This is a genomic window from Enterococcus sp. DIV0682, assembly GCF_051712685.1.
Classification (GTDB): domain Bacteria; phylum Bacillota; class Bacilli; order Lactobacillales; family Enterococcaceae; genus Enterococcus; species Enterococcus faecalis.
Genome location: NZ_JBIOPK010000001.1, coordinates 2,610,687 through 2,668,357 on the forward strand (window position 1 = coordinate 2,610,687; position 57,671 = coordinate 2,668,357).

The following is a 57,671-nucleotide window of genomic DNA, read 5'->3' on the forward strand; positions in this document are numbered from 1 at the left end:
TAAAAAAATCACCTTCCTTTTATTAAGCGCTTTCAATAATTCTGACAACGAATCTACAACGGAAAGACCCTGTTCTCTAGCAGTCGCTCTTGCTTCCTTTGTCACATCAAAGCCAATAATGGGCCAGCCTTGTTCGTGAACATTTAATGCCATGTTCAAACCCATTTTCCCAAGTCCAATAAAGCCAATGTCCATTTTTCTTTCACCTGCCTCTTTTGATACTTCAATCATAAAGGATAAAAAAAATAATGTAAACGATTACACTAATTAAAAAATATTTTTTATTTTTTAGCAAAAATCTTGCCTACTCAAAAGGTAAAACGTTTTTATTTTTAAGGAGCTTTCATACAAAAAACACAAGTAAATCTCTTGGTATCACGTTCTTTTTACTGGCTACTTTCTTTAGTTGAGAGAAGTCTTTTCAAGACCCCTTCATTTTTCAGAAAAAAGATTATTTATTTTTTTTGGCTTTTTTTAAAGAATTTCTTTTTTGTGGAGAAAAAGAGAAATTGTATTTGTCCTCTTTTTCCACTATAATCAGTCTATACCAACAATGAAAAGGCATTCATTCTATTTTAAAAAATAAGATTGGAGGAACGTGTTAATGAAAAACCACTATTTGGATCAACGGATTCGGATCAAAAAACCGAATTTGAGCCTCACAGAAAAGAAAATTTCCGATTACTTTGTTCATTCTGAATCATTATTGACACAAATGACGTTAGAAAGTCTGGCCAACGAAATTGGCGTCTCCCAATCTTCCGTGTATCAATTTGTAAAAAAGATTGGCTATTCTGGGTTCCAAGAATTTAAAATTGATATCGCCAGGAATTCTAATTATCAGCCGACTTTTCAAAACGTCAATAGCGTGAATGGCGCCGATGATATTTCACCAGATGATGATAGTATTACGATTGCTAAAAAAGTCTTACAAGCCAATATTTATTCCCTCAGTAACGCCACACAGTTCTTAACAAAAGAGCTGTTAGATAACGTGTTGGCTTTGATGTACTCTGCCAAAACGCTTCACTTTTTTGGGCAAGGCGGCTCCTCGATTGTGGCTTTTGATAGTTTCCATAAATTCATTCGGACCAACTATCGATGCAACTACATTTTTGATTACCACATGCAGTTAAGTTTTGTCACAAAATTAACCAGTGAAGATTGCGTGTTTATTTTTTCCCATTCAGGCAAAACCAAAGAATCAATCAACCTAGCACGACAAGTTAAAAAAACCAACGCAAAAATGATTACGTTAACCGGTAACAGCGGTTCAGAGTTGGCAGGCTTGTCCGACGAAGCAATTATTGTCGTCACCGAAGAAGGCTTGTTTCGTGCGGAATCCTTGGCTTCACGGATTAGTTACTTAACGGTAATGGATATTTTATACACAAATACGATGTATCACAATTTTGATCAAAATGCCGATTCCTTGAAAAAAATCCGTGATAACATTAGCACGACTAAGACCGATCCGCATTATTTGTCGTAAAGATCTGAATGGTGCTTATTTTTGTAATATCGGTCCTCGCAAATTGGCTTTATACCGTGACTCTACATTTTATGAAGCAAGTGAACTATCATGGAGGTATTTCAAAAGCGACCAATTTTTTGGTCGCTTTTTATCTTGTGGGTAAAAATAAGTTAGAAAAAAGAACTTGGGGGTTATGTCCAAGTTCTTTCTAAATCTTAAGACAATTAGTTAATGCACGTGTTGTCTTAGCTTCATTTTAAATTTGCTTATTTCGTTCATTCCGTTACTTTAAATTGTTCGGATACATATTTAGCGTAAGTTTTATGTTTACTTACTAGCTCATCATGTTTTCCTGAACCAGTTACTTTCCCTTTTTCAACAAAGTAAATGCTATCCGCATCAACAATTGTCGACAATCTATGGGCAATAACCAATGTCGTTCGGCCCTTCATTAAATTAGACAATGCCTCTTGGACCTTCATCTCAGATTCTGAATCTAGGCTAGCAGTAGCTTCATCTAACATTAAAATCTTGGGATTCCGCAAGAATGCACGAGCAATTGCAATACGCTGTCTTTGTCCTCCAGAAATTTTAACGCCACGTTCACCGACTTCCGTATTCAATTTATCTGGCATTTCTTCTACAAATTTTCGCGCATATGCTAGTTCCAAGACATCCCATAGTTGTTCATCTGAGAAGTTTTCTGCTAAGCCATACGTTAGATTATCTCTGATTGTCCCTGCCATAATCGCAGAATCCTGTGATACAAAGCCGATTTGACGACGATAATCTGATAATTTGATATCTTTTATGTCAATATCTCCAAATTTAATTTGTCCTTCTGTAGGTTCATAAAACCTTTCAATTAAACTAAAAATCGTCGATTTCCCGCCACCTGATGGGCCAGCAAAAGCAATTACTTGGTTTGGCTGAGCAGTAAAAGAAATGTCTGTTAAGATAGGTTCCTCTGGTGCATCTTCATAAGAAAATTTTACATTTTTAACTGATAAAGTCTTTTCCGATAAATCAATATCTTGTCCACTTTCAAAGTCTTCAGGTTCTCTAGATAACAATTCTTGCACTCGTCGCGTTGATCCTGCTGCTTTAGCTACTTCAGAAAATAACGTCGCAATGATTGGCATGGCGCCAATAAGATTAAATAGATACATTAAGAAACTCATCAATGTTCCGATTGTCATCACACCAACGGCAATTCGATGCATCCCATATGCTAATAGCCCAAATACCATGCTCATAAAGACCATCATCATAATTGGTTGCATAGATGCATCAAATATTGCTTCTTTTTTCCCTACATTAAATAACCGATCCACTTCATTTGCAGCACGAACCTGCGCCTGAGATTCAGCATTAGAAGTTTTGACTAAACGAATTTCACTCAACGTTTCAGTAGCAAGTCCGTTAAATTGACTCATAGCATCTTGGCGAATGTGACTAACTTTTGAACCAAATGCCATTACTGGAATCATACAAAGGATTACAACAGGAACAGCAATTACCATAGCAAGCGACATATGCCAATCCATTTTAATCATCATATATACCGTACCAATAACTGTAATCACACTGGCAACTGTTTGAGGAAAAGTAACGGCTAACAATTGCTTAACTTGATTAGTATCATTTACGACCCGGCTGGATATTTCACCCGCTTTAACAGAGTCAAAATAAGAAACTTTTAGAATAGTTAATTTATTCCATAAGCGTTTACGCATATTTTGGATGACATTTTCACCAAAAATACCTAAAATTGTCCCTCCTAATGCAGAAACGAGTGCTGAAAATATAAATAACCCAACAACTTTACCTAATAAACTATAATCTACTCCCTTTTGAAAATTATTGACTAAACTTGAAGCAAGTTTTGGAACGTACACTTGGACACTAGAAGAAATCACAAGAAATATCATCCCGATGCCAAGCAGTAAATAGTTAGGCTCTGTCATCTTGATTAAGCCTAAAAATTCTTTAAACGAAAATTTTGTTTTATCTGCTCGGATAGAATCATGACTATTTTTGCCGCCTCCACCTACTGCCATTATCTTCTCCGACCTCTCTTCCATCCTTCAAAGCCACCGTATTCACCATTGAATTCACCAAATCTACCAAAGCCATCATGTCCCATCATCTGTTCTCTAGCTCTACCATATCTAGCTGATATTTTTCTGAAATGTTCCCAATTTTTATCGTCGCCAAAAATTGTTTCAATTTTATCTAAAAATTCTTCACTAGAAATATTCTTTTCTATACGTTCTAAATAATTATTTAAAGACTCTAGTTCCTCCTCTGAGAAGCCCTTAAACATTTCTTCATTAAATCCATTAGAAATATTTCCTTGAGTACTTAAACTTTCTCGTCCCTTATCGGTCAATACAACGAATGTGACCCGAGCATCTGATTCATTTTTGACTCGTTTAACTGCTTTAACAGACTCTAATTTTTTTATGATTTGTGTCACACTAGAAGGTTTTATATCTAAATATTCAGCGATTCTTCCAGCTGTTACATTTTCTTCAGAAGCAAGCAATTTTAACGTTTCAAAAGTGTTATCTGGTTTCTCCTCTATGCTAGAAGCAAAGATTAAGTAAGGTTGTTGAGCAATTTTTAATAGTTTATTTAAAATATCTGTTTTTTTCATAATTTCCTCCAAAAAATTTATTTAGTTTATATATAAGCTAACGAACTAAATAGTAATCTATTTAGTTTACTTTGTCAACAACAAACTAATTATTTGTATGTAGATATAACCAAAATGAAAAATAGCATACAGAAACTGCCGATTTGTTTTATCGATTCATCTGTTCCTCTACTTAAAAATCTATTTGTCCATTCAATCATGAATACTAAAAAACGCTTGGCACAAGCCAAGCGTTTTGATTCTCTCTTTACATCGAACCTTTAAAAACATCTTTATTCTTAGCAAAATAATCAACACCAGAGTAAATGGTGAAAATCAAGCAAGCATATAGCATGATTTGATCTAGTGGTAGATGAAGTGCTGAAAATGGAATGTTGTTAATGAACAGTAAAATAATTGCAACCATTTGGGTAGCTGTTTTTACTTTTCCTGGCCAAGCTGCTGCCATTACTTCGCCATGTTCGACTAATAACAACCGTAAACCAGTTACTGCCAATTCACGACAAACAATAATTGCTACAATCCAAGCGGGTACTTTGCCTTGACCAACTAAGACGATAAAAGCGGTCATCACTAGCATTTTGTCCGCTAATGGGTCCGCAAATTTTCCGAAGTTCGTCACCAAGCCTTGCGCACGGGCAATTTTGCCATCCAACCAGTCTGTAAAACTAGCAACTGCAAAAATAATCGCGCCCACTAATTGGGTAACGGCTAACGTTGTGTCGCCAAAACTAATCGTTCCCCAGTCCATTGGCACTGACACAATAATAATAAAAATCGGAATCATAAATATTCTTAAAACTGTTAATTTATTTGGTAAATTCACTTCAATTGCCCCTTCCTTCTCCTGTTCTATTTTACGTTATCTTGCTGGCAGTGTCACGAAAAAAAGAAAAGAATCTGGAATAATTGCCGTTTGACCGTTTATTCAGAAATATTCTTGCCTTTTTTTAGAAAGAGCTGATAATAGCCTAAACCTAAATTAATCATTCCAATCAATGTGATACTGTCTAAAAATTTAGAACCATAGATAAAGTAGAAATACAGTTGTAAGCCAACAATCAAGAAGCCCATGACCAACAGAGCGATTGAAAATATGGTGATAAGATTAAATTTTTTATTAACTATTTTAAGCATTGATAACCCCTTCTCTCTTGAATTATTATTGTCGTCTTTTTAACCATTCGCTGTTAATTATAAAAGAAAAGAATCTGGAATAATTGCCGTTTGACAGTTTATCCAGATTCTTCTTACACCATTTCTAACGATACGTAATCCCTAATGTAACATCCTTACGAATTAAAACTGGCGTTTTTTCCAGTGTTAAATCGGCGCCATCGACTTGAATGGCGACATTATTTGAGGCGCCTAGAATCAGTGTTGCATTGGCGGCATTCGCAGGTAAAGCTGTTGTTTGGGTCTCTCCTGCTTGCAGGGTGTGTTGGTACGTATAGTTGCCATCGACCATCACGCCAATCCAGCAAGAGCCTTCAGTGCCTTTAAAGGTAATGTTGATTGGACTATTCGCATCTTTAACCGTTGCAGTTACTTGATTGTTGGCATCGCTCACCACAGCCACAGCTGTTTTCTTCTCTGGTTCGCTTGAAGAAGACGGCGGTGTACTACTTTGTGTGCTACTTTCTGGGGCTTGACTTGATTCTTTGGTTTTTTCCACACTGGCACTAGTTGCCGGTGTTTGAATAATCGGTTCGGCTTTTTGATCTTGCCACATAATATACAGCACTACGACCGCAATGGCTAAACCAATTAACGAAAAGGCAATGGCTGGTAAGTTCCGCAGTAACCAACTGGATTGCTTTTCTTCGTCATGCAATTGCTTACGTGATCCTTCAAGCTCTTCATACACTGGCTTGGGTTCTTCGACAATTTCAGGCTCTTTGCCATCATAGATATCTACCAATTGATTGCCATCTAAGCCGACCGCACTTGCATATTGGCGGATAAACGCCCGCACATAAAAGGTGCCTGGTAAGGACTCAAAATCGTTTTGTTCAATAATTTCTAAATATCTTTTTTGAATTTTTGTCATTTGTTGCAGTTCATCAATTGTGATGTTCTTCTGCAATCTTGCTTCTTTTAGTGTTTCTCCAATATTTACGCTGGCCACTCGTCCATCTTCTCCAGTCTATTTTGTTAATTTATCGATTGTCTCATCAGTCTTTTTCAATTGCCAAGGAAAACATTCCCGTCCTTTAAGAATACCACAAAAGAAGCCAACTGAGGATAACAAAATTGAAAGATTTCAAAGATTTTTCTTTTTCTTAAACAGTTGGTTTATTGCTCGGTTTCTCCTTTAGGATACATGTAGAAACGGCTCAATCCTTCTTCACGAATAAAGGTCTCTGCTACTTGGCGGACGTCGGCTAATTGAATGCTTTCAATGACTTCAATCTTATCAAACAGCGTGGTTTCCCCAAACAATGATTGTGAAAATTGGTTGGCGATATACTCTAAAGAGTTTAAGGATTGGAAATATTTACCAATCATTTTTTTCTTCAATAAGGACAAATTTTCTTCCGTTAATTCTGGACTTGTTGTGGCAGATAATAAAATAGCTTCAATTCGTTCTGCTAAGACTTCTGGTTGCTCACTATCGCCGCCAATATCCGCAAAATGGAAACTGCGATCTAAATTAAAGTCATAACTAAAACTATCATCTAACAAGCCTTCATCATAAAGAGCCAAATAGTTTTGAGAGGTATTACCAAACAATAATTGTAACAACAAGTTCACGGTGATTTGATATTTCATTAAGTCACGACCCGTTGTTGGCACTTCATCTAAGCCTTTCAAGCCAACAAGCACTTTTGCCCGTGTGACTGCCATTTCAATGGCGCTCTCTTTGACAATGTCAGCAGCTGTTTCTTCAGGAAAATGCCGACGAATAGGTTGGGCGGCAGGAAACTCTTTCGCCGCTTGATTTTCACGAATGAACGCCATTAACGCTTCGGGGTCCATTTTCCCTACCACGAACAAGGTCATATTACTTGGATGATAAAACGTATTGTAACATGTATACAAATCTTCTGCGGTAATCTCCGCAATACTTGCCACTGTACCGGCAATATCAATATGCAATGGATGTTTCGGATAAAGGTTGCCTAAAATCCCAAAGAACAAGCGCCAGTTAGGATCATCTAAATACATTTGAATTTCTTGTCCGATGATGCCTTTTTCTTTTTCGACCGTTTCCTTCGTGAAATACGGCGATTGCACAAAATCAAGCAACGTTTCTAGATTTTGTGTCACTTGATCCGTCGTTGAAAACAAATAACTCGTTTTCGTAAAACTGGTAAAGGCATTCGCTGAAGCCCCTTGTTGCCCAAATTTTTGGAAGACATCGCCATCTTCTTTTTCAAACATTTTATGTTCTAAAAAGTGGGCGATTCCGTCAGGTACTTCAATCATTTCCTCTTGACCAATTGGCACGAACGTATTGTCAATGGAACCATAATCGGTCGTAAACAAGCCATACGTTTTTTGGAAATCATTTTTCGGTAATAGGTAAACCTTTAACCCATTTTCCAGTGTTTCTGTATACAATGTTTCTTTAATTTGTGCATAGTCTTTTTTAATCATTTTCCGTTTCTCCTTCCAAAAAGAAGATCGCTTGAAGTTCCAAGCGTTTGGCTACTTCTTGGATTTCTGGAATAGTCACGGCATTAATCCGCGCAATCCATTCCTCCGCCGTCAGCATCGTCTGCGGCATTAATTCGTTCAAGTATTCTTTTTCCAGCCACGCGCCTGCATTATCTAACGCTAAGATATACTGATTTTTTAACATTGCTTTCGTTTGTTCAATTTCTAATTCGCTAATCTTACCTAAGCGAATATTTTCCAATTCTGTCGAAATCAAACGCAAGACCTGATTCCGATTTTTGCCATCGATTCCTGTTTGAACCGTCATGAAGCCACGGAAGGTGTCGATACTACTAGAAGCATAATACGCTAAATGCTCTTTCTCACGGACATTCATGAATAATTTAGAATGCGGGAAACCGCCAAAAATCCCATTAAACACTTGCAACGCAAAATAATAGCTATCGCCATAATAAATATCCGTGTTGTAAGCCAAGTTTAATTTCGATTGGGCTAACACCTCACGCTCGGTCCGCTCTTCAATCACGTTGCGAATTGGTTGATTGTAGAAAATCGCGGCTTTGCCTTCTTCACGAGGCGTAAACGGTAATTGCTTGAATAACGGCACTAGCTCCGCCTCATTGACATCACCTAAAACAAAAATATCCACTTGATCTTCCGCCAGCATTTTTTGATAATACGCCGCTAATGACGCCGCAGTTTCCTCAGCTAACGCCGCAACAGTCCCAAAACTAGGGATTTTTTGATCCTCCGATTGATTAAAATAGACACTTTGAAGCGCCAAAGAGGCATAGGTTTGCTTATCCTCCACAATACTTTCCAAGTACGCTTTCAAGTTCTCTTTCTCCCGTTGGAAGGTTTCCGCTTCGAATTGGCCCGCTTGAATATTGGGGGCAAAAATAATTTCCTTCAAAAAGTCCACCGCTTCGGCGAGAACCTGACTATCCTGTAAATAATGATCATTGACAATGTTCATAGAAATATTAAACCAATGTTGATTGCCTTTTTTGGAAACGCCAATCCCAAAGCTGGCGCCGTAAAGTTCCGCCAAACGCTCACTTAACTTGACTTGATTCGGGTAATTCAAGCTGTTGGTTTCCATCAAACTGGACAACAGCGTTCTTTTTGTAATGGTTTCATGATTTAATCGTGTATTAAAGCGGACTAAAAGACGCACCGTTTTATATTTTTCTGTAGGAATGACGTGTAAATTCACGCCTTTAACTAATTGAACAGACATTGCCGCATCGCTCCTTCATTTGCTTCATCTTACCTAAAGAATGCTGTGAAATATATGTATCGCGTAAATTCTAAAGCATTTTTTAATGTTTTTTCCAATAGCTCCATTATAACACAGCTTCAGGTGCTTTCTGAATGATAAGAGTTTTTCAGTTCAAATTTTCAAGAAGATTCGGTATACTGTTTTTAAAGTGAGGAGGGAAAAAAGAATGATTAAAGAATTTAAAGAGTTTATCATGCGCGGAAGTGTCTTAGACCTAGCCGTTGGTGTTGTCATTGGTAGTGCGTTTACAGCGATTGTGACACAAGTGGTGGAAGGCTTGATTACCCCGTTAATTAGTCTGATTTTTGTCTTGACGACTGGGAAAAAGAGTGCCGACGATGCATTGGGTGCCCTTGTTTATAAAGTCGAAGGCGTTGAATTCAATATTGGTAGCGTGATTAGTGCACTTATTACATTTTTAATTACGGCTTTCGTCCTCTTCTTGATTGTCAAAGCGGCCAACAAAATGAAAAACCGTGGCAAAAAAGAAGAAGCGGCAGAAGAAGTGGTACCAACGAGCGAAGATTACTTAAAAGAAATTCGCGACTTGCTAGCGGCGCAAACACCGCCTGCTGAAACTGTCAAAACAGACAGCACCTTCACAGAGAAATAAGCAAAAAGTCATCCTGAGGGGATGACTTTTTTGTTTGGACTTAAATTGATGGTCCTGCCACGAGATTCCAGGTGATGTTACCTGTATAAGCGCCTTTTTTCAGCTCTTGCATTGGGGTTGTAACGTTTAACGTTAGATTTTCCAAGTCAGTAGCCCACATTCCTTGCCCTTTGCCTGTCGGTGCATTAACTAATGTAACAGCGCCACTCCCCAACTTTATATTTGTTCCAATAAAATCTGGAGCGCTAAGGTCATCTTGAATATTAGTCCCATCTTGATTTGCTGAAATTACGTAGCGCCCTCCTGATTCTTCCAGTCTAAATACAGAATAATAAGCGGACAAGTTAAAGTTAAGCTCTCCGTCTAATTTGTCGGTTCCGTTAATCATTTGTGGGATTTCTGCAGTTAGATGCCAACCTTCCTTTGTTCCACGTACATCGCCGACATGAACAAGTTTACGGACCAAGCTAGTTTTAATAGCTGAAAGATCTTCCCCTATTTTTGAAGGAGCAAAATTTATATACTTTGGAATAGCAAGTATATCAAAATCCGTGTTGGGTGTTCCTGGTTCAGGTGCTGTCGACCCACCACTGTTATTATCTTGGTCTGGTAATAATCCTCCACCAAACTCCACCTGCACTGGCGTATTCCCTGTCGTCACAGCCTGTGCCGACAGTGGTGCCAAACTAGCGCCAACCACTGCGCTACTTACCAACAAACTTGCGAGTAATTTCTTTTTCATTTTGCATACCTCTCTTTTTTAATTGATTGTTTAAGAACGGATGGAAGACCATTTAAACAGCTCTTTCGTCCGCTATTGTTTACCTGTTTATGCTTAAATCGCTGGTCCTGCGACAAGATTCCAGGTGACATTTCCTGTATACGCGCCTTTTTTCAGTTCTTGCATCGGTGTCGTTACATTTAACGTTAAGTTATCTAAACGACCTGACCAAGTCCCTTGCCCTTTTCCTAGAGGAGCGTTAATTAAAGCCGCGGCGCCGCCACCAATCTTAAGGCTCGCACCGTTAAAGCTAGGGGCCGTTGGATCATTAGCGATATTCATGCCATTCAGAGTATTGAAGCCCCCGTAAGAACTCGTACTTTCATTGAATATGGCATAGTATGGTGTCATTCCAAAAGTAATCTGTCCATCTAATGTATCTGTGCCATTGCTCATGCCCACTACTTCGCCAGTGACATGCCAACCTTCTTTGGTTCCGCGGACATCACCCACCATGATCGATTTTGGCGCAGTTGAAATGGGTCTAATAGCGGTTACATCCTCACCAATTTTTACGGGAGAAAAGTCAAAAATTTTCGGGATGGCTAATAAGTCAAAATTCGTATTCGGTTGCGTCGGATCGGGATCTACGATTGGGCCAGTATCATCCCCCTGATCTTGCAATGTTCCACCTTCAAATTCTACCTGTACTGGTGTATTTCCTGTCGTGACAGCCTGTGCCGAAAGAGGCGCCAAGCTAGCCCCAACAACTGCGCTGCCAACGAGTAAACTTGCAAATAATTTCTTTTTCATCTATGTACGTCTCCTTTTGTTTAAGAATTTCCAGAATGTACTTCTGAAGCTATGGCCTTAATTATACAAGATTCCCCTGTGTCTGTGATTTTAAATATTTAACCGCGCATAGAAAAAATCAACAGTTCTTTTAATATCAATGATATCTCTTGGTTTTAAACATAAATTTCAACACTTTTTGACATTTGAAAGTGTTATTTAATGATTTTCGCGGCAAAATCGATTAATAAACAGCAAGAAAACGTCAAAAAGTAAGGGTTCAACTCTTACCTTTTGACGTTTTCTCCTAAATTCTTATAAATTTATCCGCGATTTCGGCGAAAAAATCTTCAAATTTCATTTAATGACAGCCGTTTTTGTGTTTGCTAGTCACTGCGCCTTACAACTTGCGGCGACGGGCGAATTCCACAAACTTAAATTTGTTTAAGCGGTGACGGGATTCCGTATAGCCAAAACAGCGAGTATCTTCCAAGTTCATGATACTGCGGACCACGACGACATGATTGCCTTCGACTTCACCAATCAGTTGCTTGTCCATCTCTGTGAGCGGTTCCACGGTAATTTCTTTCTGGGCATAACTAATCGCCAAGCCAAGGTCGTTTTCCAAATAATCGAAAATCGAATCTTCGGCACGATGCTTCGGCAGTTCAGGGACAATCTCTTTAATCAAGTAATCAATATCTAAAATATCGACTTCCCCTTCAATCTCCCGTTGCCGAACTAAGCGCCAAACAGGGGCCCCTTCGGTCCAACCAGTCAACTGAGCCAAGTTGCGCTCTACAGGAATTTCTTCTAAGGAAACCACATGAGTATGACTTTCAATATGTTGCGTTTGTTGTAACTCCTTGTAACTGGTCACCCCTGAAATAGGAAAATTAAATTTTTTAAAGTTTAAGACAATCGAGCCTTTGCCTTGCTTTTTCTGAATGTAGCCAGCGTTAATCAGTAAATTCAAGGCTTTCCGAATTGTTTCACGGGAAACATTGTAAGTTTCCACTAATTGATTTTCACTAGGTAATAAATCGCCTGGCTGATAGTCGCCTTGGACAATTTGTTGTTCTAATTCTAAAAATATGTCATGAAACTTGTTCATGCCGATCCTCCTCTACCAACAATTTCTTTTCTAAAAGCATAGCATATTCCCTCCGAAAAACCTAGAGCTGGTCAGAAAAATCCCCCGCACTTTCTGCCTTGCTTACGCCACTGACTCCCCCAGCCAAACCACTGCTTGACCGCCTTTTTTTCGGACCCAGCGCAGTCTGTTACAGCCCCCTTCTGGAAAACTTTTCCCAAGAATCTAGGGAAAATCCTTGTAATTCTGATTCGTTCATACTATACTGTAGTCAAACAAAACATGTCTATACAAGTTCGCAAGGAGGCGCCAAACATGACCATTTTAGAATTAACATTCGCAACGAACCAACTAACGACGACTTTTTTTAACCATAAATTGGAACCGCTTCACCAAAAAACGTTCCCTTTTGAAGCCTTGACTATCGAAGAAACGGTTCCTGAACTGTGCCAATTGATTGTGGCAGAGGCTGCGCCGATTCTGGGGGGAATTGTGGCTGATTTCCCAGCGGACTTCTTTTCGCCAGAGGAAACGTTGGCGCTGGTTCCGCAAGCGGTGATTCAAGCATTCGCGGAACAGTTGAACACGCCACTTTTAACGGCAGCCGAACAAGCGGCGGCACCGAATCTGCTGGCAGCATTTGAAGAAAAACGGCAGTATTTGGCTTGGCATTTGGACTATTATGGCTACGTGCCTGGGAAAAATGAATATGCGGTGGAGTCCCTGTTAACTGTCGGCAATGGCTTTTTAGGTTTGCGCGGCACGACACCTGAGATGACGATTTCTGATGATCATTATCCAGCGACCTACATTGCGGGGCTTTATAATACAGCGGCTTCGGAAGTTGCGGGTCAAGTAGTGGAAAATGAAGATTTCGTCAATGCTCCTGACAACCAACACATCGCTTTAAAAATTGGCGATGCCACTGACTGGTTAACGATTTCTCCAGACACGCTACAACAATTACATCGTCAATTGAACTTGAAAACGGGATTGTTTGTCGCAGAAATGATATTGAAAGATGCGGACAATCAGCAAATTAAATTAACGACGAAAAAAATTGCCAATATGGCACAGCCGAATGACTATCATCTGCAATATACGTTTGAGCCGTTAAACTTTTCGGCCCCGATTACTTTGAAAACCGTCACTGATGGTAGTGTCTACAACTATAACGTGGCGCGGTATCGTAACTTAACAGCGAAACATTTTCAGGTGACAGCATTAAGCGCGCAGGAAAACAAAACCGTGATTGAGGTTTGTACCAATCAATCTAACTTGAGCGTCCGAGAAACGGCCTTGATAACCGGTGATTTTTTTGAAAAAGAAGCGATTACGATTCAAGAAGAAGCGGAAAAAATCGCCCAAGTGGTGACCGTGATGGCGCACCAAGGCACGCGCTATACGCTAGAAAAACAAGTCTATGTGCAAGCCAGCCACGCCGAACAAAGTTGGCAAGTACCGTTTACGCCGAAGGACTCTTTTGCGGCCGCCGCTCAGGAAAGCGCCCGCGCTTGGCAAACTCTTTGGCAACAAGCCAACATTACCGTGACAGGCGATTTGATGTCTCAAAAACTTTTACGGATTCACAGTTATCACTTGCTGGCTTCGGCTTCGCCTTTTAGTAACCAAGCGCAAGCATTGGACGTCTCGATTACCGCCCGAGGCTTGCATGGTGAAGCGTATCGTGGACATATTTTCTGGGATGAAATTTTTATTTTACCTTTTTATATTCAACATTATCCTGACACAGCGAAACAATTGTTGCTGTACCGCTACCATCGATTAGAGAAGGCGAAGGAGAATGCGGCGGCTAGCCAGTATCGTGGCGCAATGTATCCGTGGCAATCAGGACGTGACGGGCGTGAAACCACGCAAAAACTTCACTTAAATCCGTTGAATGGACATTGGGGCGAGGATCATAGCATTCTGCAACGGCATGTGTCCTTGGCGATTGCTTACAATGCTTGGTTGTATTGGCATAGTACACAGGATCATGAATTTATGAAACAATATGGCGGCGAAATGTTGTTAGAAATCGCTCAATTTTGGAACAGCGCTGCGACGTTAGATGACGCAACAGGACGGTTCTTTATTGATAAAGTGATGGGACCTGATGAGTTTCACGAGGGCTATCCAGACCAAGCGGAAAGCGGATTGAAAAACAACGCCTATACGAATTTGATGGTGGTTTGGCTATTCGAAGAATTAACCAACATTTTGGCACTTTTCTCTGAGGAAGAACAGGCACAACTTTTTGCCAAAACGCAGACCACTTCGGCTGATCTAGCCCGCATGCAGCAAATTCAAAATTCACTGGAAATTGAAGTTAATTCTGACGGCATTATTGCGCAATATGAAGGGTATTTCGGCTTAAAAGAGATTGACTGGGCAGCGATGAAAGAGAAATACGGCAATATTTACCGCATGGATCGAATTTTAAAAGCCGAAGGAGAATCTCCCGATGATTACAAAGTGGCGAAACAAGCCGACACGTTAATGTTGTTCTACAACTTAGACAAAACTCGGGTGGATCAAATTTTAGAAGATTTAGGGTATCAATTGCCTGCGGATTATTTGGAAAAAAATCTTTTGTATTATCTAAAACGGACGTCTCATGGTTCGACTTTGTCACGAATTGTTCATGCCCAATTGGCAGAAATGGCGCAATTCCATGAGCTATCTTGGCAACTTTATCAAGAAGCGTTGTATTCCGATTATCGTGACATTCAAGGTGGCACGACCTCTGAAGGGATTCATACAGGGGTCATGGCTGCGACGATCCACGTTACTTTAGCGACGTATGCAGGCGTTGACACGCGCCAAAACGAGTTATCAATTTGTCCAAACTTACCTGAACATTGGCAATCGCTGGCCTTCCAGTTTATTCATCAAGGCGTGACGTATCAATTTTCATTAACACAAACCAGTGTCACGATTACAGCAGATAAAGACACACAATTATTGGTTCAGGGCGCGTTGATTCCGTTAACCGCCGAACGACCAAAAGAAGTACATTATCAATAAAGGAGCGAACCACAATGACGATTGGATTTATTTTTGATTTGGATGGTGTCATTACTGACACCGCCAAATTTCATTATCAAGCTTGGAAAGCGTTGGCCGATTCGCTAGGTATTCCCATTGACGAAACCTTCAACGAAACATTAAAAGGCATTAGTCGGATGGATTCCTTGGACCGCATTTTAGCCCATGGCCACCGTGAAAATGCGTTTACTCCAGCAGAAAAAGAAGCCTTAGCTCAGCAAAAAAATGACCACTACGTTCAATTATTAGAACATTTAACGACAGAAGATGTTTTACCTGGTGTCGTGCCATTGCTACAGCAAGCTCAAGCACATCACATCCCCTGTGCCGTGGCTTCGGCTTCAAAAAACGCGCCCCTGATTTTGGAAAAATTAGGCGTGCGCGCGTACTTCGCCACAATTGTCGATCCCGACTCGTTAAGCAAAGGCAAACCTGATCCTGAAATCTTTTTAGCCGCCGCTGACAGTATTGGCGTGCTACCGCAAAACGCCATTGGCTTTGAAGATGCACAATCAGGCATTGACGGCTTGAAAGCCGCGGGCATCTATGCCGTCGGCTTGTCGGCCAGCCAACCCTTAATCGGAGCCGACATACAAGTCTCTGAAATGACTGAACTAAGCGTTGATGCACTGCTCAATCGCTAAAGAAGGACAAGAACCTTTAGCAGCAGGCACCTCTTTTCATCTACATTGTATCTATGCTAGAATGTAGATGAAAAGAGAGAGATGCGTCAACGTACCTCTCTAGTGTAGAGCCGTTTGAGACGGTGACCTTTTGGATTATTTAAAAATAACCGTGCTGGTCAAAGTTGACGGTTATTTTTTATTGTCATTACACTCCATTATTGGATTAAAAAGGATTGAGTTGAACGTGGTTCTGTGGTAGACTTTTATTAGAAACAAGTAGATGTTTCTTGATGATCAGGCATCATAATAACTCAATACTGAAATCGGAAGTAATAGCCGATAGTTGGCGAGCAACAGAAAAACTCGATATAGAATTGGACGTAGAGCCAATAGTTGGTGAGCAACAGAAAAACCTGAATTATATTTGAAGTTTAAAGAAGGCAAGCTAAGCTTGGCTTCTTTATTTATAGGAGAAACTAATGATTGAGAAAAAAGATTTTGACACAATTAGAAAGGCGTTCTTAATTTATGACACCAACTTCAATAATCATATGTTCACTTATACATATCAACATCGGAAAACAAAGAAATTGTTAGAAATGAACGTTCAATTTGAAGCTGGGAATTTTATGCATTTATGCGGAGTTGACTATTATCAAATAGATAAACAAGGGAGCTGTAAATTTCGTTTTAAGGCTACTCAATTTTACAGAGCTTTAAAAAATAATAAAGTTTCACTGCGCGGGATTAAACCTAAAGATGATGGAACCACAGGCCAAAAATTACAAGTAATTTCTCTATTAGAAATGCTTATTTCTCCAGGTGTACGAATATGCGATGGAGGAAAATTTTATAATTTACAGTATGAAAAAGCAATTCGTTCAGGCAAAATGATTGTGGCGTTAACATGTAAAGAGAATAACAAAAAGTACGTCCCACAATCTTTATTATCGTTAATAAATCAGCCACGAAAGAGCCAATCGAAATCTTTAACTGAATCCCATGAAGTAATTAAAATAAGTAAGTCTGAGCTGAATAGCACCTCAGTAATTGAAGTTTACGATAAATTTTAACAAAAAAGCGGGCTAAACAGACTATAGGCAAAGAGAAAAAGCCCAGAGGTTTTTCTCCTCTTTAACAGCTTTTAGGATTTCACGGATTAACGCTAAATTTATTCGTACTTTTCGGGAAAATATGCTATAATAAAAACGAAAAGAGAGATATGCGTCAACATACCTCTCTGATGTAGAGCCGTTTAAGACGGTGACCATGTTAATTATTTAAAAATAACCGTGCTTGGTCAAAGTTGACGGTTATTTTTTATTGTCATTTTTAAGCAATTTAACAATCAGCGCAATCAAAGCAATGGTAAACATACCAAACCCTAGGATCGTCTGAATTGTTTCATATGCTGACAAAAGGCCTCTCCTTTCTGTAAATTTTGGAAGTACGCTCATACGCACCACCTCACCGAAAGGGGAAAGTCTCTGCTCCTACGCTTCTCACTTTGTTGCGATGCTCGTCGCAAAGCGCATGTTCCTTTGCGCTTGCCTCCGCATTAACTTCTCTACACTTATCGTATATCATGAACACCTAATAAATATTCAGGTTACAATATATTTTTTTAGATAAATGTGCTATAATGAAAACGAAAAGAGAGAGATGCGTCAACATACCTCTCTGATGTAGAGCCGTTTAAGACGGTGACCATGTTAATTATTTAAAAATAACCGTGCTTGGTCAAAGTTGACGGTTATTTTTTATTGTCATTTTTAAGCAATTTAACAATCAGCGCAATCAAAGCAATGGTAAACATACCAAACCCTAGGATCGTCTGAATTGTTTCATATGCTGACAAAAGGCCTCTCCTTTCTGTAAATTTTGGAAGTACGCTCATACGCACCACCTCACCGAAAGGGGAAAGTCTCTGCTCCTATGTTTCTCACTTTGTTGCGATGCTCGTCGCAAAGCGCATCTTCCTTTGCGCTTGCCGCCGCCTTAACTTCTCTACACTTATCGTATATCATGAATACCTAATAAATATTCAGGTTACAATATTTTTTTAGATAAAATGATTTAGAGAAAAAACCGCCCACATCAGAAAAATGATGTGGGCGGGTTTTTTGTAATTATTTATTTTTTGTTTCAAATAACGGACTAACTGGTTTGTTTTCGTGGATACGTTTAATCGCATCTCCGATTAATTCACCAACGCTGACTTCGTCAATTTTTGCAATTTTACGATCATCAGATAGGTAAATAGAGTCTGTTACAACTAAGCGTTCAATTGCTGAATCTTCAATACGTTGTAAGGCTGGTCCTGATAAAACGGGATGTGTACAAGAAGCGTAAACGTCTTTTGCTCCGGCTTCTTTCAATGCGTTTGCAGCAAGAGAAATTGTCCCCGCTGTGTCAATCATGTCATCAATTAAGACACATGTTTTGCCTTCCACATGACCAATGATATTCATTACTTCTGCTACGTTCGCTTTTGGACGACGTTTGTCAATGATCGCAATTGGTGCTTTTAAGAATTCTGCCAATTTACGTGCACGCGTTACACCACCATGGTCAGGGGAAACAACAACAACGTCATCGCCTTGAATGCCGTGTTCGATGAAGTAATCGGCAATTAATGGTGCACCCATCAAATGATCCACTGGAATATCAAAGAATCCTTGAATTTGGACCGCATGTAAGTCCAATGTCAACATTCTTGTTGCGCCAGCTTTTTCAATCATGTTTGCAACAAGTTTAGCAGTGATTGGTTCCCGGGCACGTGCTTTACGGTCTTGACGTGCATACCCATAATAAGGCATAACCACGTTAATTGTTTTAGCACTCGCACGTTTTAACGCATCAATCATGATTAATAGTTCCATTAAGTTATCGTTAACAGGGCTACTTGTTGATTGAATGACGTAAACATGTGCACCACGAATACTTTCTTCAATATTCACTTGAATTTCGCCATCACTAAATTGTGTTACAGAGCACTTTCCTAGCTCCACACCCACAGCATCCGCAATTTTTTCTGCTAAGGGACGATTAGAGTTCAAAGAAAAGATTTTCAATCTTGGATCAAAATAATGTTTCGACATTAGAACCTCCACTTTCTATTTCAGCCAATTCGTTAAAACTGAACAATACTTTCCTTCTAAAATAATAGTAGTCCTAGCCAAATAAATCAAGAGATTTTCTGTATTTCATACAAGATATTCATCAAAAGTCGCTTTCTTCTAACTATTTTATCGTATTTGTCTAAAAAATGAGGATTATTTGAATAAAGAAAGGTACTCGCCATAGCCTTCTTTTTCTAAATCTGCCACTGGCACAAATCTCAAAGCTGCCGCATTAATGCAATAACGTAAGCCGCCTTCTTGGAGTGGGCCATCAGTGAAAACATGCCCTAAATGTGAATCTGCTTCTTGACTGCGAACTTCTACTCGGTGCATGCCGTGACTAAAATCAGCTTTTTCTTTGACGCCACGTTTTTCAATTGGTTTGGTAAAGGATGGCCAGCCGCAACCAGCATCGTATTTGTCCAAGGAGCTAAACAACGGTTCGCCACTAACAATGTCTACATAGATTCCGTCTTGGTAAAAGTCATCATATTCTCCTGAAAAAGGGCGTTCTGTTGCGTTTTCTTGTGTGACGGCATATTGAAGATCCGTCAAGGTTTGTTTTAATTCTTCTTCTGTTGGTTTTGTCATTCTGTCCACTCCTTTTCTTCTGTTCAATTTATTGGGTTCAATGATACCACGTTTGCCAAACAGGCACCTAATAGTTTGCATAGTAAAAGACAGTCCTTTCTCTTTTTGACGAATGAAAAGGACTGTCTTTTATTAGTTGAATTCTTTTAGTAGTCGGGCTACTTTGGCAATTGGTAAGCCCATAATGGCGTAATAATCGCCAGCGATTGCTTCAATTAGTAATGCTCCTTGTCCTTGGATACCATAAGCGCCTGCTTTGTCGGCATATTCTGCGGTATCTAAGTAAGCATGGATTTCCGTGTCTGTCAGTGGATAAAACGTCACGGTTGAATGAACTGTCGCGGAGCGCTCTTTTTCCCCTTGTTTCAACGTCACACTTGTATACACGTCATGTGTTTTGCCACTTAGGAGGCGCAACATGCGATAACCGTCTTCCCGAGAAGTGGGTTTGCCGAGGATCTCTCCCGCCAATGCCACAATTGTATCGCAGCCAATGACTAGTGCTTCGGGGGATTGCTCTGCTATAGCCGCTGCTTTTTGGGCAGCCATTTGCGCCACATATTCTGCTGGTAAGCCGTCTTTGCCAACAGTTTCATCGATGTCGGCTGGTGCAATCGTAAAAGTTGGAACCACACGCTTTAATAACTCCTGACGGCGAGGAGATTGGGATGCTAAAATAATTTGCATAAATTGATGACGCCTCGTTTCTTTTTAATGGGGGTCTTGAATGCGTTTAAACATTCGTTCCATATCTGAATTCGTAAAATGAATCAGCACCGGACGTCCATGCGGACAATTAAACGGATTTTCGCACAAGGCTAAATCTTTTAATAGCACGCGTGCTTGTTGCTCATTGAGGTAATGATTGGCTTTGATGGATCGCTTACAGCTCATCATAATGGCAGTTGCTTCACGGAATTTTTTCACGCTGACCGAGCCAGTTGTTAGCAACATGTCAATCATCTCGCGAACAATGCTTTCCTCTTCGCCTGCAGGATACCAAGTTGGGTGCGCCCGCACAATGAAACTATTTTGTCCAAAGTCTTCCAAATGGATGCCGACTTCCGCAAGGGTTTCTTTCTGCTCTTTAATTTTCAAGGCATCGCTATTTGGATAATCAATAACGATTGGTACCAATAGTTCTTGTAAATCATCACTGACTTCGCCAATTTTTTCACGGAAGTACTCGTATTTAATTCGTTCTTGGGCAGCGTGTTGGTCGATAATAAACAGGCCATCTTTGCTTTGTGCGAATAAATAAGTTCCGTGCATTTGACCGAAGTATTCTAGCTCAGGAAAACGTTCTGTCGGTCGTTCTTCTTCCAACTTGTTCAGGGCTTGTTTCAGTTCTCTTTGGCTCGCAGCGCTATTGGCATCGAATTCCGGGTGAAGTTTCATTTCTTCTTGGAAAACCTCGTCAGCAGCCTCTGATGAACGCAGAGAAGGTTCTGAATCAGGCACTTCAGTTATTTTCGTTTCTTCGGCTATTACCTGTTGCTCATTACTAGCTGTTTCCCAATGATTTGCGGAATCAGCAGCTGCCGAAGAGGTTTCGTAAGCTGACGTTTCTTCCGCTACACTCGTTGATTCTGGCACTGGCGGCGCAAATGGGTCGTCCATTGGATCCACTGCTCTTTCTGTCTGGTTGACAGTTTCAGGGGCGCTTGAGACTGGTGTTTCGTCTGTCGCATGTTCCGCATAGAAGCGGCCTGTTGCGGGATTATAGCTTAAGCTGCCCGGTCGTTGTTTTACCGCAGGTTGTTCAGTCGATAGAGGAATTTCCATTTGTTCGGCTTTAGGTTCTGGCGGTAGTTTCTTTTTAAAACGCAAATTGTCTGCCGCATTGGGAATCAACTGTTCTTGGCTCAACACTTCTTGAATCGCCTGTTCAATTAATGCCATTAAATCTTTTTCTTTACTTAAACGAACTTCTTGCTTAGTAGGATGGACATTGACATCGACTAACAGCGGATCCATTTCAATTTCTAACACAGCAATTGGAAAACGCCCCACCATTAGTTTCGAACCATAGCCGGCTACAATTGCTTTATTTAACGCGAAATTTTTAATATAACGACCATTGATAATCGTTGATAAATAGTTGCGGCTGGCCCGTGTGACTTCTGGCAATGAGACATACCCTGTCAAAGTAAAATCAAGGTCTTTTCCTTCAATTTTCAACATTTTCTTTGCGGTGCTAATGCCATAAATCCCCGCAATCGTTTGTTTTAAATCACCATTGCCTGTTGTACTCATCATTTTGTGGCCGTCATGAACCAAGCGAAAAGCGACTTTAGGGTGACTTAACGCCAGACGATTGACAATGTCACCGATATTGGCCAATTCCGTTTGGATCGTTTTGACGTATTTCAAACGAGCGGGCGTATTATAAAATAAATTAGAAACGGTCATTTTTGTGCCTTTACGGAGTGCTGCTGGTCGGTTTTCTTCGACCTTGCCCCCTTTTAGAATCACATAGCTGCCTTCTTCTTCCTCAGCTGTGGCAGTTTCGACAATCATTTCAGAAACTGAGGCAATACTTGGTAAGGCTTCGCCTCGGAACCCCAAGCTGCGAATTCGGAACAAATCATCTCTTGTATGAATTTTGCTTGTGGCATGGCGTTTGAAGGCATTCAGTACATCTTCTTTGGCAATTCCTTCACCATTATCAATAATTTGAATGGTTTTCAAGCCAGCTTCTTCAATAAAAATATCAATTTGGGTGCTTCCTGCATCCAGTGCATTTTCCACCAATTCTTTGACGACAGAAGCGGGACGTTCAACAACTTCACCAGCAGCAATCTGGTTGGCTAGTTGTTCGGATAGTTCTTGAATTTTCCCCATTTCACGACCTCCTAACCGGTTCGGTTCCTAATTAGATACGTTTTTGCAATTGATGAAGCATGTTTAACGCATCTAGTGGTGTCATTTCTAATAGATTCATTTTCTTCAATGTGTCAATGACACTTAATTCTTCTGTTGAAACTTCTTTAAATAATGAAAGTTGCTCGGTTTCTTCATGGACTTCTGAAACTTCTTCATGATGAACTGAACTTGGAATCGTTGTTTCTTCCGCTTCTAAAGCGGATAAAATGGTGGCTGCTCGTTCTAAAAGCGAGCTTGGTAAACCAGCGATTTTAGCAACATGTATCCCATAGCTCTTATCAGCAGGTCCTTCCATCATTTTATGAAGAAAGACCACTTCGCCATCTTTTTCGACAGCGCCCACGTGAATATTCTTCAAGCCTTTTAAGGTTTCATCTAGAACAGTTAGTTCATGATAATGTGTAGAGAATAGCGTTTTAGCTTGAACTTCACGATGGATATATTCAATGATGGCTTGCGCTAGCGCCATTCCATCATAGGTTGCCGTGCCGCGTCCTAATTCATCAAATAAAATTAGGCTATTAGGCGTGGCGTGCCGCAGTGCTTGGTTGGCTTCCATCATTTCTACCATAAAGGTACTTTGCCCTGCAATTAGATCATCAGAGGCCCCAATCCGTGTAAAAATTTGATCGAAAATTGGCATTTCAGCACTTTCCGCTGGTACAAAACAGCCAATTTGCGCCATGACCACCGTCAAAGCCAATTGACGCATGTAGGTACTTTTCCCTGACATGTTTGGTCCAGTAATCAAGAGAATATCTGTTTCTGGGTTCATGCGGATACTGTTTGGAATGTATTCTTGGTGCCCTAAAACTTTTTCCACGACTGGGTGTCGTCCTTCGACAATCGCCAAATTTTTCGTGTTACTTCTTAACGTTGGTCGAACGTATTGATACCGTTCACTAATTGTTGCAAAAGATTGTAAAACATCAACCGCACTAATGGTTTTAGCCAGTGTTTGCAATCGATCAATATTCGTTTTCACTTGTTCTCTCACGGCCAAGAACAATTGATATTCTAGTTCAACTGATTTTTCTTCGGCTTCTAAGATTAAACGCTCTAGTTCTTTTAGTTCGGGCGTAATAAAGCGCTCCGCATTAGCTAATGTTTGCTTACGCTCGTATTTTCCTTCTTCTAAATTCGCTAAATTTGACTTAGTGATTTCAATGAAATAACCAAAGACACGATTGTAGCCAATCTTCAAGTTTTTAATGCCTGTTTCTTGGCGTTCTTTCGCTTCTAACTCCGCTAACCATTGCTTACCATTACGCATGGCATCACGGTATTCATCTAATTGGTCGTTATAGCCGTCTTTAATAACATTTCCTTCAGTAATTTGTAAAGGGGCTTCTTCATTAATCGCCGTCGCAATCAATGCCACTAAATCTTCAACAGGGTTTAAGTCGACTAACAAATCATCCCATTCCCCTTGATTGATCCCGACAATTAACTGTCGAATCGTTGGTACTTGTTCTAAAGAGGTCCGTAATTGAATTAAATCACGCCCATTCACACTGCCGAATGCCACGCGTCCTGCTAACCGCTCTAAATCATAAACGTTCGTCAATGCTGCTTGCAAATCCAAGCGTTCAAAATAGGCATTTAATAAGGATTGCACCATTTCTTGACGCGCCTTAATTTGACGTTCCTGAATTAGCGGACGATCCAACCATTGTTTCAACAAACGGCCGCCCATAGCTGTTTTCGTTTCATCTAATAGCCACAATAGAGTCCCTTTTTTCTGTCCTGTTCGAATCGACTGACTCAATTCTAAATTGAATTTAGAATAATGATCCATTTTCAAGAAATGATCTGGCTGATATTCCACAGCTTTCTGAATATGGGACAAGCTCCGCTTTTGGGTAACGGATAAATAAGATAATAATTTGCCTGTAATTTCAATTTCTAATGGATTAATCAGTTCATTGGTTAAAAAACTAAACTCGGCATTTTCTTCCACCGTTTCTTGTGTCGAAAAGATAATATTTAAACGTAAACTTAAGTTCTCTTTTAACGATTCAGGAATCCCTGAACCTAGGACCATTTCTTTTGTTTGCAACGCAGAAGCTTCGTTTAAAACGCCCTCTTCATCAGCCAAGACTGCTGTTTTTAATTCGCCTGTACTCAAGTCTACATAGGCAAAACCGAACTGATTACCATCTGTTAGCACAGCGGTTAAGTAATTATTGTCTTTGGCTTCCAAGCCTTTACTATTCATCACCGTTCCTGGCGTTACCAACTGGACCACTTCTCGTTTGACCATGCCCTTGGTAGTCTTTGGATCTTCCACTTGCTCACAAATCGCTACTTTATAGCCTTGCTCAATCAACGTATCAATGTAGCCTTGCGCGGCATGATAAGGAACGCCACACATAGGAATCGGATCATCCGCATTGCGGTTACGACTGGTTAACGTCAATTCTAAGATTTGCGCTGCATTGATAGCATCTTCATAAAATAATTCATAAAAATCACCTAAGCGATAAAATAAAAACGCATCCTTGTATTGGGCCTTAATGGATAAATATTGTTCCATCATGGGTGTATTTTTTGTCTTTTGTGGCATTTAATTCCCTTCCTTCTCTAGCTCTTCGTTCACGCGGTATTGAATGAGCGCCGTGACATGTTGGACTAAGTCATTGGCTTCGATCAGTTGTTCGCGGTAGGCTACAACGAGTGGGTGCTCATCAAATTCTTTTGTTTTCGCATCAGCTCGTTGAATGGCTTCTTTTTCAGCAGTTGGTTTGCCATAGTGAGCAAATTGAACCGCATCTTTTTGCGCAGCTTTAATTTCTTCCACTAATTCTGTCAGCTTTTTGTTTTTCTTTACCTTTTCTTCAATCGCTTGGTAGCGCTGAATGACTTCATCTTGTCCAATTAAATGTAGCAATTTTTCTAATTCTTTATTACTTTGTGCATCTAAATTCAACGGCTCCATTTTTTTCACCTCCATCTTTCACCGGCACTTTTTCTATAAGAGCAGAAAAAGTTAACCTCTTAATGATCCGAGATTAACTTTTCTTCTATTATTCTTGAAACGGGCGATCTTCGCTAATCTGAATCGGCTCAATCATCTTCGCTTGGCCCGTTTGGTCATCAATCTCTAAAATACAGGCAGATAAAATCGTCCGACCTGTTTCGACTACCTCAAAGCGCTTCGGCAATGCTGTCATAAACTTCTCAATAATCGGTTCACGCTTCATTCCTAGAATCCCATCATAAGGTCCGGTCATACCGACATCACTTAAGAAGGCTGTCCCTTTCGGTAAAATCCGAGCATCATTTGTTTGAACATGCGTATGTGTTCCAACAACGGCTGAAACTTGGCCATCTAAAAACCAGCTCATGGCTTGTTTTTCACTCGTCGTTTCGCCATGAAAATCCACAAAAATGAGCGGTGTCCGTTTGCGAGCGATAGCCACTAGCTCGGCGGCTTTCTTGAAAGGATCTTCCAATGGCACCATAAATGTGCGGGCCTGTAAATTAATCACCGCTAGTTCCAATTGATTGACTTTCACAAAAACCATTCCTTGACCAGGCACATCTTCTGGAAAGTTCGCTGGACGAACCATTTTCTTCGCATCATCAATGAATTCAAAGATATCCTTGTTGTCCCACGTATGGTTACCCATCGTAACAACATCGACACCATCTTGCAAAAATTTCTTATAAATCTTGCCAGTAATTCCCCGACCAGATGCCGCATTTTCACCATTGGCAATGGTCACTTGTGGACGATATTTCTTCTTTAATTTAGGGACATACGTTGCTAGGGCTTCTCTTCCTAAAGAACCGACAACATCTCCTATAAATAATATACGCAAAAAGGTTCCTCTTCTCTTTTTAACATCTCTTGTTTATTATAGTTGTTTTCGCTTTGAAAAGAAAGTTTTGGTTTTAAAAGATTAAAAAAAGTGTCTCAACGAACAATCCTTGCAATTGTTCGTTGAGACACTACACGCGATACTTATTCGCTTTTTATTTTATTTCGCATAGTCTACGGCACGTGTTTCACGGATAACCGTTACTTTGATATGTCCTGGATAATCCAAGTCATCTTCAATTTTCTTCCGAATATCTCGAACTAAACGAACAGATTCTAAATCAGAAATTTCTTCTGGTTTCACCATGACACGAACTTCACGTCCTGCTTGAACAGCAAAACTTGAATCCACGCCTTCAAAACTATTAGAAATATTTTCTAAGTTTTCTAAGCGGCGAATGTAGTTTTCTAACGATTCACTACGTGCACCTGGACGGGCTGCAGATAACGCATCTGCGGCTGCCACTAAAACAGAAATAACTGAGGTTGCTTCCACATCACCGTGATGCGAGGCAATGGCATTAATAACTACTGAATTTTCTTTATATTTCGCAGCTAATTCTGCGCCAATCTCAACGTGAGAACCTTCAATTTCATGATCTAATGCTTTCCCAATATCATGTAGTAAACCTGCACGTTTGGCTAATTGAACATCTTCGCCTAATTCGGCGGCTAAAACGCCAGCCAGTTTTGCTACTTCGATTGAGTGGTTCAAGACATTTTGACCATAACTTGTTCTGAAACGTAAACGGCCTAAAATTTTAATTAAATCAGGATGTAACGTATGAGCACCTACTTCAAAGGCTGCTTGTTCTCCGTATTCACGAATCCGTTCATCCATTTCTTTACGTGATTTTTCTACCATTTCTTCGATACGAGCGGGATGAATCCGACCATCTTGGATTAATTTTTCCAAGGTCATTCGAGCGATTTCTCGTCTGATTGGATCAAATCCGGATAACACAACCGCTTCTGGCGTATCATCAATGATTAAGTCAATCCCTGTTAATGTTTCCAATGTACGAATATTACGTCCTTCACGACCAATAATGCGACCTTTCATCTCATCATTTGGTAAAGTGACCACGGAAACAGTTGTTTCAGAAACAGAATCGGCGGCGCAACGTTGAATTGCTAGGGAAAGCAAGTTCTTCGCTTTGCGATCAGATTCTTCTTTGGCACGTTGTTCTGACTCCTTGACCATCAAGGTTAGTTCATGATTCAACTCTTCTTCTGTTGACTTCATAATAATCGATTTTGCTTCTTCTTTTGAAAGGGAAGCAATTCGTTCTAATTCTTGATGTTGCTGATTAATTAAGTTTTCTACTTCTTTTTCTCGCTCATCAATTAATTGCTGTCTAGCACCAAGTTTCTCTTCTTTTTCTTCCAGTGAGCCTTCACGTTTTTCAAGAGAGTCATCTTTACGATCCAACGTTTGTTCCCGTTGAATTAAACGATTTTCTTGAGATTTAAGTTCTAATCTGCTTTCTTTCAACTCACTTTCAATTTCTGAACGATACTTCTGGTTCTCTTCCTTAGCTTCTAGCAATGCTTCTTTTTTCAGTGTTTCTGATTCTTTCCGAGCGTTCTCGAGAATACTCGACGCTGAAATTTTTGCACCATTTATTGCTTTATCATGACGTGACTTTGCAATAACAAATCCTAAACCAAGACCGACAATCAAACCGACGATAGCGAGGAGAATATTTAAAACCATATTTCCACCTCCATACTATCTTTTTGTTAATTCATATCTTGTAGTTTTTTGATAAACTAAAATCAATTATCAATATGCCTACTTGCATATTTGTGCATACACACAATTTTATTCTAATGTTTGTCGCGAAAGGTGTCAACTTAAAAAAGCCCTTTCTTTTGGAAAGGGCAGCAAATATTAGACAACGTCACATTTTTAGGTTTCCGCCGTCACGAATTGTTTAAATTTTAGAACAAACGCCGCATAGTCTGCTGTTTGACTAAGCTGCTTGATGTGGATGGGTTCGGACATGGACAACAGTCTATTTAACAATTTAGTTCTAAACAAAAAAAGACAACACCTGTCCTGTTCAGTAAGTGTTGTCTTTCTTCTTAACGAGTCGTATTCACTCGTTATTTATTCATCTAAAGGCAGTTCTTCTTGACCTTCTGCTTCTTCTGTAATGGTTGAACCGTCACCGATGCCATATGCATCACGGACCAATTTAGACACTTCTGCCATCATTTCAGGATGATCCGCCATGTATTGTTTGGCATTTTCACGGCCTTGGCCAATTCGTTCTTCTTTGTAGCCATACCAAGCACCACTTTTGCTGATAAGGTCTTTTTCCACAGCCATATCTAGTAATTCGCCTTCTTGGGAAATCCCTTGGCCATACATGATATCAACTTCTGCCACTTTAAATGGTGGCGCCACTTTGTTTTTAACGACTTTAATTTTTGTGCGGTTACCGACGATGTCTGTTCCTTGTTTTAACTGTTCTGCACGACGGACTTCTAGACGAACCGTTGCGTAGAATTTCAATGCACGTCCACCAGGAGTTGTTTCAGGATTTCCGAACATCACGCCAACTTTTTCACGAATTTGGTTAATGAAAATAGCAATTGTTTTTGTCTTATTAATTGAGCCTGATAATTTACGTAGTGCTTGAGACATTAGTCGAGCTTGTAAGCCGACATGGCTCGCTCCCATCTCACCATCAATCTCTGCACGAGGAACTAACGCAGCAACCGAGTCGATGACAACGATGTCAATCGCACCACTTGAAACTAAGGCATCGGCAATCTCTAAGCCTTGCTCACCCGTATCTGGTTGAGATAAAAGTAATTCATCAATGTTAACGCCTAGTTTCTCCGCATATTGAGGATCCAATGCATGCTCAGCATCGATAAAAGCGGCTGTTCCACCATTTCGTTGCACTTCTGCAATTGCGTGTAAAGAAACAGTTGTTTTACCTGAACTCTCAGGACCATATACTTCAATAATTCGGCCACGTGGATACCCACCTACGCCCAATGCAACATCTAACGCTAAAGAACCACTAGGGATAGTTGAAATTTTTTGATCAGCTTTTTCGCCTAATTTCATAATAGAACCTTTCCCAAAGTTCTTTTCAATTTTTTTCAGTGCGGCATCTAAAGCCACTTTACGATCATCTGCCAATGGATAATCCTCCTTTAATTTATATAAACTTATTTTTCATTTCCTGTTAGTAGGTCTATCATATCTCTTTTGTACCAAAAAAGCAAGAAAAAACCGAACAAACATTCGCATATTTATTTTTTATTAATGATTCGGCGCCGCAAAAGATCTAACCCTCGCATAACCGCACTCTGTCTAATATAATTTCGGTCACGGTTAAAATGGAAACATTCTGCAACGGTTGGTTGGCCTTCTTCCGCCAGCCCAATCCAAACAGTGCCTGTCGGTTGACCTTCGATTGGGTCACCAGCGACCCCAGTAAATGATAAACCATAGTTAGATTTAGCTAACTGACGCGCTTTCTCTGCCATTTCTTTGGCACACGCTTCACTTACCGTGCCATGTTCTTCTAAAAGTTCATGAGAAATTCCTAAAAAGTTCTCTTTTGTTTCTTGCGAATACGTCACGAAGCCTCCCTTAAAAATCTTCGAAGCACCCGCAATTTCCCCCAGTGTACTTTGGAATAGGCCAGCGGTGAGGCTCTCAGCAGCCGTGACGGTTTGTCCGTTTTGTAATAACAAATCCACTGTTACCTTGGCTAAACTATTGTCATCCCCATACCCATAAAAATAGTCTCCCACTTTAGCTAAAACCTTTTCTTCCGTCGCTGTTAATAATTCTTCGCCAGCTACTAAGTCTTTTGTTTTAACTGTTAAACGAAGTGTCACTTCATTAGGCTTAGCATAAGGCGCAATGGTTGGATTCGTTTGGTGCGCAATCAACGATTGAATCTCGGTCACCAGCTGTGATTCACCAATGCCATAAAAACGCAAGACTCTTGAAATCAATTGTTCTTCTTGTGGAAACGCATCAATCAATAAAGGTCGTGCCGCTTGTTGGAACATCGGAATTAATTCATTGGGCGGCCCTGGTAAGAGCAAATAGCTTGTTGTCCCTTCTGTTACGAAAGAACCAACCGCTAATCCTGTCGGGTTTTGAAGAACTTGTCCACCTTCAATGGCTAACACTTGTCGTAGATTATTTTCCGTCATTGGCCGCTTAGACTGTTGGAAAAACTGGTGCAAGCGGTTCAATCCTTCTTGATCTTCTACTAATGATTTATGGAGATGTTGTGCGACAACTTGCTTGGTTAAATCGTCTTCTGTAGGTCCTAGCCCTCCACATAAGACAATTAAATCACTTCTTTGTTCTGCTTCTGTTAGTAGCGTTTCTAAGCGGCCGCCGTTATCGCCAACAACGGTCTGATAGTAAACATCGATGCCTAGCGCAGCTAACTCTTCTGATAAAAAGGTGGCGTTGGTATTCACTACTTGTCCCAGTAATAACTCTGTTCCGACTGCAATGATTTCTGCTTTCATTGATTTCCCCTTCTCTAATAACATACGTAGTTAAACTCACTTTCCATTTTAGCACAACAAAATTTTTACAAAAGAATTTGAGCTCCAGGAAATAATTTTTTTATCAGGAAATTTATTAATTATTACGAAAAAAATGTTCATTTCCTCACAATACATTGTATAATAACGTTATATCGAAAGGAGAGAAATGAATGAGTGTAGTATTAGTACTTTTGGGTCTATTAGGGTTACTTGTCAGCGGGGGACTGACTATCAAAGCATTAATTAAGAAACAACCGAAAAAACAATATGGCTATGCCGCATTAGCAAGTGCCGCTCTATTTATTGGTGGGGTTGCCACGACAGATTCTTCCCCAACGCTTTCACTTGATGCAGAGAGTGTTGAAACCGATGCCAATGGCTCAGCCACCATCAAAGGCGAATACGATGGCAACAGCAAACTAACGGCCAATGGCAAGGAAGTAAAAACGAAAGACAAAACGTTTGCTTACAAAGTAAAACTGTCCGATGAAAAAACGCAAAAAATCACCTTTGTGGCTGAGAAGAAAGATACCAAAGTTGAAAAATCAGTCGAAGTCACACCATCAAAAGAATTTATTGCGAGCATCACAGATTCTGAACAAGAATTGGCCAAAACAGAAAAAGCCTTAGCTTACGCTGAAAAACAACCTTCTCAGAAAAACTATGATGAAGCCGCAACCTTAGTATCTTCATTAAGTCAAGAATACGAGGAATACAATGATCGCCTTGAAAAAATCAAAGAAGCAGTACCTGTTGATGAAGCAGTTACAACTGCTGAAAAATCTAAAAGTAAAAGCGATTATCAAGCAGCTGAAAAATTAGTAGCTGCTGCCCCAGTTGGCAAAGAAGGATTTCAACAACGATTAACGACTGTTCAAACCGCTATCGCTGAAAAAGAAAAAAATGAACAATTAGTCGCCAGTGCAACTGCCGCTGTTGAAAAAGCTGAACAAGAACCAACCAATGAAGCTTACTATAATGAAGCGGTCAAACAAATTGACGCTTTAAACTCCCCAAATCAAGCTTTAACAAAACGGGTAGCCGTTGTTAAAACTCAATTAGATGCCCACAAAGAAAAACAACGAAAAGAAGCAGAAGCTCAGAAACTAGCCGCTGAAAAAGCGCAAAAAGAACAAGCCGAAGCGGCAGCAAAAGCGCAAGCTGAAGCAGAGGCGCAACAAGCCGCACAGGCGCCGGCGGAAGTCGAGACGGCTGCTGCGGAAGCACCAAGCGGTAACGCCTTAATTAAAGGGTCACGTAATGGAATTTATCATGTGCCTGGAAGTAGATATTATAATAGAACCACTAATCCAGTGGCTTGGTTCTCTACTGTTGAAGAAGCAGAAGCAGCAGGATACCGAGCACCCAAACAGTAAATACATTAGCAATAATTAATCAAACAAGAAAATGGGGCCTCCGTTGTTTTAACGGAGGCCCCATTTTTCTTGTTTCTTTTATTGATACACACTAATTCGTTGATTTGGGTGTGCATTACTTTCCACTTCATCTAACATGGCAACGGCGTAGTCTGCGTAACTAATGTAGCTGTCACCTTGACTATTGGTTGTTAATTCTTCGCCAGCGACTTCATAATGGCCTGTCGCAGGACCTTCAGCATCAAACATGGCTGCAGGACTAATATAGGTCCAGTGGATGTTTTGAGCTTCTTTCAATAAGTTTAAAGCTTCGCCCATCGCCGAAGCTAATGGCTGAATTTCTGCTGGGAATGATGGTGTATCTTTTAATTGAGTTGTGTGTTCTGGGTCCACATACAAGGTTCCAGCGCCCCCAACGACAAACAAGCGCGTTTTTTGATTGGTTAAAATCTCAATCAAATGCTGGGTAGATTTGGGGAAATCTTGCACATTAGGGAATCCTAAGGCACTAATTAATACATCAAACGCTTGAATATCTTCTGTTGTTAATTGATAAACATCTTTTTCAATGGTCGGTGTGCCATCTGTTATTTTTGAGGAATTACGAACGATGGCTGTCACGTCCATCCCGCGACGTTTAGCTTCTGCTAAAAGTAATTGTCCTTCTTTTCCTGTTGCTCCTAATACTGCTACTTTCATGTAAATCATCCTTTCATTTTTAAATAGAACTAAAATAGTTACATTTGACACTTTAAAAGTAGAGCTTGAAAAAAATTCACTTTGAATTTTTCCCAAGCTTAGAGGCCGATAAACGGCGGGAACAGAAGCAACTCCTTCGGAAATAAGCCGAAATTCTCCAAAAATTAAAGAACAATTTCTGGAAATTCCTTCTTATTTCTCGGAGCTGAACACTTCTTTCCCGACCTCTTAACTTCTATTTCATGAATCACATCTGCTAAGGTGATGCTTTTCAATTCTTCTTCCATTTTTTGTTGCACTTTAGTAAATTCAGTTTCTAGTACCGATTGGATATTTGCCCCAACGGAACAGTTTGGATTAGGATTTTGATGAATATTGAAAATCTCTCGTTCCAATTCAACCGCTGTATAAATTTCATACAGTGAGATCTCTTCTGGTTTCTTTAATAAGGTATTTTTATTGGCTCCACGCATGGAATGAATCAAGCCGGCTTTTTTTAACTGGCTCATTAGTCGTCGAACAACGACTGGATTCGTATTCACGCTCGAAGCAATGTATTCAGAAGTCACTTGTTCTTGAGGACCTGTTTCAATCAAACTTAAAATATGAATCGCAACACTTAATTTCGTTGACATGGCCATGTCTAATCACTCCAAACTAAATGTAACGTTATTTGTTACATTTACAGAATACGCTGTTTCGTTTTATTTGTCAATGAGAAACCTCTGACTATTCAAAATAAAAATCATTTGTTGAAACAACACGGGCCCCAAACGGCATTAACGCTAATTTCGCCAATTTAAAGGATTGTTGCCCAAACGGAATACCGATGATTGTCAGACAAAGCAACAAGCCACTAATACAATGCCCAATTGCTAATGGTAGTCCACTGATAATCAGCCAAATAATGTTTACCACCAAAGATACGCCGCTATCACTATACACGACTCGCTTTTTAAACGGCCAAAAGCTCAATCCCGCTAATTTGAAACATTGTAAACCAATCGGAATACCAATGATTGTAATGCACCAAATCACGCCTGCGAATAGCCACGATAAGCCACCAAAAAAGCCGCCAAAGATGAACCATAAAATATTGCCAAGTGTTTTCATTCTTGTTCCTCTACTTTCCTCATTAAAAATTATGCATGTGAGTAAGTATACCATGAAAGCTTCTTTTTGTTTCAAACAATATTGTAAGGTTGCTGACTCGTTAAAAGACGAAGACGGTGTTTCATGATACAATGAAGAAACTAACGATAAAGGAGTAGACTTCATGGACTTACATTTAACCGTTGATTTAAAAAAAACAAAGACACTCATTGATTTAGCCGATCAGGCCCACTTAATCATTGAACAAACAACTAAATTACCGAAAAAAGAGGCAGCGATTCTTTTCTTGCTAAGAGATAACCAACTAGTTGCTTTAGGACTTGCTGAAGAAAAAGCTACATATAAAGAAGTTTCTTTTGATCACTCGATTTTATTGAAACCGACTTGGGACACAGAACTTGCCTATTTAGCGCAAGCTTTCCTAGATGATGCGAAAGAAAGTGGTTTAACATTGGAAGCAACCCCAACGACAGTCAAAATTCCGAAAAGTGCGGTAGCGACAGTGACTAACTATAAAGAAACAGTCACCTTTATCTTGGAACGTTTTGGCTACTCTCTGTTTAAAAAACCGGCGCCGAAGAAAGCCAGACCAGCCAAAGCACGCCACAAATGGACAAAAGAAGTTAGCCAAATTCCTTTTTATATTGATACTCGACAAAGCAAAGCAACTGTTTTTTGGCAAAAGCGCAATGAAATGCTTATTAAAGCTGGCGCGACAATGATGCCAGAAGCCCCTTTAAATAAAGACGGGTCTGTCGGTTTCTCCGCTAGATTTGGTGAAAAACTTCGTGATGAACGCAAGGGCCAATTTAAAGACTTTGTCACAACGGAAGATATCATCTTAAAAAGCGTTAATGAAGTCGGCTTGTTTCTCTATTTTGCTGGAACAAACAGCTGGTTAGAGCTAGTTGATGAGAACGGCAAAACCTTAAATGAATGGACTGTGGTGGAATAAACCTTATAAAAAATGTCGCACCTGATTTTTATGATTCAGGCGCGACACTTTTTTAATTTAAATAACTTTTTGCTATCGCTTGATACTTATCAATCATATCTAAATAATTATCAATTTCGACATATTCGTCGACTTGGTGTGCAGTAGTGGTCACACCTGGTCCAAAGACAACGCAATCAAATGTATTGTCTGATTTAGTAAATTCAGCTAAGTCTGTGGTCCCAGCGCTTGTCACTAATGGTAATGGTTGATCAAATTGGGCTTGAATGGCTTGAATTAACGCAGAATCTTTCTCAGCTTTTACAGGAATTTTATTGTAATCAATCGTTAATTCTAACTGATGTTTTTCTTTTTTGTTCAATTCATCGACAATTTTTTGTAATAACGCAATGACTTGGTCGTTGCTAAATTCTGGAATTGAACGGATATTCCCTTGCAAGGCTGCTTGACCTGGAATACTGTTCACTTGTGTGCCACCTTTAATGACGGTTACATTGTGAATCGTTCGACCTAATTCAGGATTTTCATAGTTTGCTGTGACTTCCGCCATTTGTTGGTTTGCTTCTGTAATAAATTCGTTCAAATTATTAATCGCGTTAATGCCTTCTTCTGGCATCGAACTGTGGGCTTCTTTTCCGTGTGACACAACAGAATAGTTAATTGAACCCATGTGCGCATACATCAAGTTATAATTGGTTGGTTCTCCAATGACTAAGGCACTTAAATCATCCGCATAGCCTTTTTCAGTTAATTGGCCAGCACCTAGCTCACCGACTTCTTCACCAACTGTACCTAAAAATTTAACCGCTCCATTTAATGGAACTTCCTTTTCTTTTAATTCAATCATTGCTAAAACCATTGCGACTAAGCCGCTTTTCATGTCCGTTGCGCCACGGCCATACAATTTATTTCCTTCAATATGGGCCGCAAATGGCGGGAAAGTCCATTGACTTTCGTCCCCTTCAGAAACCACGTCCATGTGGCCACTAAACCCTAAGACTTTTTCTCGGTTTTCACCTAAATAAGCAACCAAACTACTACGATTTGGTGCATAAGAAACAAGTTCAGAAGGGATCTCATATTTCTTCAAAAGATTTTGTAAATAGATTGCCACTTCTTCTTCGTTTCCATTTACAGATTTAATTTTAACCACATCTTGTAAAATACTAATTTTTTCTGATTTTTCCATTGCCATTCGCCCTTTCTTGTTATGCTTAATTCTAGTGTACGCTTCTCTCAGTAAAACCGCAACTGACTTGGTTAGGTCAGTAAAAAACACGCGACAGTTTTAAGAAATGTCGCGTGTTTTTTACTGAGTTTATTTTAAATAATTAGGCGCTGCCAATTCATTCTCAATGACTTGATTAGGAATCACAAATTCAGGGGTGCCCATATAGTAAGGCGCAATCTCTCCTTGAGAAAACACAATCACTAATTGGTGTTTTTCATTGATATAGAAAGGTTGGTCCTTTTTAATTTTTTTGAAGGGTTGAACATCACTGGGGGCATCCTCTTTTTCGGACCAGTATATTTTATTGCTATCGTTCTTCATTTGGTCTGCTATTTGTTGTTTAATTTCACTACTAATGACATCAATGTAAAAATCATTTTTAAAAATTAAGGGGAGTGAAACGACAACATTGGCTCGTTTGTCGATGGTGTCATATTTCGTTGTCGTCGCAGAACTGCCTTTAATTTCTGTGAAGGTTCGCTTGACCACTAGGAAGCGACGGTCGTCCACAACTTTTTCATAATCTCCAGTGACTGAAACACGAGAACCATCAAACAATTGCCCTTTGACTTGTTGAAATTCTGTTTGGGCTTCTTTCAAGTATTTTTTGTTGAGCGTGTCGGCTACTGAAGATTCTTGGGATGTTTGGATTTTAGGGACATCGATGTTTACTTCACTTTCCTGTTTTTTCGCTGTCAACGTTTTGATGGTGACTAATTGAACAATTTTATCTAACACAGGAATGTTGCGGGCTGCTTCACTAAAACCTGGAAACAAATTGACTGATAAGACAAAGCCACAAGCCACTACTAGACTACTTTGCAGTGAGCGGTTTCTAAAACGAAGCCAGGTGTACCGCTTTTTCTCTTTATGAAAACGCGCTTTGACTTCCGCTTGTAGATCCGTTGGCAACGGTTGTTGGCGGTATTCTTTTGAAAAGTTTTTAACAACACTTTTTACAAAATCTTCCATTATTTTTTCGCTTCCTTTCTTTTACTAATTCAATAGACTTCGGAGTTCATTCAAACTGCGGTACATCTTCGTTTTAATCGTGTTTTCGTTAATATCCAGGATCAAAGCGATTTCTTTTAGCGTAAATCCTTCAAAAAATTTTAATAGAATAATTTCACGATTGGGACTATCTAATTGATTAATAATTTCTTCAATTTCTAAAAAACTGCGTTGGGGATTATTTAAAAGGGCTAACACATGTTCATCTTTTTCAATATGAACAGCTTCTCGTTTCTTTTTACGCCAATAATCTGTCGCTACAGAAAGCAGAATTCGAAAGAACCACGCGTCAAAATCATTAATATCGGGTCCTTTTTGGATGGCCTTCAGTGCCTTTTCAAAGCTTTCTTGAATCACATCCAAGGCATCTTCTTTCGAATGTGTATAGTTAAAGGCAATGCGATACATTTTTTCATATTTGGTATCCACAAGCGTTTCTAACGCGCGAATTTGTTTTTTTCTTTTCCAACCATCGAAAACCATCGATTTCTGGAACCTCCTTTCCTGTACACTTATATAGACGAATCACAAGCATAAAAAGTTTCAACTTTTTTATTATTTTTAATTTTTATATTCTAAAAGAAAAAGCGTGGTACAAAAATCACTTTGGATTTTTGCTTCACGCTCAAAATCTGATAAACGGCGGGAACAGAACCAGCTCCTTCGGAAATAAGCCGAAATTATCCAAAAATTAAAGAACAATTTCCGGAAATTTCTTCTTATTTCTCGGAGCTAAGCGGTGCTGTCCCGACCTTGTTTTCTTCTCCCGAGTGCGGTCTTAGTGCACTCAGCGTTTTAATAAAATGCGACCAATCAACAGGACGTGGTGGCGCTAGCCAAATAATTTGGGTAATCTCAGGCCAATCGACAAAATGAATATCCGATAAAATTAATTGTACACTTTCATCTACATGTGCTTTGAAAATGATATTCCATTCCGTAATTTTTTCAATATTTTTTTGTATCATACGATTATAGGCTTCACCAAAGGAAAAGTCGACACACAATGTAATCGGAGCCAAAACTTTTTTCAATGGTAACGCATCCACCATTAACAACAGATACCGATAAAATAAAAACTGTCTGGCATCCCAAACAGCGGGATTCGTTTTTTGTTCTTGAATAAATTGTCGACTAGCAGAAAAATACTCTGTATACGTTTCTGCAAAGTAGGTTATATCCATTTTGCGATAACTATAGTTTGCTTCTATTGGAAAATGGAACAATTTAAAATGTACGATTGTTACTTTTTGTTCAAAACCTTGCAGGACTTCCTCGGAAAGCTGAAATTGTATTTTTAAATAGCTTAACAAGTCACGATTCAATTGTTGAATTTCTGCAAATCTTTGGCAAAGTGCTGCAGAAGCTACTTGAAGCCACTCTTCAGCAATTAAAAATAAGAGTAAATAATTGCCTTCGTTTGTTCGTTGTGGTTCTGGGACTTGAAGACTCTCTAACCAATTGAAAACATTCTGCTGATTGTCACCGGCTAATTGTTTTAACACTTGCGAATCTACTTTTTTCTCTACATAAAACTGTTGCTGCGTTCGTACTAAAGAAACCGCCAAAAAATGAAAACATTTAGCTTGTGCATAGCCCGCACGCTGATTAAGATGAACCTTCTCAGAAAAAAATAGCTCAAAGTTCCGAATCTGCTCTAAAACTTTTTTACCGTACAATGAAAAATCACGTTGGTATAATTGTAAAAAAACCAGTGTTGTTACTTCGCGTAAATTGGTTTCATTTCCCACCAAGTGAAATTCTTTATTAATTGTAATTTGATAATTTTCCAGCATTTTCTTTAATTCCTTGAACTCCTTATAAGCCAATGTGTGACTAACAAAGTGTTCTAAAGCAAACTCATTTACAGAATCAAAACGCTGAAAAAAGAAATCTTGAAACATAGCAAAACGTAACGACTCTTTAATATAGCAATCAATCAAAGTAGCGGAAGTTTCCGTTCCTGATTCATTAAGCGTTAAGAAAATACCATCGCTCACAATTTGAAAATCCTCTGATAAACCAAATTCAATAAAATCGGCATTTAATTCAGCGACCGTTTTGTTCACGATAAATTCAGATAATTCTAACTCCTGCATTACGGTTTCTTTTGACTCTGTTAACATCGGTGCATTTTCCAGTAACTGAAATAAGGCGATTTTTCTTTTATCCACTTTATTTAAAAACATCATCAATATCATAGACTTCTCTCACATCCATTTTTTTCCCATACAATCCATTTCCTGAAAGAAAGTACCCAACCGCTGCTAAATAGCTTTCAGATTCTTCATCGCCGCCTGCACCAAGTCCGTTAGGAAAGACAAAATCTTTATTCACTTGTAGGGGATGAGCCGTTGTTTCTTTTGTTTGTTTCTTTTTTTCTTTTGACATTGCCGGTTTCTCCACAGGTTTGTCTTTTTTCTTGGGTGAAGGCTTTTTTTCTTCAGAAGGAACCGTTGTTTTTTGATCTTCCGGAGGGGTCGGCGCAGGTTGTTCCGGTTCTGACTTTTCCTGAGGGGTGATTGATTCTGGTTTTGGTTGAATTTCTTCCGTTGGTTCTAAGGGATTATAAATAGGTGTCGCCAATGTTTGAATTGGTTCTATTTCGACAGCCGTAAAAATTAGCAAAGAACTAAATAAAAAAAGATACTTTTTTCTCATGGCTTCTCACTCTCTCTACCTCTACTTTATGGGAAGCAATTCCTTGTAAAAGTACCTTTACTTTTACAAGGAAAACCCTTTTTGTCAATAGATAGCCCTTTTTATTACTCAGATTGTTGTTCTTCCTCTTTTTTCTTTTTACGATACAAGAAGAAAATCAATAAGAGCAGCGCTAGAATGATTAATGCAATCAGTAGATACAACCACCAATTGGTTCCTTTAATGGTTACGTCTTTTTCATTTAATTCTTTAGCGACGTCCCCAGAAATAGTAAATTCTTTTGTAAATTCCCATTTGTACAGGTACCGTTCTTCACCATTGGCGCCTTTGACTTGATAGGTGCCCTTTTCATCTTTTACACCATAGGCTGTTGATTTCAAGACATATTTCCCTGGCGTTAATCGTTCCCCTTTTAAAGAAATTGGGTAACTAAAGTTAGAGTTTGGCGCCACTTGCATATCCTCAGTATCGGATTGGTAAAGCGTTTCGCCTCCTTTTGAAACAGTGTTGATTAAATGTAATTGGTTTAAGTAGGCCGCTTGTGGGTTTTGTAAAGAAACATTGATGACGTTTCGCGCGTTGACTTGGCCTGGTTTAACCCCTAGTAATTTTAAATCTGGTTGAACCTTTGTCTCATTTTGCTGAAGAATAATAGCCACAACATAGGAGTATTCATTATTAATAGCTAACCCTTTTGATTGATCCGCAGAAGTCGTGGTTTCTTTCTTTTTCTCTTTGAGTGTTATACCGCCAGCCATCACGCCATCAAAAGAATCTTTAGGCATCGTGATGGTTAAAGGTAAGGTCTTTTGGGAATGCTTCGGCAAGATGATTTCTTTCGGTGCTTCCACATAATCTTTTAAGTTAAAGCGTAAAGTTTTGTCAGGTTTGATCCCGTTTTGGCCATATTCTACTACGCCATTTAAATTTGTTGTCGCTGAGTTCACCGTATTTTCAATGGTAATGTCTTCATCTGTATCATTGCGTAACTGAATTTCTACGGTTTGTTTGGCACCAGGCGCCATTTTTAAGTCAAAGTAGGTTTTTGATTTATCCGCTTGATTTTCGGGAATTGTTGGTGTGACCGCAAAATTAAATTCAGAAGCGTGCGCCTCCACGCCAATCCAGCCAAATAACATACAAGCGATTACCGTTGCATATACTTTCCATCTGTTCATATTCATTCTCCTATGTCTGTCATTCTTTGTTGTATTATAAGCACCAAAAGACCGAAAGATAAGCCAAAAAATTTTTGACTTATATCCCGATCTTGCGTGTATGCTGTCGTTCTTAGTTTCCTGTGTTAGCAGGTGTATCTGTCAAAGTCCAAGTAAAAGTTGTCGTGTATTTTTTCGCATATTTTGTGGTTGAACCAGGTACTTCTAATGAAATACTTGTTTTAGCGGCATCTACACTATCGCCCCAGCTCATTAAGTACGTACCCGCACCTTCTTTATCGCCAGCAGCCATGACCACTGATTCAGCCCCAGTTGGGTTTAATTCAATCGTAGCTGGCGCTGTCGTTGGTTTTGCAGATTGTGAAGCTGAAACCACGCGTCCGTTGCTTAAAGTTACTTTGGCCGCTGTTAGTTCTTGGTTGGCTTCAGTTTTGAATTGACCATTTTGTTTTACTTTTAACGTCCAACCTGTCTCAGTCCCACGATTATCTGAGACTTGAACAAAGTTTGGGCCTTCTTGGTCGGCACCAGCGTTATCTTTGTATTTTTGTGTTTCTGCATAGTAGGTCATATTTTTTGAGGTAATCGTTTGTTCCCCAAAAGATAAACTAGATGCATAGTCAATGGATAACGGACCTGCTGTCCCTGGCTTAGGCCCTGTCGGATCAGTTGGATCAACTGGCGTAATTGGTTTATCCGGGTCTGGATTCGTCGGATCAACTGGATTCGTTGGGTTCGTATTTGGTGCAAATTGAATCGCTCCGTTTGTTTGGTATTCACCACCGTCGACTGCTAATGCACTCATTGGTACAAGTGCTAGTGCGCCTAAAGTTGTGGTTGCCATCAATGTCATTACTTTTGTCTTTTTCATTTATTTCCCTCCATTATTTACTGGTACATCTGAAAGTAGCCAAGTCAATGTTGTTTTATATTGTACTGCATCCTTAGGGGTTTTCCCGGGAACAGTTAGTGAGATTGCCCGTGTGATTGTGGCATTTACTTGCTGTCCTTGTTGATTTTTTTCGGTCACTTTTTCTGCTTGCCCCCACAGCGTGATCCACGTTCCGGCGCCGGTCTTTTCTGGGGCTTGCATGACAACAGTTTCTGCGCCTGCAGCATCCAATTGAATGTTTGCGGTAGCAGTTGGCGGCAATACGTCCGTCGCATTTGAGCGCACACTGGGCTCAGTAAAGGCGACGGTGGCGCCTGTTAATTCTTTGTGTAATGTTTCTGCATTACGAAATTGACCATTTTGTTTCACTTTTAAAACCCAGCCAGCATTGGTTCCCCGTAAATCACTTACTTGTACATAATTAGCAGTTGCCAATTCACTTGCTGAACCATCTGGATTTTTATAGGTTTGCGCTCTGGCAAAATACGTTTGATCCTTATTCGATATCTCATTACTCCCAAAATCCAAACTTGAGGCATAATCGATGGAAAGCGGCCCAGGGGTACCTGGATTAGGTCCATCAGGATTCGTTGGATCGACTGGTCGAACTGGTTTTTCTGGATCGGGATTTTCTGGATTTACTGGATCCGTCCCATCTGTGCTTGGGGTAAAAACAATCGACTGTTCGCTATCAAAAACGACCGTCGCCGCTTCAGCAGGAACAGTGGCGCCAAGCAACATTGTTCCGAATAACAAGGAGTAGACGACTGTTTTTTTCATTTACTTAGCCTCCAACATTCGTTGGTACAGATTTCAATGTCCATGTTAAGGTCGTACGATATTCTTTTGCTAATTTAATCGCTTTACCTGGGACATTTAATTTCACGGCAGTAGCACCTTCTGTCGCATCTTTCCCAAAACGATAGACCCAAGTCCCCATTCCTTTGCCATCTTCTGCTTTGACTAATTCTACTTCTGTTCCAGGAACAAAGGTATGTGCTGCTGTTGGTGTTGGCGCGTATGCGGCATCAACAATCGATGTCACACCTGCATTGGCAATCGACAAAGCGGCCCCAACTAATTCTTCATTTTGGGCTGTTTTGAATTGCGCATTTTGTACAGCGCTTAACGTCCAGCCTTCTTGTGTCCCACGTTTATCCGTTACCTGAACATAGTTGGGACCTGTTGTTCCATCTTTAAATGTTTGAATTTGTGCGTAATAATCTTTCGTATCGGAAGTGATTTTTTGGGCGCCAAATTGAAAGCTTGAAGCATAGTCAATTGATAAGGGGCCTGCAGTCCCTGGTTTTGGTCCAGTTGGGTCAGTTGGATCTTCTGGTTCAACTTTTTCATCTGGATTGGTTGGGTTAACTGGCTTCGTTGGATCTGTATCTGGTTCAAATGTAATGGCGCCATTACTTGTATAGTTCACGTTAATATCTTCCGCAAATGCTTGTTGTGTCGCTAGGACACCGCTAAATCCTACAATCCCTACTACTGCTAATACTGTTTTTTTCATCTTCTTTTCTCCTTTTAATAAATAATATGCCTATAGTGATAAGGCTGATTCCCAAATAAATAAATGGTCCTTGATTGGTGGTACCTGTCGCTGGTAATCTTCCTTGTCGCGACCCATATACGCCAGAAGAAAGGACGGATGAAGCGCCTCCGTCAGCTGGCTTGGTGGGTTCGGTCGTTGTGGAAGAATTACTAGTCGCTGTTGTCGACTCTTCTGTGGGATATTCATACGTTCCATAAAAGGAGACAACACCACTATTTTCATAAGCTGCTTCCCCAAACGCAGTGTCTGAATGACAGAAGCTGAAAAGACCTAAAAAACAACTAAGCAAAAGGTATTTTTTCATCTCACTTCTCTCCTCCTTGTTATGGCGCCATAACTAATGACCATGACAATGTCCCTTTGAATTCGCCAACTTTTTGTTTCTCGACTGGCACAGATAGTTTAATTCCCCGTTGGTTTGCCGCACCCCAACCTTGGTTAATTGTATAACTACCTGAACCTGAGCCTTCATTTTCTGTAACAACCGTGTCTCCTTTATTGAGTAAAAATTCTCCTTTGTCTGTAACCAATGACAAATCTTCCAATTGATCTGTGCCGTTCGTTAAGGGATTCGTTACCTGAACATTCAGTTTCCAAGGCGTACTTTCTGTCCCGCGTGTGTCTTGAACGACTAAATCATCTGAAAGAGTTGGCCAGTAAACTTCTGGCTTGGCAGAAATTTTTTGTTTGCCAAAATCAATTGTTTTAGGTACTTTTTCTAACGTTAATTCACCTGAAATAGACACATTGACTTTTTTATTTAACGTTTCACCAGCTTCTGTAAATTGATAATTGGCTGGCACCGTTTTGGCTAATTCTTCTGGTTTCGCTTGCTGAACGGCTTGGAAGGTTGCGGCATCAAGACTTGGTGTTTGATTGGCCCGACCATCTGCGAAAATCACCGTTGCTTGTGTCCATTGTGCCAACTCGTCTGAATTCGTTAAGCCATTTGCTTCTTTTAATTTCAAATGCGCACTTGTCGCATACAAAGCAAACGAACGATCTTTGGCAAGGACACTTTCATTTTTCACAACAACTAAATGAACCGTTTTGTTTTGCAAATTATCTCCTGACGTCCCTGCTTCTAATTGAATATCATGTGTCCGCGATACAGTTTTTTCTGCTAACGGCGCTTGAATTTGTGGTAAATCCGTCTCTTTTAATGAGGTTTTGAAAAACGGCCGACCTTTTGCGCCAAGCATTTCTATTACTTTATCAACAGTCGTTAGTTGCGCTGCCTCATCTTCTGTGACAATCACCGATTGCCCTGAAAGTTCCACTTTATTTGAAAATTGAACTTTCACCTGATAACTGTAGTTCATATTCGTCGCTTTCCATGAAAGCGGGGTGGTATCTTTCTGCTCTGGAATTTGCTCTATCGCGCTCCCAACTTCACTAGATTTAACCGTTCCTTGGTGCAACCAAGAACCTGTTACTTCGTCAGGAAGGAAGCTTAGGGTTGGTGTTAAAGCACTTGAGGTCGGAATCATCAAACGTCCTTTTTGAACTTTTTGTCCAGCTACTTCGGTGCCCCACGCTTGTAAGGTTAACGGCGCATTGCCAGCTTTGACCTCTTTTACATCATGAGAAATAGTACCTGCACCTGCCACAATCCCAGGCGTTTCCACTTCGTAATCGATGATGGAGCCAGGAATTGCTATTCCATAGCCATTGGCGCCCTTGGTCACATCGTTATCGCCAATAAATGTTTTTCCAGTCGCTTTTTCAATCCCATGAAACGTTGTTGGCGTAAGTTTTGTAGCATTATTGACCGTTGGATTAATCGTCAAGACCTGATAGGCTTTGACATTTCCAAACCAAGTCCCTGTGCTATCCACCAAAGCAGTTGTATCTGTCGTTGGTTTAATCCATAAAAGTTCATCTTTTGTTGGATCGACAGCTTCAAAATCCGCAATGTTTACTTTACCTGTACCAGGAATTGTTTCTAATGTTGCATGATCCTGAACCGTTAGTTTGCTAGCTGAAATTAAATTGGCTGTGTTGGTGATTCCAATTCCAGCGTTTTTAGATAGATGAATTGATCCGAATTCATTGTAAGTCGTACTATGATTCGCGGCAGTAGCAGAAACGCCATTTTTGATGTTCCCACCATTAGCCATTAATTTAATGCCATTGGTGACATTTAATTCCGTAAAGTTGACAACGCCTAAGCCTGTCGCATTTAGTGGTTCTGTTTGATAGTTATTGGTGCCGTCAACGTTAGTCCCAAAGTTAAAGGCCACTTTATTTGAACTAGCATTCACAATTGCATTAGTAAAATTATCTGTTGATGAACCACCGGATAAACCGTTAATACTAACTGCACCTTGAACATTTGCGGTAACATCACGTAAGATTTTTCCGCCACTGATATTGGAATACTGTGTCGCATATAAATTTCCAATACTAGAACCCGCTGCTTGAATATTCATTGTAATCTTGCCGTTCTTGGTATACGCAGCATTGGTTCCACCATCACCGTAAATGCTGGCCCCATTTAAAGATTCCACACCTGTTTTAGTGAAAATATTTAAAGTAATTGTGTTTGATTCATCCGTTCCTAGTGTCGTATTTTGACCATAGGGCCGACCACCAGTAATGTAGGTATTACCAGGCAACTTAAACTCTCCGTTGTAATTTCTTAAATCAATTAAGAGTTTGGCATTTCCAAGAAGTGAGCCCGCATTGGTAATCCCACCTGAAAAACCGTTCGCGCCTGTCCGAGGAGTTCCTGAGAAATTTCCTCCGTAGATGCGATTGTCTGAATTACCAGTAATTGTATGGCCACCGCTTGCTCCATAAGAAGCGCCCATCGAAGCATTAATTACTCCTTCATAAACCGTTACACCGACATTCCCAACATTTTTGGCATCATTCCAGCCACCGCCTGAAAGAAACCAATCGACTTGACCATTATTAACGATTGTTTGACCGTTTCCATAAACTCGAGCTGCTTGATAGCCTGTTCCTTCTAATGTGTCAGCAATCCCGCCATTCAATGTGTTAGAAGTATTGCCTTCAACGACACCTGAAAAAGAGCCACCATATGTCCAGCGAGCAATGGTATTATTTAAAACAGTCTTAGTATCTCCTTTTATATAGATATCCCAAGTATCATTACTAGCAGGATAGCCGCCGCCACCAACAATATCCCAACCTGAATTATTACCACGACTTTTATTGGTCGTTGAATAATCTAAGCTTGTCGGTTTTGCGCCTGAATAAGCCATACCATCGCCACCTAAAGACCCATCACCATTCGCTGTTCCCACTTCAATTGTTGTATTTCCTTCGATATAACCGCCGCGGCCAGCTGCAGTTGAGTAAATTGCACCATTATTAAACGAACCGCTGACTAATTTAGAAGAAATATTTCCGAGAACTTTAAAAGCTGCTGCCGATTTGGCTAATTCTGCTCTTTGCTGTGGTGTATAAGCATCATACGTTGCTTCATTTGAGGCCCCAATTTGACTCTTGTTAAATTTCGAAACATTGTTACCAGCACCGCCGTTAAAATCATTAATACCACCAGCGGTATTCGTTCCTGCTGTAACCACATTCGTAATATCTCCGATGATCGTTCCAGAATATTGGTTGCCTCCTTCAAAATCTGCACGACCCGCACTATACAACTGTGTATTTAAATTTGTAGTAATTCCATCAGTCACACGATTCGTTCCTATATCGCCGCGGGAAGAGCCACCAATAAAACGTTGTCCCGCTGTATACCAACGGCCATATCCAGAAATATCGTTTGTTACTTTTCCACCAATATTTCCGTATTGAACACCGCCATAATACGTACTTAGTTGGAAACCTGTAGCAGCATTCGTAATTGCAACCTTTGTTGAGACGTTACCAGTAACATTCGCTGTGTTGGTTGCGTTGGTTCCATAACCGCCCCCATAAATTGAAGCAATTCTGCCACCAGAATCATTGACAACCAATGAAGTATTCCCAGTCACTGTCCCAATATTGGCGCCCCCACTTAATGTATTTAGTCCGCTCCGTGTATTGTTAATAACAATCGTAGGATTTCCAGCTAAATTACCACCATTTTGGTTTCCGCCATAGAAATTCCATGTCCCTGTACCTGTACTATTTACTGTTAAAGTTGGGTTTCCTGAAACATCTCCTGTATCCGTTCCACCGTATACGGTCAGACCGTTTCCACTAGAGCCACCATTCAAGTTCAAACTGTAACCATTTAAATACATATTCGTACCTGTATAGTTTAGATTTCTCAAAGTGATGTTTGAGCCAAAAAAGATATTTTGATTAAATCCTAACGTCTTAGAACCCGTTGGCGCCGTTTGATCCATACTAATCGGATCCGCACTGTTTCCAGTAATCACTAAATGATTGACCTTGCCTTGCAAGGCGTAAAAAGTCATATTACTTGCCGTAACGGTGTCAGGAATCACTTTAGCGGTGGTCGCCGCACTCGTCGTAATATTGTTTCCTATATAAAGAGTGAAATCGCCATTGTTTCCCTGTTGATACAAATCAAACAAGGCTTCTTTCAAGCCAGCCTCTGTCGATGCATATTCTTTGTACGCTGCTCCATCTCCTGCAGGACTTGGCACAACAATCACTTTTGTTTTATCTGCAGGGGCAATTGTGTCCGCAATGGACTGATCAACTGAGATAGCTCTGGCCATGCGTGTCAGTTTCTGTTTAAAGACAGCCGTAAGTTGTGTATCTTCTGAAAACTCTAATTGAAGAAGTTCTTCATTTGTATATGTTTTTCCTTGGTAAGACCAGCCAACGAAAGTCGCATTTTCCTCACTATTCGCCCATTTTGGTAATTCTTCTGTCCGAAGTGGCTGATTTTTTTCTTTTACCACTTGATAACTTTTGGCATCATTTAGAAACAAAGCTTGATCCGTTGTTTCAAAGGTCAAGGTGATTTGCTTCTGCTCTTCGCTTGGTTTTGTTTCTGTGGAAGAGGTGGTTACTTTTTCTGTGATAGCACTAGATTCCGTCATTGATGACTGTTCTGTAGAATGTGCGCTGCTTTCTTTTGTTGCTTCACTTGTACTGGTTTCTGCTGTTTTTGGCTGTGTCTGCGTACGTTCCGTTTGTTGCTCCCCTTCAATCGCCCACGCTGAAACAGATAAAAATGGTTGTACAAGTAAACAAGTTGCCAATAAAACAGCGATTTTCTTTTTCATTAACTTCATCACTCCTCCCTCGAAGTAAACTTTCCACAACCAACCTATGGCTCAAGTATACGAAGTTTTCTTCTGATTTTTTTAAAGATATTTTCTTAATTTCAAAAAAAAAATTTATTTTTTAATTTTCTTTTTGTTAACTAAACGAATTTTTTGCTGTTTTTGTAAGATAAAAATGTTAATTTGTTCACAAAAATAACAAAAACGTTATTTTTAACATTAAAATTAACAAACGAGTTCGTAGTATAGCACGGATTTTTTCTCATGTAAACATCATTAAATAAACATTTTTGTTTAATTTATACATATTTCTCAGCTAAAAAAATGACAAAAATAAATAAACAGAGGCCTTAGAAATATTTCTAAGGCCTCTGTTTATTTATACGTATTCACAAACTGGACTGTTTCTTGGTAACATTGTTTAGCTTCTTTTGTTTGATAGTCGAATTGATATTCGTGGGTGATTGTTGCTTTCTTATCTTTGAAAAAGAGAGTTGAAACTGGAACATTTAAAGTTTTTAACCGCTGAACCAAGGCTAGTCCTTGATCTTGGAATGAAAAACTATTGCCATCTGTTAGATACGTCGGGGGAAATTCTTTGGTGACTTTATCCACTAAACTCACTTCTTGCAGTTCTGCACTCGTCTGCCAGTCTTTAGTGCCGAGCAAGGACCAAGCCACTGTTTTAACGAAAAATTTCATAAAACGATTATCACTTTGTTGGTTGGCCATTTGTTTCAAATCCACCGGACCACAATACGAGAGTGTGCCTTTTAAATGGCTAGCCGGCAACGCTGCAGTCATCCCTAGTTCTTTGGCATAGTTGGCATTGGTTTGAACTGTTGCATATTGTAGAGCAATCTGTGCACCCGCACTGTCCCCGCCAATAAAAAGCTTAGATAAATCTAACATGGGATATGCTTGTTTCTTTTCTAATAAAAATTGAACAAGTTCATTGACCTGCTGGAGCTGGCTTGGATAAGGTGCGTCTGGTGCTAATTCATAATTCATTGAAATAAAGGCAACTGAGGAATCAGCCACTAAACGTGTCGCAAATTCTTTCATCCCAGACTTATCTCCTCCCACATAGCCACCACCATGGACCCATAAAACGACTGGTACCGCTTGTTTTGACGTTTGGGGATAATACAAATCAAAGGTATTCTTTTTTCTTGAAGAAGGGTATGTTTGATTTTCTTGCAATTGAACATTGGGCAATGCTTTATCATAGGAAGCTGAATCTTTTATTTCAACTTCGCCTGCGAATAACTGGTTGATGACCCAAGCGCCTGGCTTAGGAGATAATTGAAAGGCGAGAAACACACCTAAGCAAATAACCACAATGATTCCTAACAACCAAAGGATAAAACGTACGATTTTTCTTTTCACTCTATTCACCTGCTTTAATTTGTAGCAAAATTATAGCATGTTTTTTAGCCAAAGCGTTTATTTTGAAACAGCTTTTTTAGAATTTGATGTACTTTTATCATTTGAAATGCCCTCTTAAAAGCTGTAAAATGAACAAAATGACTTTAACCTTTAGGAGGTTGCCAAATGAAAGCTCTGATTTCCATTGATTATACAAATGATTTTGTCGCCACAGACGGAAAACTAACCACTGGTGCCGCTGGACAAGCTATTGAAACGGCCCTTGTTCAACAAACAAAGCACTATTTTGACAATGGCGATTTTGTGGTTTTTGCCATTGATGGGCATGACCCCCTAGATCGCTATCATCCTGAAAATAAACTTTTCCCGCCCCACAATGTCTTAGGAACTGACGGGCGTAATCTGTTTGGCTCGCTAGCTGATTTTTATCAAGCTCACAAAAATGAGGCAACCGTTTATTGGATGGACAAACGGCACTATTCTGCTTTTAGTGGCACGGATTTGGACATTCGGTTACGAGAACGAGGAATTACAGAGCTTTGTTTAACTGGTGTTTGTACAGATATTTGCGTGTTGCATACGGCTGTTGATGCCTATAATTTAGGCTATCAATTAATGATTCCTGAACGCGCCGTTGCTAGTTTTGATGAACAAGGACACGAATGGGCGTTACGCCACTTTAAACAAACTTTAGGAGCAACCATTCTATAAAAAGACTGGTCAATCCTTCCATGCGCCCTATCTATACTCAAAAAATCCTGTAAACAACACAAAAGCCAACCTTACTATGGATAAGGTTGGCTTTTTTACACTCATTTTAACTCCGAGCCTGCGGATTAGTGATAACTAGCATTCACAGAATAAGCAGAGACTGCTAGCTGATAGAAATTAGCTACTCATAAAAAAGTGGGATTCCTCACTTTTTTATAGACCAATGACCGTTGCAAAGAAAGGAACTACTAAAACAGTAACTACGCCAACCACTACGACAGAAATACTAGCCATAGCAGCCTCTGTTTCACCCATTTCCATGCCAACTGCCACACCTAGGGCATGTCCGGCCGCACCTAAAGCTAAACCTTTGGCGATTGGATTGTTAATCTTAAACCATTTCAATGCAATTCGACCCAAGGCATAGGTTAGTACACCATTGAAGATTACGGTAAACGCCGTAATAGAAGCAATGCCGCCAACAGTTTGAGAAATAGGTACGGCAATCGCTGTTGTAGCAGCTTGTGGTAAGATTGAGGCCACTAAATGATTATCCATGCCAATCACTTTTCCTGCAAAATAAACAGCCACTAGCGAACCAAAAGAACCAATTGTTAACGCCGTTAAAATTTCTAACCAATATTTTTTCAACACGTCTCTCTTTTTATATAAAGGAATCGCAAACGCTACTGTCGCAGGCTCTAGAAAGAAGCTGATATATTTGCCACCTTCATTGTATTGCTCGTAACTAATTCCTGTTACTTTTAAAACGACAACGCCTAAAATCATCGCAACGAATAATGGCGTAAATAAGAAGAAACCTTTGCTTTTTTTAAACAACCAAGTACCTATGCCAAATACAGCTAATGAAATAATAATGCCAACATACGGATTCATGCGCGAACCTCTCCTTTCGCTTTCTTCGTTGCTGCGGGTTCTTTTTCTTTTCGAGCATCTTTCATATGCAATAAAAAGGCGCCCGTCCAACCAGTCGTTGCTAGTAACGCTAGTGTCGCTACTAAAATAACAAAAACAATTTGAACGCCAAATTGTTGCATAATCCCTAAAGAGTTAACTAAGGAAATCCCTGAAGGAACAAATAAAAATGTAATAACCGTTGATAAGCTATTACCTAGCCCTTCCACTTGCTCCAATTTAACAACTTTTGTACATAAACCAATGAACAATAACACCATGCCAATTACTGAAGCAGGCATTGGTATTGGGGAAATGAACGCCAAGCCGTTGGCGATTAACATAATAATGGCAAAAACTGCTGCTTGTTGTAAAAATGAATATACTTTCTTTTCCATTCTTCTTCGCTCCCTTTTCTCTGTTTTCTATGGGTTAAGTATATAAAGAAAACGTTTTTTTAAGGGCTTTTTTTCATGAAATGCCAGAATTTCTTCACCAAATGCAAAAATCACCACTTGAAATGCATTCGACATTTCAAGTGGTGATTTTTTAACTTAAGCCAAGTTTTTCTTTAAATTCTTTGACGTATGAACGGCTAACAGGTACTTTTGAGCCGTTGGTTAAAATTACTTGCAACGTGTTATTAAACCACGGCTGGATTTCTTGAATTTTTGTTCGATTCAAGATGAAACTTCGATGCGTTTTAATAAAGAGCGTGGCAGGTAATTTCTGTTCGATACTGTTGAGGGTCCCTGTCATCTTGTAGACCTGTTGATCCACAAAAATGCTCAGTTGCCGTTCTTCGACAGAAACGAGGTAAATATCTTCTGGCGCCACAAGATAAATGCGGTCTTCCCCTTGAATAGGTATTGCTTCAGATTTCGGTCCTTTTTCAGCAGTGTTTTCTGGGACAGCTTGAGCCATTTCTTTCGATGCTTTTTCAATGACTTGTGTTATTTTTTCTTCTTCAAAAGGTTTCAAAATATAATCTTTTGCATTCACTTGAAAGGCCTTTAACGCATATTGATCATAGGCGGTTGCAAAGACCAAGTAGGGCGCTTTTTTAAGATGGGTTAATTTTTCCGCTAAATCAAACCCGCTTTCATCGGTCAAATGAATATCTAAAAATAACAAATCTGGCTTTTGATCCATCATCTCTTCCATTGCCTCCGCCACAGAATCCGCTTCTGCAACGCTCATCACTTGCGGATGTTGGGAAACAAGATAACTCAATTCTTCTCGTGCTAAGGGTTCATCATCAACGATTAATACGTGCATCTAATTCCTCCTGTTCCATCGGGATTTCTAAATGAACATGGCTCCCGCCTGTCTCTAAATTTTCAATTAAAAAACAACCTTCTGATCCATAAAGGTTCGCCATTCTGCGGGACAAGTTTTCCAGTGCCGTGCCGGTGCCTTTTTCCGAAGTCACTGTCGTCTTTCCTAATAACAAGCGGCGTTCTTCAGGAATCCCTTGCCCATTGTCATACACATCCACATGTAATTTATGTTGTTTTGCTTTGACCACTACCCGAACTTGATTGTTCTCCTTCCGGCTGCCAAATGCATGCTTGATGGTATTTTCCACTAACACCTGAATCGCATACGGCGGTACTTTTTCTGAAGCAACCGCTTCTTCCACGTCAAATGTTACTTGATAACGATTCGGAAACCGTGCTTGTTCTAATGACAAATAGGCTTTTACTTGTTCTAGTTCTTGTGAAACTGGGATCGTAGTTTGCACGGCTCCCTGTAAGTTGCCTCGAAAGTATTTACTTAATTGGAGCAATAGTTTCCGCGCTTTTTCACTGTCTTTCCGCATTAATGCGGAAATAGTATTGATGGCATTAAAGAAGAAATGCGGGTTCACTTGCGCTTGCAAGGATTTAATTTCAGCTTCTTTAAGTAATTTTGATTGTACTTCCGCTTCCCCTAATTCAATTTGTGAAGAAAAAATTGTCCCAAGACCTTCTGCTAACTGTTCCTCGACATGCGTTAACTGCGCTGGATCCGTAAAGTACATTTTTAAGGTGCCAACAATTTGCTGATGGGAAAATAATGGAATCACAATCGCCGCTTGCAACGGACAATTAGGGTCCGAACAACCAACTTCTTCTTTGGCATGTGCGATGGTCATTCGGCCCGTCCGTAACACTTCCCGAGAAAGCTCTGTAATGACTTCTAGCTCTGGAATATGATGGTCGCTTCCTGCGCCAACATGAGCTAAAATTTGATGACTGTTTGTCATGCTAATCGCACTGACTTTTGTATAATGCTTAATAATCTCCGCAACTTTTTTGCTGGAATTTTTATTGAGTCCTTCTCGAAAATATGGCAGTGTTTCCGCTGCTAATTCCAAAACATCGTGCGTCTGAACCGCTTTGGCCTGCTCTTCTTGTTTCAATGTCGTCGTTAGAATCGACATAAAAATGAACGTTCCTACGCTATTTAACAAAATCATCGGCAGCGCAATAAAACGAACCAACGTGGCTCCATCCGATAGATCACCGCTGAAAAAGAAAATAAACATCATCTGAATCATTTCCATGCACGCTCCGACAATGGCAGAAAAGCCGGCAGACGGAAAAACGGTTTGCTTTGCCATGCGGCTCCCTAAAAAACCAGCAATTAAGCCAACAATTAAAGAAGCAGGCACATAAAAGAAACTATGCCCCCCGCCTTGAATAACCCGATGAAAGCCAGCAATTAAACCAACCGTACTGCCGACAATCGGACCACCCACTAATCCAGAAACGCCAATTACTAACGTACGCGTATTCGCAATGGAAGCATTGCTGCTTAAATAGGTTAGTAAATTATTGGGAACAATCTGATTCTTAGCGATTTCGATACCTGTAAAATTAGAAATAATAGCAAATAAACCAAAAATCAAAATCAACTGAACTTTTGAAGACATTTTTTCACGACTTAATAAAACACGCTTAAAATAAGGCACATTCACTAAAAGAAAGGCCAGTAAAATAATTAAGCCCACCCGTTCCATCATTAAAATAAATAATTCGACCACACCGGCACCTCCTTCCTATTAACTATACTATAAATCAAAGAAAAGAAAAAAATGAAGCTTCTCAAAAAAGAGGCTTCATTTTTTCTATTCATTAAAACGCAGGAATATTAGCGCCTTTAGAATTTTTCTTGATGTATTCAGCAACTTCTTTTGTTGTCATCGCTTCTTTTAAAACCTTGATTTTTTCGCTATCTTTTTCGCCTTTACGTGTCACAACTTGCAATGCGTAATGTTTACTTGCTTCTTCATCTTCTAACAAAATCGCATCTTTCGTTGTTAAACCAGCAGGTTCTAAGTAGGCTGGGTAGCAGAACACCATAGCGATGTCTTTTTCATCATAGGCTTTAGCTAAATTCAGTAAATCAATGCTTTCAAAAGTAATGTTTTTAGGATTTTCCACGACATCTGCCACCGTGCCGTTAAAGCCGACACCTTCTTTTAATTTAATCACGCCGTTTGCATTTAAAATTGCTAAAGCACGACCTTCATTGGTTGGATCGCTAGGAATCCCCACTTTGGCATTTTCAGGTAAATCTTTCGCATCTTGGTATTCTTTTGAATAGAAACCACCAGCAAAATAATAAATCGGTTGAACAGCCACTAAATCAGCTTTTTTCTCTTTGTTAAACATTTCCATAAATGGTTCATGTTGGGCAAAATTGGCATCCGCTTCGTCATGTTGCACGGCATCATTGTAGGCAACATTGTCGCTCACTTCCATAATGTTAATTTTGTACCCTTTTTTCTCAGCTTCTTTCTTGGCAATTTCCAAGATATCTTTTGAAGATTCCAATTGCACGGCAACGGTAATCTCCTTGTCTTCTTTCTGATCTGCTTGTTTATTTCCCCCACAGGCAGCTAAAATAACTGTTGCAATAACAGCGAATGTTGCTAAATAAAACTTCTTCATTCTTTTGTCCTCCTACTTTCTTTTGTCTAGTTTTTGGGCAATGAAGTTCCCAAGCATTTGTAAAATGAAGACCAGTGCAATCATAATCACAATGGCAACATACATAATACCGTATTCATACCGTTGATACCCGACACGAACTGCAAAATCGCCAATCCCGCCGCCACCAACAACACCCATCACCGTGGAATATGAAACCATACTCACTGTCGTGGTTGTGTAAGCAAGGACCAATCCGCTACGTGCTTCCACCAATAAAAAGTGCCAAATGTATTGGACTTTCGAGGTGCCTAACGAATTAGCTAAAAAATAAATTTCTTCTGGAACATCCAACAGCACTTGTTCAACCAAGCGAGCAAAAATCGCGATCGCAACAATACTCAATGGCACAGATGAAGGAATTGGGCCAAACGCCTTTCCTAAAACAGAACGAGTAACTGGAATCAACGCAATCACAAATAATAAATAAGGAAACGAACGAATAACAGTTACAATGAAATTTAAAACCCAGTATAGCCAAGGTTGATGTCCTTTGACTTTCGGATTAGCCAAAAATAGTCCTAAGCCTAAAGGCAAGCCGACAAGCAAACAGATAGCCATCGAAATCGACATCATAATCCCTGTTTCTTTTAAACCGACCAGCATAGATGGCCAATATTCGGCAAAGGTTTCTGAAAAAGTCATGGACGCAAACTCCTTTCCACTTTTTCTAAATAGGAAAGCGGTTCTTCCTCATATTGCTGAGGATTATTCAGAAATTCGCCAATTAACTGACCTTTTTCCATCACTAAGATACGATTACATAAGCGCTTCACGGTTTCTAATTCGTGACTAACAAAGAAAATAGTCGGTCGGAATTCCTGATGCGTCTTATGTAATAGTCGAACGACACTTTCTGTATTTTCTTCATCTAATGAACTCGTTGCCTCGTCACATAATAACCATTTTGGATTACGGCTCAACGCTCGAGCAATAGAGACACGCTGTTTTTCCCCACCAGAAAGCTGAGCAGGATACGCTTCTGCCTTATGGGCCATATCAACAAACGTTAATAAACGCTCAATTTTTTCAGGCTGTTTCTCTTTTAAAAGTTTCAAAGGCAACGCAACATTATCATAAATTTTCAAATTTTCTAACAAATTGTAATGCTGAAACACCATCCCCATTTGTTGTTGCTGCTGGCGAACTTCTTTTTTAGAGAAGGTTTGAACATTTTTGCCATCAATACGAATCTCCCCTTCACTCGGTTGTTCCATTAAATTCAACAAACGTAACAACGTGGACTTGCCAGAGCCACTTTTCCCAACAATCCCAACGATTTCTCCTGGTTGGACAGAAAAGTGAATATTTTTTAACGCGTGTGTCTCTTGATAGACTTTCGACACATTCACTAACTCAATCATGATTACCTCCTAAAGGCCGACAAACAAACTATAACAACTAAAAAAACTGTATAACAATTAAAGTAATTCTGTGAAACGATTTAAAAAAACTATTACGAATTAAAAAATAACACACGTTTCGCAAAACAGCGTTATACCAGAGATGTAACTACTTACATCATCTACTAAAACAGAAAAAAAAGCAACCTTTTTATTTGTGAAAAAAACACTATCTGTTTTTTGTCTGTATTATTTTGTACAAATGAATTAAAAATTTCCTGTTTCTACAGCTATTTCCCCACGCTCCTACTAAAAAAAAGACATTCTCAGAAACGAGGCATCCAAAAAGGGAAAAGCGCTCGTAACGATAATGTCTCTAATAGTTTACTTTTTAAATACAACTGTTTCTTCGACAGTAATTCTTTCAGCCAATGATTGAATCACTGGACAGTTTGGGGAGACAAGCTTCAAACACCGTGTCGCCCGTGCTTGAAAGGCTTCTGGAACAGTCACATAAAAGAGAATCGTTACCTGTTTTAATGGTTGTGCGCGTCTCTCTACTTCTCTTGAATACGTGACTTCTATTTTTTCAAAC

The 57,671-nt window shown here is 39.8% G+C and carries 54 protein-coding genes (2 of these 54 cut by a window edge); 8 read left to right on the top strand and 46 right to left on the bottom strand.

Features of this window, described 5'->3' with window-relative positions:
* Positions 1–231, bottom strand: partial view of a phosphogluconate dehydrogenase (NAD(+)-dependent, decarboxylating) gene (gnd, locus tag IGK96_RS12645; protein WP_002378821.1) — the start only. 705 nt of this gene lie to the left of the window's left edge; only the first 231 of its 936 coding nucleotides appear in the window; its start codon is at positions 229–231; the stop codon falls past the left edge of the window.
* Positions 232–604: 373 nt separating this feature from the next.
* Between gnd and IGK96_RS12650 the strand changes: the two genes are divergently transcribed.
* On the top strand, positions 605–1,492 hold the full coding sequence (locus IGK96_RS12650) for a MurR/RpiR family transcriptional regulator (RefSeq protein ID WP_002383224.1): 888 nt from the start codon (positions 605–607) through the stop codon (positions 1,490–1,492).
* Positions 1,493–1,749: 257 nt separating this feature from the next.
* Here the strand turns inward: IGK96_RS12650 and IGK96_RS12655 are convergent, their stop codons facing one another.
* The 7 genes from IGK96_RS12655 to yfmF form a co-directional block, all read right to left on the bottom strand.
* On the bottom strand, positions 1,750–3,534 hold the full coding sequence (locus IGK96_RS12655; protein ID WP_010776181.1) for an ABC transporter ATP-binding protein: 1,785 nt from the start codon (positions 3,532–3,534) through the stop codon (positions 1,750–1,752).
* Positions 3,534–4,133 carry a MarR family winged helix-turn-helix transcriptional regulator gene (locus IGK96_RS12660; RefSeq protein WP_002359022.1) on the bottom strand — a complete coding sequence of 200 codons (600 nt, stop codon included), beginning with the start codon at positions 4,131–4,133 and terminating at the stop codon, positions 3,534–3,536. Before IGK96_RS12660 ends, IGK96_RS12655 begins: the two co-directional genes overlap by 1 nt.
* 247 nt (positions 4,134–4,380) lie before the next feature.
* Positions 4,381–4,959 (bottom strand): CDP-diacylglycerol--glycerol-3-phosphate 3-phosphatidyltransferase, encoded by a 579-nt coding sequence (pgsA, locus tag IGK96_RS12665; RefSeq protein ID WP_002365382.1) that lies wholly within the window; start codon positions 4,957–4,959, stop codon positions 4,381–4,383.
* Positions 4,960–5,057: 98 nt separating this feature from the next.
* Positions 5,058–5,270 (bottom strand): hypothetical protein, encoded by a 213-nt coding sequence (locus tag IGK96_RS12670; protein ID WP_002359021.1) that lies wholly within the window; start codon positions 5,268–5,270, stop codon positions 5,058–5,060.
* Positions 5,271–5,394: 124 nt separating this feature from the next.
* Positions 5,395–6,261, bottom strand: a complete 867-nt coding sequence (locus tag IGK96_RS12675; protein WP_010706993.1) for a helix-turn-helix domain-containing protein — start codon at positions 6,259–6,261, stop codon at positions 5,395–5,397.
* A 167-nt stretch (positions 6,262–6,428) separates the two neighbouring features.
* Positions 6,429–7,733 carry an EF-P 5-aminopentanol modification-associated protein YfmH gene (gene yfmH / locus IGK96_RS12680; RefSeq protein ID WP_010824020.1) on the bottom strand — a complete coding sequence of 435 codons (1,305 nt, stop codon included), beginning with the start codon at positions 7,731–7,733 and terminating at the stop codon, positions 6,429–6,431.
* Entirely contained in the window at positions 7,726–8,994 is a 1,269-nt protein-coding gene (gene yfmF, locus IGK96_RS12685; protein WP_002398177.1) for an EF-P 5-aminopentanol modification-associated protein YfmF, read from the bottom strand. The genes yfmH and yfmF overlap by 8 nt, the downstream gene beginning before the upstream one ends.
* Before the next feature lie 208 nt (positions 8,995–9,202).
* On the opposite strand from yfmF, the gene mscL reads away from it, so the two are divergent.
* Positions 9,203–9,649, top strand: coding sequence for a large conductance mechanosensitive channel protein MscL (gene mscL / locus IGK96_RS12690; RefSeq protein ID WP_033919012.1), 447 nt, complete (start codon positions 9,203–9,205; stop codon positions 9,647–9,649).
* Positions 9,650–9,689: 40 nt separating this feature from the next.
* Here the strand turns inward: mscL and IGK96_RS12695 are convergent, their stop codons facing one another.
* From IGK96_RS12695 to treR, 3 genes are all read right to left on the bottom strand, one after another.
* A complete protein-coding gene (locus IGK96_RS12695; RefSeq protein ID WP_016618608.1) occupies positions 9,690–10,391 on the bottom strand; it encodes a WxL domain-containing protein in 702 nt (233 codons plus the stop codon).
* Positions 10,392–10,484: 93 nt separating this feature from the next.
* Entirely contained in the window at positions 10,485–11,183 is a 699-nt protein-coding gene (locus IGK96_RS12700) for a WxL domain-containing protein (RefSeq protein WP_033625718.1), read from the bottom strand.
* 379 nt (positions 11,184–11,562) lie between these two features.
* Complete coding sequence (gene treR / locus IGK96_RS12705; protein WP_002354877.1) at positions 11,563–12,276, bottom strand: trehalose operon repressor; 714 nt, start codon at positions 12,274–12,276, stop codon at positions 11,563–11,565.
* A gap of 261 nt (positions 12,277–12,537) precedes the next feature.
* On the opposite strand from treR, the gene IGK96_RS12710 reads away from it, so the two are divergent.
* The 3 genes from IGK96_RS12710 (at position 12,538) to IGK96_RS12720 (ending at position 17,002) form a co-directional block, all read left to right on the top strand.
* Positions 12,538–15,282, top strand: a complete 2,745-nt coding sequence (locus tag IGK96_RS12710) for a glycoside hydrolase family 65 protein (protein WP_104876100.1) — start codon at positions 12,538–12,540, stop codon at positions 15,280–15,282.
* Between the two features lie 14 nt (positions 15,283–15,296).
* Positions 15,297–15,947 carry a beta-phosphoglucomutase gene (gene pgmB, locus IGK96_RS12715; protein WP_085443093.1) on the top strand — a complete coding sequence of 217 codons (651 nt, stop codon included), beginning with the start codon at positions 15,297–15,299 and terminating at the stop codon, positions 15,945–15,947.
* A gap of 461 nt (positions 15,948–16,408) precedes the next feature.
* Entirely contained in the window at positions 16,409–17,002 is a 594-nt protein-coding gene (locus tag IGK96_RS12720) for a PBECR4 domain-containing protein (RefSeq protein WP_010706987.1), read from the top strand.
* A gap of 240 nt (positions 17,003–17,242) precedes the next feature.
* Here IGK96_RS12720 and pepG1 (IGK96_RS12725) read toward each other — a convergent pair whose 3' ends face one another.
* The 12 genes from pepG1 (IGK96_RS12725) to IGK96_RS12780 all read right to left on the bottom strand — a co-directional run bounded on the left by pepG1 (IGK96_RS12725) (position 17,243) and on the right by IGK96_RS12780 (position 30,869).
* On the bottom strand, positions 17,243–17,386 hold the full coding sequence (gene pepG1, locus IGK96_RS12725) for a type I toxin-antitoxin system toxin PepG1 (RefSeq protein ID WP_002392696.1): 144 nt from the start codon (positions 17,384–17,386) through the stop codon (positions 17,243–17,245).
* Positions 17,387–17,682: 296 nt separating this feature from the next.
* Positions 17,683–17,826 (bottom strand): type I toxin-antitoxin system toxin PepG1, encoded by a 144-nt coding sequence (gene pepG1 / locus IGK96_RS12730; RefSeq protein ID WP_002392696.1) that lies wholly within the window; start codon positions 17,824–17,826, stop codon positions 17,683–17,685.
* 232 nt (positions 17,827–18,058) lie between these two features.
* Positions 18,059–19,030, bottom strand: coding sequence for a ribose-phosphate diphosphokinase (locus IGK96_RS12735; RefSeq protein WP_002381060.1), 972 nt, complete (start codon positions 19,028–19,030; stop codon positions 18,059–18,061).
* Between the two features lie 174 nt (positions 19,031–19,204).
* The gene (gene msrB / locus IGK96_RS12740) at positions 19,205–19,642 is read right to left on the bottom strand and encodes a peptide-methionine (R)-S-oxide reductase MsrB (protein ID WP_002354871.1); all 438 of its coding nucleotides are present in this window, start codon (positions 19,640–19,642) and stop codon (positions 19,205–19,207) included.
* Positions 19,643–19,774: 132 nt separating this feature from the next.
* The gene (locus IGK96_RS12745; protein ID WP_002354869.1) at positions 19,775–20,329 is read right to left on the bottom strand and encodes a Maf family protein; all 555 of its coding nucleotides are present in this window, start codon (positions 20,327–20,329) and stop codon (positions 19,775–19,777) included.
* Between the two features lie 24 nt (positions 20,330–20,353).
* On the bottom strand, positions 20,354–22,486 hold the full coding sequence (gene mutL / locus IGK96_RS12750; RefSeq protein ID WP_010713705.1) for a DNA mismatch repair endonuclease MutL: 2,133 nt from the start codon (positions 22,484–22,486) through the stop codon (positions 20,354–20,356).
* Positions 22,487–22,517: 31 nt separating this feature from the next.
* Positions 22,518–25,094, bottom strand: coding sequence for a DNA mismatch repair protein MutS (gene mutS, locus IGK96_RS12755; RefSeq protein WP_010776188.1), 2,577 nt, complete (start codon positions 25,092–25,094; stop codon positions 22,518–22,520).
* Positions 25,095–25,481 carry a RicAFT regulatory complex protein RicA family protein gene (locus IGK96_RS12760; RefSeq protein ID WP_025188759.1) on the bottom strand — a complete coding sequence of 129 codons (387 nt, stop codon included), beginning with the start codon at positions 25,479–25,481 and terminating at the stop codon, positions 25,095–25,097.
* A gap of 73 nt (positions 25,482–25,554) precedes the next feature.
* A complete protein-coding gene (locus IGK96_RS12765) occupies positions 25,555–26,352 on the bottom strand; it encodes a TIGR00282 family metallophosphoesterase (protein ID WP_002354864.1) in 798 nt (265 codons plus the stop codon).
* Positions 26,353–26,511: 159 nt separating this feature from the next.
* Positions 26,512–28,068, bottom strand: a complete 1,557-nt coding sequence (gene rny / locus IGK96_RS12770) for a ribonuclease Y (RefSeq protein ID WP_002354863.1) — start codon at positions 28,066–28,068, stop codon at positions 26,512–26,514.
* 396 nt (positions 28,069–28,464) lie between these two features.
* Positions 28,465–29,511 (bottom strand): recombinase RecA, encoded by a 1,047-nt coding sequence (gene recA / locus IGK96_RS12775; protein ID WP_002354860.1) that lies wholly within the window; start codon positions 29,509–29,511, stop codon positions 28,465–28,467.
* 113 nt (positions 29,512–29,624) lie between these two features.
* The gene (locus tag IGK96_RS12780; protein ID WP_010710870.1) at positions 29,625–30,869 is read right to left on the bottom strand and encodes a competence/damage-inducible protein A; all 1,245 of its coding nucleotides are present in this window, start codon (positions 30,867–30,869) and stop codon (positions 29,625–29,627) included.
* 191 nt (positions 30,870–31,060) lie between these two features.
* On the opposite strand from IGK96_RS12780, the gene IGK96_RS12785 reads away from it, so the two are divergent.
* Complete coding sequence (locus tag IGK96_RS12785; RefSeq protein ID WP_002367468.1) at positions 31,061–32,266, top strand: sunset domain-containing protein; 1,206 nt, start codon at positions 31,061–31,063, stop codon at positions 32,264–32,266.
* Between the two features lie 78 nt (positions 32,267–32,344).
* On the opposite strand, the gene IGK96_RS12790 is transcribed toward IGK96_RS12785, so the two are convergent.
* From IGK96_RS12790 to IGK96_RS12800, 3 genes are all read right to left on the bottom strand, one after another.
* On the bottom strand, positions 32,345–32,974 hold the full coding sequence (locus IGK96_RS12790) for an NAD(P)-dependent oxidoreductase (RefSeq protein WP_161975128.1): 630 nt from the start codon (positions 32,972–32,974) through the stop codon (positions 32,345–32,347).
* A gap of 155 nt (positions 32,975–33,129) precedes the next feature.
* Positions 33,130–33,606 carry an Rrf2 family transcriptional regulator gene (locus IGK96_RS12795; protein WP_002408372.1) on the bottom strand — a complete coding sequence of 159 codons (477 nt, stop codon included), beginning with the start codon at positions 33,604–33,606 and terminating at the stop codon, positions 33,130–33,132.
* 88 nt (positions 33,607–33,694) lie between these two features.
* On the bottom strand, positions 33,695–34,078 hold the full coding sequence (locus IGK96_RS12800; RefSeq protein ID WP_002358999.1) for a YccF domain-containing protein: 384 nt from the start codon (positions 34,076–34,078) through the stop codon (positions 33,695–33,697).
* Between the two features lie 163 nt (positions 34,079–34,241).
* Here IGK96_RS12800 and IGK96_RS12805 point away from each other — a divergent pair, with 163 nt between their 5' ends.
* Complete coding sequence (locus IGK96_RS12805; RefSeq protein WP_010713701.1) at positions 34,242–35,033, top strand: hypothetical protein; 792 nt, start codon at positions 34,242–34,244, stop codon at positions 35,031–35,033.
* A 52-nt stretch (positions 35,034–35,085) separates the two neighbouring features.
* Here IGK96_RS12805 and IGK96_RS12810 read toward each other — a convergent pair whose 3' ends face one another.
* From IGK96_RS12810 to IGK96_RS12865, 12 genes are all read right to left on the bottom strand, one after another.
* Positions 35,086–36,222: an ArgE/DapE family deacylase gene (locus IGK96_RS12810; RefSeq protein ID WP_002367472.1), complete on the bottom strand. Its 1,137-nt coding sequence runs from the start codon at positions 36,220–36,222 to the stop codon at positions 35,086–35,088.
* A 129-nt stretch (positions 36,223–36,351) separates the two neighbouring features.
* Positions 36,352–37,236 (bottom strand): RsiV family protein, encoded by an 885-nt coding sequence (locus IGK96_RS12815; RefSeq protein ID WP_010776191.1) that lies wholly within the window; start codon positions 37,234–37,236, stop codon positions 36,352–36,354.
* Positions 37,237–37,260: 24 nt separating this feature from the next.
* Complete coding sequence (locus IGK96_RS12820; protein WP_002372752.1) at positions 37,261–37,758, bottom strand: RNA polymerase sigma factor; 498 nt, start codon at positions 37,756–37,758, stop codon at positions 37,261–37,263.
* A gap of 236 nt (positions 37,759–37,994) precedes the next feature.
* A complete protein-coding gene (locus IGK96_RS12825; RefSeq protein ID WP_002354844.1) occupies positions 37,995–39,476 on the bottom strand; it encodes a helix-turn-helix domain-containing protein in 1,482 nt (493 codons plus the stop codon).
* On the bottom strand, positions 39,451–39,936 hold the full coding sequence (locus IGK96_RS12830; protein ID WP_002354843.1) for a hypothetical protein: 486 nt from the start codon (positions 39,934–39,936) through the stop codon (positions 39,451–39,453). Before IGK96_RS12830 ends, IGK96_RS12825 begins: the two co-directional genes overlap by 26 nt.
* A 104-nt stretch (positions 39,937–40,040) precedes the next feature.
* Positions 40,041–41,120, bottom strand: coding sequence for a DUF916 and DUF3324 domain-containing protein (locus IGK96_RS12835; protein ID WP_162780858.1), 1,080 nt, complete (start codon positions 41,118–41,120; stop codon positions 40,041–40,043).
* Positions 41,121–41,226: 106 nt separating this feature from the next.
* Positions 41,227–41,985 carry a WxL domain-containing protein gene (locus IGK96_RS12840; protein ID WP_002383195.1) on the bottom strand — a complete coding sequence of 253 codons (759 nt, stop codon included), beginning with the start codon at positions 41,983–41,985 and terminating at the stop codon, positions 41,227–41,229.
* Positions 41,986–42,786, bottom strand: a complete 801-nt coding sequence (locus IGK96_RS12845) for a WxL domain-containing protein (RefSeq protein ID WP_002385162.1) — start codon at positions 42,784–42,786, stop codon at positions 41,986–41,988.
* Between the two features lie 4 nt (positions 42,787–42,790).
* Positions 42,791–43,525, bottom strand: coding sequence for a WxL domain-containing protein (locus IGK96_RS12850; RefSeq protein WP_002354838.1), 735 nt, complete (start codon positions 43,523–43,525; stop codon positions 42,791–42,793).
* On the bottom strand, positions 43,482–43,871 hold the full coding sequence (locus tag IGK96_RS12855; protein ID WP_010713699.1) for an LPXTG cell wall anchor domain-containing protein: 390 nt from the start codon (positions 43,869–43,871) through the stop codon (positions 43,482–43,484). Before IGK96_RS12855 ends, IGK96_RS12850 begins: the two co-directional genes overlap by 44 nt.
* A 19-nt stretch (positions 43,872–43,890) precedes the next feature.
* Positions 43,891–48,750, bottom strand: a complete 4,860-nt coding sequence (locus IGK96_RS12860) for a hypothetical protein (RefSeq protein WP_161975127.1) — start codon at positions 48,748–48,750, stop codon at positions 43,891–43,893.
* Between the two features lie 366 nt (positions 48,751–49,116).
* Positions 49,117–50,130 carry an alpha/beta hydrolase gene (locus tag IGK96_RS12865; RefSeq protein ID WP_010776194.1) on the bottom strand — a complete coding sequence of 338 codons (1,014 nt, stop codon included), beginning with the start codon at positions 50,128–50,130 and terminating at the stop codon, positions 49,117–49,119.
* Positions 50,131–50,295: 165 nt separating this feature from the next.
* On the opposite strand from IGK96_RS12865, the gene IGK96_RS12870 reads away from it, so the two are divergent.
* Complete coding sequence (locus tag IGK96_RS12870) at positions 50,296–50,841, top strand: cysteine hydrolase family protein (RefSeq protein WP_002389413.1); 546 nt, start codon at positions 50,296–50,298, stop codon at positions 50,839–50,841.
* 213 nt (positions 50,842–51,054) lie between these two features.
* Here IGK96_RS12870 and lrgB read toward each other — a convergent pair whose 3' ends face one another.
* From lrgB to IGK96_RS12910, 8 genes are all read right to left on the bottom strand, one after another.
* The gene (lrgB, locus tag IGK96_RS12875; protein WP_002354830.1) at positions 51,055–51,738 is read right to left on the bottom strand and encodes an antiholin-like protein LrgB; all 684 of its coding nucleotides are present in this window, start codon (positions 51,736–51,738) and stop codon (positions 51,055–51,057) included.
* Entirely contained in the window at positions 51,735–52,154 is a 420-nt protein-coding gene (gene lrgA, locus IGK96_RS12880; protein WP_002354829.1) for an antiholin-like murein hydrolase modulator LrgA, read from the bottom strand. The genes lrgB and lrgA overlap by 4 nt, the downstream gene beginning before the upstream one ends.
* A gap of 151 nt (positions 52,155–52,305) precedes the next feature.
* A complete protein-coding gene (locus IGK96_RS12885) occupies positions 52,306–53,034 on the bottom strand; it encodes a LytR/AlgR family response regulator transcription factor (protein WP_049095874.1) in 729 nt (242 codons plus the stop codon).
* A complete protein-coding gene (locus tag IGK96_RS12890; RefSeq protein ID WP_010706971.1) occupies positions 53,015–54,784 on the bottom strand; it encodes a sensor histidine kinase in 1,770 nt (589 codons plus the stop codon). Before IGK96_RS12890 ends, IGK96_RS12885 begins: the two co-directional genes overlap by 20 nt.
* A 91-nt stretch (positions 54,785–54,875) precedes the next feature.
* Positions 54,876–55,694, bottom strand: coding sequence for a MetQ/NlpA family ABC transporter substrate-binding protein (locus tag IGK96_RS12895; protein WP_002375473.1), 819 nt, complete (start codon positions 55,692–55,694; stop codon positions 54,876–54,878).
* Between the two features lie 12 nt (positions 55,695–55,706).
* A complete protein-coding gene (locus IGK96_RS12900) occupies positions 55,707–56,378 on the bottom strand; it encodes a methionine ABC transporter permease (RefSeq protein ID WP_002368484.1) in 672 nt (223 codons plus the stop codon).
* Positions 56,375–57,097 (bottom strand): methionine ABC transporter ATP-binding protein, encoded by a 723-nt coding sequence (locus IGK96_RS12905; protein WP_002372719.1) that lies wholly within the window; start codon positions 57,095–57,097, stop codon positions 56,375–56,377. Before IGK96_RS12905 ends, IGK96_RS12900 begins: the two co-directional genes overlap by 4 nt.
* Before the next feature lie 363 nt (positions 57,098–57,460).
* On the bottom strand, positions 57,461–57,671 hold the 3' portion of the coding sequence (locus IGK96_RS12910; protein WP_010823297.1) for an OsmC family protein. The gene runs 188 nt beyond the window's last position; the window shows 211 of its 399 coding nt (coding positions 189–399); its start codon lies beyond the right edge, outside the window; it ends in the stop codon at positions 57,461–57,463.

What these genes read in the sequence shown, in the direction of transcription:
- IGK96_RS12650 (WP_002383224.1), top strand. Translation starts at nt 605, where the DNA reads ATGAAAAACCACTATTTGGATCAACGGATTCGGATCAAAAAACCGAAT.
- IGK96_RS12655 (WP_010776181.1), bottom strand. Translation starts at nt 3,534, where the DNA reads ATGGCAGTAGGTGGAGGCGGCAAAAATAGTCATGATTCTATCCGAGCA.
- IGK96_RS12660 (WP_002359022.1), bottom strand. Translation starts at nt 4,133, where the DNA reads ATGAAAAAAACAGATATTTTAAATAAACTATTAAAAATTGCTCAACAA.
- IGK96_RS12670 (WP_002359021.1), bottom strand. Translation starts at nt 5,270, where the DNA reads ATGCTTAAAATAGTTAATAAAAAATTTAATCTTATCACCATATTTTCA.
- yfmH (WP_010824020.1), bottom strand. Translation starts at nt 7,733, where the DNA reads ATGATTAAAAAAGACTATGCACAAATTAAAGAAACATTGTATACAGAA.
- yfmF (WP_002398177.1), bottom strand. Translation starts at nt 8,994, where the DNA reads ATGTCTGTTCAATTAGTTAAAGGCGTGAATTTACACGTCATTCCTACA.
- mscL (WP_033919012.1), top strand. Translation starts at nt 9,203, where the DNA reads ATGATTAAAGAATTTAAAGAGTTTATCATGCGCGGAAGTGTCTTAGAC.
- IGK96_RS12695 (WP_016618608.1), bottom strand. Translation starts at nt 10,391, where the DNA reads ATGAAAAAGAAATTACTCGCAAGTTTGTTGGTAAGTAGCGCAGTGGTT.
- IGK96_RS12700 (WP_033625718.1), bottom strand. Translation starts at nt 11,183, where the DNA reads ATGAAAAAGAAATTATTTGCAAGTTTACTCGTTGGCAGCGCAGTTGTT.
- treR (WP_002354877.1), bottom strand. Translation starts at nt 12,276, where the DNA reads ATGAACAAGTTTCATGACATATTTTTAGAATTAGAACAACAAATTGTC.
- IGK96_RS12710 (WP_104876100.1), top strand. Translation starts at nt 12,538, where the DNA reads ATGTCTATACAAGTTCGCAAGGAGGCGCCAAACATGACCATTTTAGAA.
- pgmB (WP_085443093.1), top strand. Translation starts at nt 15,297, where the DNA reads ATGACGATTGGATTTATTTTTGATTTGGATGGTGTCATTACTGACACC.
- IGK96_RS12720 (WP_010706987.1), top strand. Translation starts at nt 16,409, where the DNA reads ATGATTGAGAAAAAAGATTTTGACACAATTAGAAAGGCGTTCTTAATT.
- pepG1 (WP_002392696.1), bottom strand. Translation starts at nt 17,386, where the DNA reads ATGAGCGTACTTCCAAAATTTACAGAAAGGAGAGGCCTTTTGTCAGCA.
- pepG1 (WP_002392696.1), bottom strand. Translation starts at nt 17,826, where the DNA reads ATGAGCGTACTTCCAAAATTTACAGAAAGGAGAGGCCTTTTGTCAGCA.
- IGK96_RS12735 (WP_002381060.1), bottom strand. Translation starts at nt 19,030, where the DNA reads ATGTCGAAACATTATTTTGATCCAAGATTGAAAATCTTTTCTTTGAAC.
- msrB (WP_002354871.1), bottom strand. Translation starts at nt 19,642, where the DNA reads ATGACAAAACCAACAGAAGAAGAATTAAAACAAACCTTGACGGATCTT.
- IGK96_RS12745 (WP_002354869.1), bottom strand. Translation starts at nt 20,329, where the DNA reads ATGCAAATTATTTTAGCATCCCAATCTCCTCGCCGTCAGGAGTTATTA.
- mutL (WP_010713705.1), bottom strand. Translation starts at nt 22,486, where the DNA reads ATGGGGAAAATTCAAGAACTATCCGAACAACTAGCCAACCAGATTGCT.
- mutS (WP_010776188.1), bottom strand. Translation starts at nt 25,094, where the DNA reads ATGCCACAAAAGACAAAAAATACACCCATGATGGAACAATATTTATCC.
- IGK96_RS12760 (WP_025188759.1), bottom strand. Translation starts at nt 25,481, where the DNA reads ATGGAGGTGAAAAAAATGGAGCCGTTGAATTTAGATGCACAAAGTAAT.
- rny (WP_002354863.1), bottom strand. Translation starts at nt 28,068, where the DNA reads ATGGTTTTAAATATTCTCCTCGCTATCGTCGGTTTGATTGTCGGTCTT.
- IGK96_RS12780 (WP_010710870.1), bottom strand. Translation starts at nt 30,869, where the DNA reads ATGAAAGCAGAAATCATTGCAGTCGGAACAGAGTTATTACTGGGACAA.
- IGK96_RS12785 (WP_002367468.1), top strand. Translation starts at nt 31,061, where the DNA reads ATGAGTGTAGTATTAGTACTTTTGGGTCTATTAGGGTTACTTGTCAGC.
- IGK96_RS12790 (WP_161975128.1), bottom strand. Translation starts at nt 32,974, where the DNA reads ATGATTTACATGAAAGTAGCAGTATTAGGAGCAACAGGAAAAGAAGGA.
- IGK96_RS12795 (WP_002408372.1), bottom strand. Translation starts at nt 33,606, where the DNA reads ATGGCCATGTCAACGAAATTAAGTGTTGCGATTCATATTTTAAGTTTG.
- IGK96_RS12800 (WP_002358999.1), bottom strand. Translation starts at nt 34,078, where the DNA reads ATGAAAACACTTGGCAATATTTTATGGTTCATCTTTGGCGGCTTTTTT.
- IGK96_RS12805 (WP_010713701.1), top strand. Translation starts at nt 34,242, where the DNA reads ATGGACTTACATTTAACCGTTGATTTAAAAAAAACAAAGACACTCATT.
- IGK96_RS12810 (WP_002367472.1), bottom strand. Translation starts at nt 36,222, where the DNA reads ATGGAAAAATCAGAAAAAATTAGTATTTTACAAGATGTGGTTAAAATT.
- IGK96_RS12815 (WP_010776191.1), bottom strand. Translation starts at nt 37,236, where the DNA reads ATGGAAGATTTTGTAAAAAGTGTTGTTAAAAACTTTTCAAAAGAATAC.
- IGK96_RS12820 (WP_002372752.1), bottom strand. Translation starts at nt 37,758, where the DNA reads ATGGTTTTCGATGGTTGGAAAAGAAAAAAACAAATTCGCGCGTTAGAA.
- IGK96_RS12825 (WP_002354844.1), bottom strand. Translation starts at nt 39,476, where the DNA reads ATGATATTGATGATGTTTTTAAATAAAGTGGATAAAAGAAAAATCGCC.
- IGK96_RS12830 (WP_002354843.1), bottom strand. Translation starts at nt 39,936, where the DNA reads ATGAGAAAAAAGTATCTTTTTTTATTTAGTTCTTTGCTAATTTTTACG.
- IGK96_RS12835 (WP_162780858.1), bottom strand. Translation starts at nt 41,120, where the DNA reads ATGAATATGAACAGATGGAAAGTATATGCAACGGTAATCGCTTGTATG.
- IGK96_RS12840 (WP_002383195.1), bottom strand. Translation starts at nt 41,985, where the DNA reads ATGAAAAAGACAAAAGTAATGACATTGATGGCAACCACAACTTTAGGC.
- IGK96_RS12845 (WP_002385162.1), bottom strand. Translation starts at nt 42,786, where the DNA reads ATGAAAAAAACAGTCGTCTACTCCTTGTTATTCGGAACAATGTTGCTT.
- IGK96_RS12850 (WP_002354838.1), bottom strand. Translation starts at nt 43,525, where the DNA reads ATGAAAAAAACAGTATTAGCAGTAGTAGGGATTGTAGGATTTAGCGGT.
- IGK96_RS12855 (WP_010713699.1), bottom strand. Translation starts at nt 43,871, where the DNA reads ATGAAAAAATACCTTTTGCTTAGTTGTTTTTTAGGTCTTTTCAGCTTC.
- IGK96_RS12860 (WP_161975127.1), bottom strand. Translation starts at nt 48,750, where the DNA reads ATGAAGTTAATGAAAAAGAAAATCGCTGTTTTATTGGCAACTTGTTTA.
- IGK96_RS12870 (WP_002389413.1), top strand. Translation starts at nt 50,296, where the DNA reads ATGAAAGCTCTGATTTCCATTGATTATACAAATGATTTTGTCGCCACA.
- lrgB (WP_002354830.1), bottom strand. Translation starts at nt 51,738, where the DNA reads ATGAATCCGTATGTTGGCATTATTATTTCATTAGCTGTATTTGGCATA.
- lrgA (WP_002354829.1), bottom strand. Translation starts at nt 52,154, where the DNA reads ATGGAAAAGAAAGTATATTCATTTTTACAACAAGCAGCAGTTTTTGCC.
- IGK96_RS12885 (WP_049095874.1), bottom strand. Translation starts at nt 53,034, where the DNA reads ATGCACGTATTAATCGTTGATGATGAACCCTTAGCACGAGAAGAATTG.
- IGK96_RS12895 (WP_002375473.1), bottom strand. Translation starts at nt 55,694, where the DNA reads ATGAAGAAGTTTTATTTAGCAACATTCGCTGTTATTGCAACAGTTATT.
- IGK96_RS12900 (WP_002368484.1), bottom strand. Translation starts at nt 56,378, where the DNA reads ATGACTTTTTCAGAAACCTTTGCCGAATATTGGCCATCTATGCTGGTC.
- IGK96_RS12905 (WP_002372719.1), bottom strand. Translation starts at nt 57,097, where the DNA reads ATGATTGAGTTAGTGAATGTGTCGAAAGTCTATCAAGAGACACACGCG.